We start from the raw sequence: 57,671 nt of genomic DNA, 5'->3' as shown, positions 1-57,671 counted from the left end.
GGCAGCCGTCGAGCCCGCGCGCGGCGACCCCGAGACGGGCGCGGTCGACGAGTCGTACCCCCGAACCGGTCCCCGGCCGCGCCGTCGCGTGCCCGGCGGCCCGTCGTCGCCAGAACCATCCTCCCCGCCGGGCCCGGCCGTGGCCACGAGCCGGCCGGGCCGGCGACCGAGCACGAGAGGAGCCGGCCATGGCCGCTCCCACCGCGACCGCCTCCCTGAACGCCCCGACCTACTCGCCCGGCGACCAGATGACCCTGACGGTCACCTACGGCGACGCCGACACGAAGCCGGTGACCGTCACGATCGTGGTCACCGACGCCCAGGGCAACAGCAGCGCCCCCGTCAGGGTCACCGCCGTCATCGACCCGCTCACCGTCACCGTCACCGACGACTCCGGCCGCACCTGGACCAGGGCGTCGGACAACGGCTCGGTGGCCGTCTACCGGGCGGTGGCGTGATGCCCCGGGTCACCGTCACGGTCCGCGACAACGGCGGGCGCACCGCCACCGCCACCGCCGACTACACGATCGCGCCGCCCGTGCTGGGCGGCTACTACCTCTCCGGCGGCGCGGACCCGACGGCGGACATGGCCGGCGGCAACTTCCGCTCGCTGACGCAGTACCGCAGCTTCGCCGACGGCTACACGTTCCCCGGCTACCAGCGACCGTGGCTGGTCACCCTGGGCAGGGCCGGGGTGCGGATCAACATGGTGCTGGAGCTGAAGCACTACGGCGCGCCCACCGTCGGGCCGCAGACCTTCACCGTGGACGGCGTCGCCTACACCGTCCCGGCGCCCGCGATGACCATCCAGCAGCGACCGGGCACGACCTGGCCCCGGGCGTACGGCTACGGCCAGGTCCTGGCCGGGCACTGCGACGGCCTGTTCGCCCGGGCCCTGTCCCAATACCGGACCATGGGCTTCGGGGTCAACATCCAGCTCGCCTCCGAGCTGGACACCGACCACGAGTTCGGCACCACCGAGTCCGGGGTCACCTACGGCTGGGCGGACTCCGACGCCAGGGCGGTGCAGGCGATGACCTACATCGTGAACTGGTTCAGGGCCCGGCAGCTGCCCGCCGACACCACCTTCTCGGTCGGGGTGGGCGGCTTCGACCGGGCCTGCTACCAGCGCACCCACCCGGAGGCGCTGATGGCGAAACTCGACTTCCTGCAGTGGAACGTCTACGCCACCAACGCCACGCACACCGCCCCGGCCCGGTTCCGCCGGACGAAGGACTGGGCGGTGGCCGACCTCGGCCCGGTCGCGCTCTCCCGGCCGGTGATCATCGCCGAGTGGGGCGTACGGGTGGCCGAGATCCCGGACCAGGCGGCCTGGATCGCCACCGTGCCGGCGGCCATCGCCCAGCTCAACGCCGAGCGGGGCCCCCGGATCGTGCGGACGAACTACTTCAACTCCGGTTGGGGCACGCTGTCGCCGAAGTCGACGGGGCTGGCCGCGCTGCGGGCCGCGTACGCCACCCGGCCGTACGTCTGACGGGCGGCCCGGGGCGGTGAGCGACGCCCGAGCGGGGCGAAATCCGGGAGGCGCTCCCGTTCCGGGCCGATCCGGCGCAACCGGGGCAGACGGCGGGACGGCCCTTTCGGGCGACATTTACCGACGGAGCGGGAAACCGGATCCGACAAACGACCCGTCTCCGCCCACGGTCGGTTCCGCGCATTGTCGCCAAGACGATCGAATGGTTGCGCCGACGCCTTTGTTCGGGAGATGTTTTCGGCACACCACGGCGCCCTGCAAATAACCTGCGGGCCCGTGGAATCGAGGCGAGAAACAGAATGGGGGTGTACAGAAATGAAGATCAAGGTGATCAAGGTCGAGCGTATCGAGGCGACCCGTCCGCACCCGGACCCGGAGCTGGAGGGCGGCGCCTGACAGCCGCCACGTGGCCCGGTCCGCTCCGGCGGGCCGGGCCACCGCCCGCCCACCAGTCCGCCCAGAAAGGATGCCGACCGCCGTGCGCCCCAGGCTGAAGTCCCTGAACACACTCACCACCGACGGCACGGTCGTCATCTACCGGCGACCGACCGAGCGGATCCACCTCGACGACCCCGGCGGCGGCGTACGGGCGCTGGTCGAACTCCTGGCCCGGGGCACCCACGAGGAGGCCGAACTGCCGGCGGAACTCGCCCGCCTCGGCCACCCGAGCACCGCCGAGGACGTGCGCGACGCCATCGCGGCGCTCGACGACCTGCGGCTGCTGGAGGACGCCGACGCGGACCCGGACGCCGAGACGCTGCGCCGGCACGAGAGCAACCTGCGCTTCTACGACCTCTACGCCGACCTGGGCCGATCCAGTGGTGAGCTGCACCGCCGGCTCGCCGACTCGACCGTGCTCGTGATCGGCGCGGGTGGCCTCGGCGGCGGGGTGCTCCAGTCGCTGCTGGGGCTGGGCGTGGGCCGGGTACGCATCGTGGACTTCGACGCGGTCGAGCCCAAGAACCTGGCCCGCCAGTTCGTCTACGGGGCGGGCGAGGTCGGCCGGCCCAAGGTGACGGCGGCGGCGGCCTGGGCCCGGCGGTACTCGCCGCGGACCGTGGTCGAGGCCGTCGAGCGGGAGGTCACCGACGCCGCGACGATCCGCGCGCTCGGCGCCGACGTGGACCTGGTCGTGCTCGCCGCCGACCAGCCCGTCGGCATCCAGGTGATGACCAACGAGGCGTGCTTCGACCTCGGCGTCCCGTTCATCGCGGGGGGCTTCAAGCTCTCCACCCTGTTCTACTGGTCCGTCGAGCCCGGGCACACGCCCTGCCGGCTCTGCCTGGAGCTGCACCGCGACGACGACCTGCGCGGCCGGGACGAGTGGGTCCGCAGCGGGCTGCGGCTGGAGGCAGACCCGGTCAACCGCACCACCGGGCCGGTGGCGCAGCTGCTGTCCGGACTGATCGCCCTGGAGGCGCAGCGCTACCTCGCCCGGACGGAGGAGCCGGTCGCCGGCGCCACCTACCAGACCATCGAGATCGGCGACCGCATGCGCACCGACGCGACGGCCTGGGGGCGGCACCCCGACTGCGCGCTGTGCGGCAGGGCCTCGGGCGGCGACCGGTGACCGCGCCCGCCGCCGAGCGCTTCGCCGCGCTGACCGTGGTGCCCGACGGCGACGTACACATCGTCGGCAGCCTGCACTCGGCGGAATACCTGGCCGTGCCCGAGATCGGCGCGACCGTCATCCGCTGGTTGCAGGCGGGCGAGAGCATCGAGCGGTGCGCCGCCCGCGCCGAGGAGCTCGCCGGCGAGCCGGTCGACGTCGCCGACTTCGTCGCCACGCTGGTCGAGCACGGCCTGCTGCCGGCGCCCGAGACCGGCGACGGAACGGACGGGACGGACGGCACCGACGCGGCCGGGCCCGCCGGCACCGCCGGGTCGGTCGGGTCGGCCAGGTCAGCCGGGCCCGCCAGGTCATCCGGGGTCGCCGGGTCCGCCGGCGCGGCCGGGTCCGCCGGGTCCGCCAGGTCGGCCGGGTCGGCCGCGGCCGGTTGGCGGCTCGTCGGCCGGGTCCTGTTCCACCCGGTCGCGTGGGCCGCCCACGCGGCGCTGGCCGTCGCCGCCGTACTGCTGCTCGCCGCCCGGCCGGAGCTGCGACCCCACTACACCGACCTGACGCCCACCGGGTCCGCGCTGTCCAGCCTGCTGCTCGTCTCGCTCCTCACCGTGGTCTGCATCCTCGTGCACGAGGCCGGTCACGTCGCCGCCGCGGCCCGCCTCGGCCTGCGCAGCTCGCTCTCGGTCAGCCGGCGGCTCTACTTCGTGGTGTTCCAGGCCGACCTGACCCGGCTGTGGAGCGTGCCGCGCCGCCAGCGCTTCGGGCCGCTGCTGGCCGGCATGGCGCTGGACGCCGCGACCCTGGGGGCGTTCCTGATCGCGCAGGACCTCCTCGCGCCGAGGCTCGGCGCCGAGGCCGTGCAGATCCTGCGCACGCTCGTGCTCGTGCAGATCAGCGGAATCCTCATCCAGACCTGGATATTCATGCGGACCGACCTGTACGCGTTGTTCACCACCGCCACGAGCAGCCGGAACCTGTGGGTTCTGAAAGGGGCGCTGCTGCGCAGTTGGGTACGCCGGGAAACCGTCACGGACCGCGCCACCCTGGCCGACGCGACCGCGCGCGAATTGCGGTGGGCAAAGGTTTTCGTCTGCCTCTACGTGCCCGGCCTGGTCTACGCGCTCGGATATCTCGCGTATTTCGGAATTCCCGGTTCCCTGCGCATTCTTCGAATGGCCGTGGGCGCGATCGAGGATCCCGGCCTGACCACCCTGGCCGGCTGGTCCGGAGTGGCGGCGCTGGTCTTCGTCTTCCTGCCCGCCTCGCTCGCCCTCGGTGGCGCGGCCCGCAGCGGCCTGCGCCTGCTGCGGGCGGCGACGCGGCGCCGCGCCACCGCCGGTTCGGACGCCTAGGCCGACAGCGCGGCCCCGTCATCACCTCGCCGTGCGGGGCGGATGACGCACCGTGCACCGGGCGGCGAGGGGATCGGAATCGGCCGTACAGTGTGCGGACCATTCGATCGAGGAGGGTCCCGTGACCCAGCCGCCACCGGTGCCGGGATCCCCGGAACCCGCCGGCGCGCCCGCGAGCCCCGGCGGTGAGAACCCCGGTACCGCGACGCCCTACCTGCTCGTCACGCCGCCCCTGCACGGGGCGCCGCCCACCATGGCGTGGCCCGGTCCCGAGGGCGCGCCCGCCTGGGCGATCCCGGTCAGCATCCCGGCGGGCACGCGCGGCTACGCCGTGTTCATCCCGCTGGTGCCGGCGGCCGGGCCGGCACCGGACCCGGGCACCGGCCCGGTCGCCGAGGCGCCGACACCTACCGCCCCTGAGGCAACCGGGACGCCGGCACCGGCGGACCCGGGCGCCCGTCCGGCCGGGACGCCGACGAGCCCGGCCGCCCGCCCGACGGCGGTGCCGAGGCAGGGTGGCGGGGAGGCCCGCGCGACCCCCACGCCCGCCGACGCGGTGACCGGGCAGGCGTCGCGTCCCGCCGACGCGGTTACCGGGCAGGCGTCGCCGTCCGCCGCCGGGCCGTCGCCCGACGACGCCGGCTCGGCACGGCCGGCTCCGGCCGGAGCTCCGACGTCCTCCCCCACCGACGGCGCGACGTCCTCCCCCACCGGCGGCGCGCCGTCCTCGACCCCCACCGCCCCCGGCACGCCGCCACAACCGGCCGCCGCGCCGGCCGGCCCCGGCACGCCACCCCGATCGGCCGGCCCCGGTACGCCTCCGCAACCGGCCGCCGTCACCGGGTCGGCACCGGGCGCCGCGCCGGCGACCGTGGCCGCGCCGCCGGGCGCCAGGCCGTACCCGCAGCCGTACCCGGCGGGCGCGCCGGGTCACCCCCCGATGCCGTACGGCGCCTTCCAGCCGTTCCCGCCGCGACCGTCGTTCCTCGCCACCCGGTGGCCGGGCCCGACGGCGGCACGGGGCCGGTCCGCGCCGCTCGCCGTCCTCGCCGGCGCGCTGGGGCTGGCGGCCTTCGTGCCGCTGAGCCGCACCGGCATCGGCTGGTTCCTCGGCTGGCTGACCCTGACCGTCGCGGTGGTCCTCGCGGTCCGCCGGGCCGGCGCCGACCTGCCGCGCGTCGAGCGGCGGGTCCGTGCCGGCTGGGCGGTGGCCGCGTTGGCGCTGCTGGCGGTCCTGGCCTTCCGCAACGCCTGGTGGCTGGTGACGTTCTGCGTCCTCGGCGCCCTCTGTTGCGCGACCCTCGCGGTCGTGGGCGGCCGGCTCGTACGCTCGATCCTGTTCAGCCTGGTGGCGGCGCCGTTCGCGGCGCTGCGGGGGCTGCCCTGGGTGGGCGGCCACCTGCACGCCCCGGCGAATCCCGGCCTGGTCCGCCGCGTCGTCGGCTCGGCGGCGGCCACGGTGGCGGCGTTGATCGTCTTCGGCGCGCTCCTCTCCTCGGCCGACGGGGCATTCTCCGTGGTGCTCGACGGGGTCATCCCGGAGGTCAACGCCGGCACGGTGTTCCGGTGGATCTTCCTCGGCGCCGTGGGCGGGCTGAGCGCCGTCGCCGCCGTCTACACGCTGGCCGCGCCGCCCGACCTGTCGACCGTGGACCGGCCCGGCAGGCGCCGCCTCGGCCTCGTGGAGTGGGCCCCGGTCATCACCGCGTTGACGCTGCTGTTCGGCGGCTTCGTCGCGGTGCAGTTCACCGTCCTGTTCGGCGGGGAGCGGCACGTGCTGCGCACCGCCGGCCTCAGCTACGCCGAGTACGCCCGCAGCGGCTTCTGGCAGCTCGTCGTCGTCACGATGCTGACGCTGGCGGTGCTCGCCGGGGTGGCTCGCTGGGCCCGGCGCGAGCGCCCGGTCGAGCGCCACCTGCTGCGGATCCTGCTGGGCCTGCTCAGCGCGCTCAGCTTCGTCATCGTGGTGTCGGCGCTGTCGCGGATGTACACGTACCAGAAGGCATACAGCTTCACCGGGGAACGGCTCTTCGTGATGGCGTTCGAGCTGCTGCTCGGCACCGTGTTCCTGATGATCCTGGGGGCCGGGATCCGGTGGCGGGGAGCCTGGATCCCCCGGCTGACCGTGGCGCTCGCGGTGACGATGCTGCTGGGCCTCGCCGTGCTCAACCCCGAGGACTACGCGGCGCGCCGCAACATCGCCCGCTACGAGCAGACGGGGAAGATCGACGCCTGGTACCTGCGCGCGCTCTCGGCCGACGCGACGCCGGCCCTGACCGGCCTGCCCGACCCGGTGCGCCGCTGCGTGCTGAGCTGGATCGCCGACGACCTCGACGAGCCGGACCCCTGGCACGCCTGGAACCTGGGCCGGGTCCGGGCGCGCGAGGCGCTCGACCGGGCCGGTCCGGGCGCGGTCGGCGGCCGACGCGACTGCGTGGCCGCCGACCGGCTCGACCTGCCGAAGACCCCCCGGTGACGGACCCCGGCGTCCCGGCGTCCCGGCGGGCCGGGGCGTCGGGGCGTCGGGTCACCAGGGCTCGGGGATGCTGACCGCCAGGCAGCGCCGGGTGCCGGGGACCGGCTGGTAGCAGGCGGACGCCTCCAGGTTGTTCGTCAGGTCGAACCGGGAGAAGGAGGCGCTGCCGCCGTTGACGCAGGTGCCGCCGCTGGTGGTCACGCCGCCGGTGACCTTGGCCGTGGCGCAGCCGACCGTGCCGGCGGTCTTCTCCACCGTGTTCAGCGAGGAGCGCTCGTCGGTGTACTGGTGGACGCCGTAACCGACCAGCCGCACGCCGGGGCGGGTCACCGTGTACTGGAACGCCGTCGACGTGTAGTACGACCAGCTCGCGCCGGTGCCCACCGTCCGCAGCTCGGGATCGGCGGACGAGCCGGGGACGAACATCGCGAAGCCCTTGTCGTGGGTGTTCGTGTCCGGCACCGTCCGGTAGACGATCACCAGCAGTCCCTGGTCGAAGCTGCCGGTGGAGTAGGTGAGGTGGCTGCCGTTGCCGCAGGTGGTCCGGTCGGCCACGTAGCCGACGCCGGCGGCGTACAGCAGGACGCGGGCGCAGCGGCCGTCCTCGGCGGTGTCCTCGATGGTGCCGACCGTGGCGGCGGTGCCGGCGTTGTCGGTCGCGTAGCCGGTCAGCCGCACCCCGGGCAGGGTGCCGGCGTACTGGTAGGCGGTGGGATGGTAATAGCTCCACGAGGCCGACCAGCCGCTGCCGGAGGGCAGCGCGAACGCGGGCGCGGCGGGCAGCAGGGCGGCGGCCAGCGCGACGACCAGCGCCACGACCAGCCTCCCGCCGGTCGACCGCCGTCGGGGGTACGTCTTCATCGATCCTCCGATCTCCAGGACGCGCGGACACCCGGCGTCAGGGACCAGGCTGACCGAGGAGGCCGACCGCGGCGGTCGCTCGGTCCCCAAGCGGACAGGCGGATCGACGTCAGTCGTGGGTGCGGGGCGAGGCAGCGCCCGCCGACAGCCGGCCGCGACGGGGGGTGGCGCGGGACGCGTTGACTCGATAAGCCAGACTCGGCCGGAGCCCCGCACCCCCGCCCGATCCCCTCGCGGCGCAGCCCGCGCCCCCGACCAGACGGCTGGAGCACATGCCCGACACCCTCCCGATCTGGCTGGTCGGCGGCGTGCTGCTGGCGGGGGCAGGCTTCGCGACGACCCTGCTGCCCCGGCTGCGGGCCCGCGGGCAGGAGCGCTCGCTCGCCTGGTCCACCGCCCGGGCGGCGATCGACAGCGCGGCCGTCAGCCGGGACGCGGCGGCCGGCCGGGTGCCCGAGGCCGAGCAGTTGCTGGCCCGCGCCGAGTCGATCGCCGCCGACGGCGGCGGGGCGACGGCGGCCAGGGCGGCGACGGGATACGCGAGGGAGGCCGACCTGCTGTGGCGGACGCGCGGATGAGCCGCCGCCGGTACGAGCTGCTGCGCTGGGCGCTGCTCGGCGTCGCCGTGGTCGTCCTGGTGGTCTTCCTGCTCGCCCAGCGGCAGAGCGTCGACGTCAGCTACGGCCGGTCGCCGTCGTCCACCGCCACGATCGAGGAGGGGTCGGCGGGCGAGCTGAGCGGGGCGAGCGTGCCGTCGGTGGCCGAGATGACCGCGATGGTGGACGCCGACCCCGTGGTGCGGCTCCCCGGCTCGGTGGCGCGCTGGAACGAGGAGCGGGTCCGGGAGGCCGCCGGCGACCGGCCGGTGCGCATCCTGGTCGCGCCGCCCGGCCTCGACGAAGAGGAGCGCGAGCGGGTCCGGGACGTGGAGAACGCCACCATCCGGGTCATCGGCACCGAGGTCAGCGGCGGGCTCTACCGGTCCGTGGCCGACACCCTGCCGGGCTGGCGGGCCCAGTTCGCCACCGGCGACGTGACGGATCTGCTGGTGGGGCTGATCGCCGGGCTGCGGGACGCGCCCGCCCCGCCCGACCGCGACGAGCTCCGGTGGCGCGAGCCCACCGACCGGGAGCTGGCCGCCGTCGCCGCCGACCTGCGGGCGACGGGCGTGCACATCGGGCCCGGGGCCACCCTCACCGGCGTCCCCGGCGAGGCCGCGCGGAACGCCTTCCCGGACGGGGTCAAGGTGGTGGCGCTGCCCGCGCAGCCGTACGGCGAGCCGGTCCCCCGGTACGGGCCCGCGCTGACCGGGCTCATCCCGGACACGCCGATCGTGGTGATGTACGGCCTCTGGATCGAATACCACGGCCCGGCGGCGGCGGACTTCGCGGAGCTGGCCGGGGCGAGCTTCTACGGTCAGCTGGCCGCCCGGCTCAGCCGGTACGACTACCCGCAGGGCAACGTGCTGACGGTCTGGCTGAACCGGGTCACCGACCTGCGCTACGCGGGCCTGTTCGACCGTGAGCTGCCGTACCGGCCGGTCGACCCGCTGCGGGTGGCGCTGCCCGCCCTGCCGTGGATCTTCGCGGGCTGCGTGGCGGCGTTCCTGGTCCTGTCGGTCCGCTCGCTGCGCCGGACGGACGGCCCGGCCGACGTCCGGCGGGGCGGCGCGCCGGCCCGGTTGGCCGGGCTCACCGCGCTGGCCGTCGAGGTGTCCCTGCTGACCGACGCCCGCAGCAACCCGGCCCTGACCCGGGGCCTCGTCAAGCTGGGGGCCGCCCGCGCGGCGCTCGACGAGGGGCTGCCCGACCGGCACGTGCGTACGCTGCTCGCCGAGGCGGCCACCGAACTGGACGACACCGCCCGCGCACTGGGCATCCCCAGCTACCGTCCGGACCGCTACCTGCGGGGCAGGCTGTCGTGACAGCGTCCGTACGTCGACGGCTCGGCGACCTGGTCGGCACGCCCTTCGGCCTCGCGGTCCTGGCCTGCGCGGTCCTGGCGGGCTGGGCGCTGTGGACCGGCGGGGCGCTGGACGGCCCGATCGCCCGCGAGGTCCGCACCTCGTCGGTGTACGCCGCGCCCGGCGTCGACCTGGACCGGGCGGCGGCGCAGCGGGTCATCGGCAACCGTCGGCTGGTCGTGGTCCTGCTGGAGCCGGACGCCGACCTGCGGGACGCCTGCCGTGAGGTCGAGCACGCCGCCGACGGCACCCTCGTGCTGGTGATGAGCCGCGACGGCGACGAGTACGACACCTACGGCTGCGCGCTGATCCCCGACCGCGACGACGACAACTTCGGCCGGGCCATGGTCGCGGAGATGACCATCAGTCGGGGCGTCGACACCTTCGCCGACCGTCCCCTGGAGGCGCTGAAGGTCGTCACCGTCAACTACGACCTGCTGGTGAAGGCCGGCACGGTGCCCGACGGGGCCCGTACGATCAGCCCGTCGCTGCCCCGCTTCGTGCTCGCGGCCGCGGCCGTCCTGGCCGTCGTCGCCGGCGCGGCCACGCTCTGGGTCGGCGGGCGCCGCGCCGGCCGCCTCGCCGCCGCCCGGCGCCACCGGCGCGACGAGAGCGCGGACGCCCGCAGCGCGCTGGGCGCCGCCGCCGCCGTCCTGGCCCAGCAGATCATCGACCTGGACCAGCGGTACGCCCGCGCGGTCCGCCGGGCCGGCGACGACCCGGAGTTCGCCCGGAAGTACCTCAAGCTGACCACCGACTACGCCGCGCTGCTCGACCGCCTCGCCGCCGTCGACGGGACCGACGAGGCCGGGGTACGCGAGCTGACCGGGCGCGTCGAGTCGCTGAACCGGAGCGCGCTGGCGCTCGCCGCGAGCCGCCCGCGTGCCCGGTCCGGCCGGGGCGGAGCGCCCCGGGCCTCCGCCGACGACGGTTCATGAGGACGGCGCCGCATCCACGGGGATGCGGCGCCGTCTTCCTGCGGCCGGCTAGCTGATCTTCCTGCGGTAGATCGCCGTCGCTGCGGCGTAGGCGGCCACGAGCATGCCGGCGCACCAGGCGAGGGCGGTCCAGATGTCGTCGCCGACCGGTTGCTGCGCGAACAGGGCGCGGAGAGTGTTCACGATGGACGTTACCGGCTGGTTGTCGGCGAACCGCGCCACCGGGCCGGGCATCGAGTCGGTGGGGACGAACGCCGAGCTGATGAAGGGCAGGAAGATCAGTGGGTAGCTGAAGGCGCTCGCGCCGTCGACCGTCTTGGCGGACAGGCCCGCAATCACGGCGATCCAGGTGAGGGCGAGGGTGAACAGGGTCAGGATGCCGGTGACGGCGAGCCAGTCGACCACGGATGCGCCGGTACGGAACCCCATGATCAGCGCGACGCCGGTGACGATCACGAGCGACGCCAGATTGGCGACGAGTGAGGTCAGGACGTGCGCCCAGAGCACGGAGGGCCGTGGGATCGGCATCGACTGGAAGCGCTCGAAGATGCCGCCCTGCATATCGAGGAACAGGCGGTACGCCGTGTAGGCGATGCCGGAGGCGATCGTGATGAGCAGGATGCCCGGGAGCATGTAGTTGATGTACGACTCGTCGGAACCGGTGTCGATGGCTCCTCCCAGCACGTACACGAAGAGGAGCATCAGCGCTACCGGGGTGACCGCCGTGGTGATGATGGTGTCCGGGCTGCGCAGGATGTGACGCAGGGAGCGGCCGGTGAGGGTTCTGGTGTCGCTGAGGACGTGGGTGGTCATCGGGATTCCTCTCCTGCCGACACGGCTTCCGTGCCGGGGTGGCCGACGAGGGCGAGGAAGACCTCCTCGAGGGTGGGCTGCTTCTCGACGTACTCGACCTTGGCGTTCGGGATGAGCTGCTTCAGCTCGGCGAGGGTGCCGTTCTGGATGATCGTGCCCTGGTGCAGGATCGCGATCCGGTCGGCGAGTTGCTCGGCCTCGTCGAGGTACTGGGTGGTCAGCAGGATGGTCGTGCCGTCCTTGGCGAGCTGCTTCACCGTCTGCCAGACCTCGATGCGGGCCTGCGGGTCGAGGCCGGTGGTCGGCTCGTCGAGGAACACGACCGGCGGGTTGCCGACCAGGCTCATCGCGATGTCCAGTCGCCGGCGCATGCCGCCCGAGTACGTCGCCGCCCGGCGGTTCCCGGCGTCGGTGAGCGAGAAACGGGCGAGCATGTCGTCGGCGACCGCACCGGGGTTCTTCAGGTGGCGGAGCTTCGCGACCAGGACCAGGTTCTCCCGGCCGGTGAGCACTCCGTCGACGGCGGCGAACTGGCCCGTCAGACTGATCGACCTGCGTACCTCGCCCGGAGCCGAGGAGACGTCGAAGCCATGGACGGTCGCGGTGCCGGTGTCCGCCTTCAGCAGCGTCGACAGGATGCGCACAAGCGTGGTCTTTCCGGCGCCGTTCGAGCCGAGCAGTGCGAAGATGCTCCCCGCCGTCACCTCGAAGTCGACGCCCCGCAGCACGTGCAGGTCCTGATAAGACTTGGTGATGCCCCGCACGCTGATCGCGGGTTCGCGCGTCCTGGTGGTCATGGCCTCTTCTCTCCCCTGGTGTCGCCGGTGGCGGCGTCGATCGCCGTTCGGAGGCGCTCGCGTTCCTTGTCGATCCACTGCCTGCCGGAGTACGCCTGCACGAACGTCTCGGCGAACTCGACCGGGTCGTCACCGACGATGGCGCGGACGGGCGTGTTGTCGGCGGCCGCACGCTCCCAGAGGTCGACGAAGTCGCCGAGCATCGTGACGAGGGTGTTCCCGTCGACGATCCCGCCCTGGTACATGAAGTACCGCTGGAGGGCCTTGGCCGCGCTGCGGTGCGGCTCCGGCAGGGCCTCCATGCGGGCCATGTGCTGCCTGTACTGCTTCTTCTGGTCGAGCGACCCGATGAGCGTCTCGATCCACTTCGCGGCCATGGTCATGCTCCTTCGTCCTGTGGGTTGTCGTTGTCGCGAAGTTGCTCGATGCGCTCCGTGAGGACGTGCCACGTCCCCCAGAACTCGGCGAGCTGTTCCCGCCCCTTCGCGTTGAGCGAGTAGACCTTCCGCGGGGGCCCCTTCTCGGAGGGAACCCTCTCCACGTCGACGAACCCGCGTTGCTCGACGCGGACGAGCAGCGCGTAGATGGTGCCTTCCGCGATGTCCGTGAATCCGCGGTCGCGCAGCCACGCGGTGATCTCGTAGCCGTACGCGGACCTGCGGGCCAGGATCGCCAGGACGATGCCTTCGAGAGTGCCCTTCAGCATCTCTGTCATCTGGTTGCCCACGCCTTCATCTCCTCGCTACCAAGCGACGCTTACTACCGGTAGAAAGTAGCACTAGGTACCGGTAGATAGCAACGCTGAATACCGAGCGCTTTCAGGACGCGTCCTCGGCGCCGGAGTTCACCGCGCGCCGAGTCGTTCGCGCCAAGACGGCGGGGTGAGCGAGCCGATCAACAAGGCCGGGACGACCGCAGGCGGTAGGACACGGGGACCCTCATCGCCACGAGCTGTTCCTCGTACGCGGCTCTTCGAGGACGACCCGGACCAGGTGGCGGACCGCCTCGACCGGGCGGCGGGTCGTGCTGCTGCGGACTCAGTGCGGACCGAGGGCAGTGGGTCCGAACCTCACTGCGGTGCGTCCGGGTCGCCAACAGCATGGCTGACCTGGGAAAACGGCTGGTGGGGCGGACGGGACTCGAACCCGTGACCGATCGATTATGAGTCGACTGCTCTAACCGGCTGAGCTACCGCCCCGGCACCGCGCCGGATCTTATCCCGCCCGGTGGACCACCGGCCAGCACGAACCGGCGCCGTCGCTCATCGGCGTCGCCGGCGCGGCAGCACGATGGGCTACGCGAGGATAACAGCGAGCAGCCGGCCGACGTCGGCCCGCACCCGTCCGGCCCGCCGCCGTCAGGAGCCCGTACGCAGCGCCGACAGGACGGCCCCGGCGGCGCGCCAGCCGCTGGCCAGCGCGCCCTGGATGGAGGGGCTGTCGCGGTGGTCGCCGGCCACGAAGAGGCCCTCCCCCAGCGCCACCGGCTTGCGCAGCCGCCCCTGCGGCGGCGGCGCGGCGGGCAGCGCGTCGGGGATCGACACCGTGGTCAGGTGGGTCCAGTCCGCCGTGGACCGCCCGTAGAGCCGGGTCAGCTCCGCCCGCACCGTGGGCTCGGGCGGGGCCGACGGGCCGACGACGGAGGTGGCGACCAGGTGCCGCCCGGCCGGCGCGTACGTGGGCGCGGCCCGGCTGACGACCACCGTGTTGGCGAGGATCTCCCGCCGGTCGCCGTCGACCAGCAGGATCGGCTCGTCGAGCGGCGCCTCCGGCGCGCTGTGGTAGTACGTCGTGTAGCTGTGGGTGCGTACCGTCGGCAGAGCTGGCAGCAGCGTGGTCGCCGTCGGCGGGTCGACGGCGACCACGACGGCGCGGCAGCGGATGTCGCCGGCCTGGGTGCGGACCCGGCCGGGCGACACCGCCGAGACCGGGGTGTCCAGGTCGATCAGCTCGGCCGGCAGCGGGTCGGCCACGGCGTGGGGCAGCGCGGCCATCCCCTCGGCGGGCAGGCCGATCCGGCCCCGGACGAACGACCGCAGCACCATCGCCAGCACGTGGCTGGAGGTCGCCAGCTCCCGTTCGACGAAGACGCCGGAGAGGAACGGCCGCAGCAGCTCCTCGATGATCGCGTCGGAGAGGCCGGCGCGACGCAGCGCGGTCTCGGTGGTGGTCTCCGGCGCGGCGAGCAGCCGTCCCTTCGGCAGGGTGGCGCAGCCGGTGGCGAGGGCGGCGAAGCGCAGCCGGTCGAGCAGCGAACCGACGCCGGCCAGCGCGGTGCCGGGCGCGGCGGTGGGCTCGCGCAGCGGGTTGACCAGGCGGTCGAGCCGGTCGCCCCTGCGCACCAGCACGCCGGCGGTGAAGTGGCCCAGCCGCAGCCGGTCGACGTCGAGCAAGGTGCCGAGCCGGGGGTAGGCGGTGTTGAGCACCTGGAAGCCGCGGTCCAGCAGGTAGCCGTCGACCGCGTCGGTGGCGACCCGGCCGCCGAGCCGGCCGCCGGCTTCCAGCAGCCGCCACGGCACGCCGGCGCGGTGCAGCCGCCGGGCCGCCGCCAGGCCGGCCAGGCCGCCGCCGACGACGACCACGTCGGTCTCAGCGAGCATGCCGCGCCTCCCGCTCACCGTTCGTCCGGGACAGTCGGCCCGGCCACCAGATCTTGGGGCCGATGTCGTACGACAGCGCGGGCACCAGCAGCGAGCGGACGACGACGGTGTCGAGCAGCACCCCGACCGCGACCGCGACGCCCAGCTCGACGAGCACCACCAGCGGCAGTACGGCGAGCGCGGAGAAGGTCGCGGCGAGCACGATGCCGGCGGAGGTGATCACGCCGCCGGTGACGGCGAGCCCGGTCAGCACGCCGGCCCGGGTGCCCCGCCTGGCGGACTCCTCGCGGACCCGGCTCATCAGGAAGATGTTGTAGTCGATGCCGAGGGCGACCAGGAAGACGAAGGCGAAGAGCGGGAACGAGGCGTCCACGCCGGGGAAGTCGAAGACGTACCGGAAGACCAGCGCGCAGAGGCCGAGGGTGGCGGCGAAGCTCAGCAGCACCGTCGCGATCAGCAGGAGCGGCGCCAGCAGCGCCCGCAGCAGCAGGGCCAGGATGATCGCGATCACCACCAGCACGACCGGGATGATCACGTTCCGGTCCCGCGTCGAGGCGTCGGACGTGTCCACGTTGATCGCCGTGAAGCCGCCGACCACGGCGTCGGAGCCGGGTACGCCGTGCACCGCCACCCGCAGGTCGCGGATCGTGCGCTCGGCGCCGTCGGAGTCCGGCGGGTCGGCGAGCGTGGCCTCCAGCTGCACCGTGCCGTCGACGACCTTCGGTGGGGCGTTCGGGTCGGGCGGGCCGCTTCGCTCGCCGGCGACCGGCCGCACGGCGGCCACCCCCGGCACGCCCTGGGCGACCTCGGCGACCCGCCGCGCGGTCTCCTGGTTGGTGAAGATGGTGGCGGGGCTGCCGGTGCCGGCCGGGTAGTGCCGGGCGATGACCTCCTGGCCGGCGACGGAGTCGGTGCGCTCGGTGAACAGGTCGGTCTGGCCGAGCGTGGTCGCGCCGAGCTGCGTGACGCCCAGCGCGAGCGCGGCCAGCGCGAGGGTGGTGAGCACCCAGACGGGCCGGGCCCGCCGGGCGACGAAGCCGGCGATCCGGCTCCAGATGCCGTGCTCGGCGCGCGGGTCGGCCTGGTCGGCCGCAGGCCGGCGCGGCCAGAACGCCCACCGCCCGCCCAGCACCAGCAGGGCGGGCAGGAAGGTCAGCATCACCAGCAGGGTGGCGCCGATGCCGATGGCGGCGACGGGGCCGAGCGCGCGGTTGGAGTTCAGGCTGGACAGCAGCAGGCAGAGCAGGCTGACGATGACGGTGCCGCCGGAGGCGACGATCGCCGGCGCGGCGCCCTTCCAGGCGGTGCGCATCGCGTCCCAGGGGCGCTCGTGCCGGTGCAGTTCCTCGCGGTAGCGCGCGACCAGCAGCAGCGCGTAGTCGGTGCCCGCGCCGAAGACGAGCACGGTGAGGATGCCCTGGGCCTGCCCGTTGAGCTTGATCACGTCGGCGTCGGCGAGCAGGTAGACGAAGACGGCGGCGAGCGCGAAGGACATCCCGGCGGCGAGCAGCGGGAACAGCCACAGGACCGGGCTGCGGTAGACGACGAGCAGGATGACCAGCACCACGCAGAGCGTGACGACCAGCAGGGCGCCGTCGATGGCGGAGAAGACCTCGATCAGGTCGGCGAGCAGGCCGGCGGGGCCGGCCACGTCCACGGTGAGCCCGTCGCGGTCGCCACCGGCGATGTCGCGCAGTTCCTCGACGATCTCACCGATGCGTTCGCCGCCGGCGTCGTCGTCGATCGGCACCACCACCTGGAGGGCCTGTCGGTCCTCGCTGGGGATCGGCGGTGGCAGCGGGCCGACGACGCCGGGCACCTCGGCGAACCGGGCGGCGTCGGCGGCGGCCCGTCGGGTGTCGGCCTCGGTGATGCCGGTGGGCCGTTCGTAGACCACCAGGGCGGGGGTGGTCTCCCGCTCGACGAAGCGCCCGGCCAGCTCCTGCGCCCGGGTCGCCTCGGCGTCGGCGGGCAGGAACGAGGCGTTGTCGTTCGTCGCGACCTCGCCGAGCCTGCCCGAGAACGGCCCGGCGACCGCCCCGACGACCAGCCACGCGAGCACGACCGCCACGGCGGCGAGCGTGATCCTGCCGTGGCCACCTCTTCCGGGCATCCGCACCCACTCCAAGAATCGACGCACCGATCGACGCAGATGGAGCCTAAGTCGACACCGCCCATCCTGCCGGGCAAGAGCGCCCGGGGTGGCCGAAACCCGGCCCCTCCGACGGCCGGCACCTCGACGGGCGCGGCTACGACAAACGCCCGCCGGCGGGGCCGACGGGCGTCAGGTGTGGAAGCTCCCCCGTTTGGACTCGAACCAAAAACCTGCCGGTTAACAGCCGGCTGCTCTGCCAATTGAGCTACGGGGGACCGTTGCGTCGTCCGGGGCGGATCTCCCCGCTCCGTGCGACGGGGACAAGAGTACAGGATTCCAGGGGGTGTTGGTCCAGGGGGTTACCCCCGTCGTCCGTGCCCCGCCGACACGACAATAAACCAGACAAATCGTCATCACGGCACAAGGAGGCATGAGCGGAGAGCAGGATGGGTAGTTAGCTGCGGACAGAGGAGACAGGCGCGATTTGGTCGCCTCCGGCGGGGTAACCGCCGGACGACGGCGCGTCAGGTACGGAAGGAGCCGCCATGCGCGGAAAGATCATGTTTCTTGGCGGGCTGGCTGCGGGATTCGTCCTGGGCGCCCGTGCCGGTCGGGAGAAGTACGAGGAGCTGGTGATCCGGGGCCGCAAGGTGCTCGACCACCCGACCGTCCAGGAGGCGGCCGGTGTCGCGCAGGCCCAGGCGACCCGCCTCTACAGCGAGGGCAAGGACAAGCTCGGCCAGTCGAAGCTGGGCGAGAAGCTGAGCAGCAACGGCAGCAAGCAGGAGCTCACCGCCGCCGACGACGCGTTCGCCGGCACGCCGGCCACGGTGGGGGCGAAGGCGAGCTCCGGCTCGTCCAGCACCGGCTCGACCCCCGGGTCGACGTCGGCCAGCACCACGCCCCGCAGCAAGCCGTCCAGCTCGGGCACCAACGGCAGCACCCTCTGATCGCACCTCCGAGCGGGTCGGTCGCCATCCGGTGACCGACCCGCTCGTGTGTGCCGGGCCCAGGGTGCGGGCCGGCTCAGTCCCTGCCGGTGAAGGCGGCGTCGAAGGCGACGGCCCAGGGTGCGGCCGTCCGCGGCCCGACTCAGTCCCTGCTGCTGAACGCGGCGTCGAAGGCAGCGGCCGGGGCGTCGAAGGCGAGCCGGCGGACGAACCGCAGGGCCTCCGGGGCGCCGACGAGGCGGTCCATGCCGGCGTCCTCCCACTCGATCGAGATCGGGCCGGAGTAGCCGATCGCGTTCAGCGCCCGGAAGCAATCCTCCCAGGGCACGTCGCCGTGGCCCGTGGAGACGAAGTCCCAGCCGCGCCGCATGTCCGCCCACGGCAGGTGCGAGGCGAGCCGGCCCCGCCGCCCGTCCCCCGTACGCACCTTCGCGTCCTTGCAGTCGACGTGGTAGATCCGGTCGGCGAAGTCGAAGATGAAGTTCACCGGGTCCAGCTCCTGCCAGACGAAGTGCGACGGATCCCAGTTCAGCCCGAACGCGGGTCGGTGCCCGACCGCCTCCAGCGCCCGCCTGGTCGTCCAGTAGTCGTACGCGATCTCGCTCGGGTGGACCTCGTGGGCGAAGCGCACCCCGACGGAGTCGAAGACGTCGAGGATCGGGTTCCACCGGTCGGCGAAGTCCTGGTAGCCGCGCTCGATCATCGACGGGGGCACCGGCGGGAACATCGCCAGCGTGTGCCAGATCGACGACCCGGTGAAGCCGACGACGGTGTCGACGCCGAGCTTCGCCGCCGCCCGGGCGGTGTCCTTGATCTCCTCGGCGGCCCGGCGGCGTACGCCCTCGGGCTCGCCGTCGCCCCAGATCCTGGCCGGCAGGATGCCCTGGTGCCGCTCGTCGATCGGGTGGTCGCAGACGGCCTGGCCGACGAGGTGGTTGGAGATCGCGAAGACCTTCAGGTTGTGCTTGGCGAGGGTCTCCCGCTTCCGCTCGACGTACGAGTCGTCGGCGAGCGCCCTGTCGACCTCGAAGTGGTCGCCCCAGCAGGCGATCTCCAGCCCGTCGTAGCCCCACTCGGCGGCGAGCCGGCAGACCTCGTCGAACGGAAGGTCGGCCCACTGGCCGGTGAAGAGCGTGATGGGTCGCGCCATGGTGCTTCTCCCCTGTGGTGATGGGGGATTCCGTGGATGCGTGACCGGGGCGAGGTGACCGGCCGGGCCGGTGCGCGGCGGGCCGCTGCGGAGCGCCGGTGGGTGCGGGTGCGCACCTGGACCCGCCGGGTTGCGCCTCCCGCCGGTCACCGGCAACCGCCACGGTCGCCGACCCCACTCTAGGACCGCCGGGCCCCCCACGAAAGCCCCGCCCCGCGATCCCGCGGTCCGCGCCCGGCACGGTGTGCACACCCGGAACGGACAGCCGCAGGATCGCGGGGCAGGGCGGGAGGGTCAGCGGATCAGGGCAGGGTCCACTTCTGGTTGGCGCCGGTGTGGCAGGTCCACAGGTGCACGACCTGCCCGTCGGCCGGGTTGTTGCCCGAGACGTCCAGACACTTACCGGCCTGCGGATTCTTCAGCGTCCCGTCCGCCTGGGCCGACCAGTTCTGCGCACCCGTCCCGTTGCACGTCCACAACTGGATCTTCGTCCCGTCCGCCGACGCACCACCCGAGACGTCCAGACACTTGCCCAGCGCCTTCACCGTCGAGCTCGGCGTCACCGTCCACGTCTGCGCGGCGGTGCCGTTGCAACCGTAGATCTGGATCTGGGTGCCGTCGGCCGTGGCGCCGTTGCGTACGTCCAGGCACTTGCCGCCCAGGCCGCGGATCGGGCCGACGCCGCCGCTGCCGCCGGACCTGACCAGGGTGAAGTCGTCTACGTCGAAGAGCCCCGTGCCCGAGCCGGTGAAGGTCAGGTGGAGCGTGCCGGTGCCGGACGGCACACCGGAGAGGGCGGCCGTGACGTCGGCGAAGGTGTTCCAGCCGCCGGTGTTGGGCACCGCCACCGAGCCGAGGACGGTGCCGGTCGCGGAGCCCGTACGCACCTGGATGGTGCCGCCCGGCCCGCCGGAGACCACCCGCGCCCGCAGCGACGTCGTGCCGGTCAGGTCGAGCCCGGCGTACGCGGCCCAGTCCCCCGGGTCGATGTGGCCGAGGGTCTGCCCGCCGTTCGCGCCGGCCTTGGTGAACGGCGAGACCCCGGAGGCCGAGCTGAACGCCTCGGCCTGGACGGTGTTCCCGACCGGCGGGTTGCCGCCGAGTTCCCTGATCCGGATGTTGCGGAACGAGGCGTCGTCGCCGGTGCCGTGGTTCTGCAGGCCGATGTGGCCGGCGAGCGAGCGGACCGGGTCGGTGTTGGTGAAGTCGTTGATCTTCACACCGTTGAGGAAGACCTGGAGGCGCTCGCCCTCGACGAGCAGCTCGTAGGTGTTCCACTCCCCCGGCGGGTTCAGCGCCGCGTCGCGGGCGGCGATGTCGGCGGACTTGAAGGTGTAGACGGCGCCGGTCGTGCGGTCGGCCGCGTCGGTGGCGTCGATCTGCACCTCGTAGCCGTTGTCGACGGCCGACCAGGGATCGCTGGAGACCGGGAAGCCGATGAAGACGCCGGAGTTGTCGTCACCGGCGAGCCGCCAGTCCAGCTTCAGCGAGTAGTTGGTGAACTGCTTCGCGCTGTACCAGTACAGGCCCATCCCGCCGACCGAGGTGAGGGTGGCGTCGGAGTTGGTGAAGCTGCCCGGCCCGGCCTGGGACCAGCCGGTGGTCGAGCCGTTGTAGAGCGGCGTGTAGCCGGTCTCGGGCCGGCAGTCGGCCTTGGCCCGGCCGGCCGCGTACCGGATGCCGCCGAGCAGGTGGGCGCGGAAGGCCGGCTCGGCGTACGACGCCTGGGTGTGCCCGCCGCCGGTGTAGAAGGACCGGCCGCCGCTGTGGGTCTTGCACCAGGAGTGCGGGTGGTCGGCGCCCATCGAGCCGCCCGTGTAGGACGACTCGTCGAGGGTGGCCAGCACGCGGGCCGTGGAGCGGGCGTTGGTCTGGTAGTTGTACCACTCGTCGGTGCGGTTCCAGGTCTGCGGCAGGTGCGCGGTGGCCGCGTGCGCCCGGTTCTCCACCTTCACGTTCGCCGGCTGGATGGCCGGGTGCGAGGCGAAGTACGCCCCGACCAGGTTGCCGTAGAACGACCAGCCGTACTCGGTGTCGGCGGCGGCGTGCACGCCGACGTATCCGCCGCCGGCACCGATGTACGCCTCGAAGGCGGCCTGCTGCGCGGCGTCGAGCACGTCGCCGGTGGTGTTGAGGAAGACCACCGCCTCGAAGCGGGACAGGTTGGCGGTGGTGAACTGGGCGGCGTCCTCGGTGGCGGTGACGGTGAAGTTGTTGGCCGCGCCGAGGTCGCGGATCGCCTGGGTGCCGACCGCGATGGAGTCGTGCCGGAAGCCTGCCGTCTTGGAGAAGACCAGCACGTCGTACGGGGCGTCGGCGGCGCTGGCGGGGGTGGCCGGGGTGGTGCAGGCGAGGACGGCGAGGACGGCGGTGGCCGCGCCGAGGAGGGGTCGGAGGAGTCTGCGCATGTCGCTCTCCAATTGCCGGGGCTGGTCGACGGCCCGCCGGGGCGGGGAGGGGCACGGCGGCCCCTCCCCGCCTCAGGTCAGGGCAGGGTCCACTTCTGGTTGGCGCCGGTGTGGCAGGTCCACAGGTGCACGACCTGCCCGTCGGCCGCGTTGTTGCCCGAGACGTCCAGACACTTACCGGTCTGCGGATTCTTCAGCGTCCCGTCCGCCTGGGCCGACCAGTTCTGCGCACCCGTCCCGTTGCACGTCCACAACTGGATCTTCGTCCCGTCCGCCGACGCACCACCCGAGACGTCCAGACACTTGCCCAGCGCCTTCACCGTCGAGTTCGGCGTCACCGTCCACGTCTGCGCGGCGGTGCCGTTGCAACCGTAGATCTGGATCTGGGTGCCGTCGGCCGTGGCTGCGTTGCGCACGTCCAGACACTTGCCGCCGAGCCCGACGAGCGGGCCGGTGCGGACCCCCGCCGTGCCCGTGGTGAAGGCGAACGTGTCCACGTCGTAGAGCGCGCCGGTGCCGGTGCCGGCGAACGTGAGGTAGAGGGTGCCGGTGCTGGCCGGCGCGCCGGAGATGCTGCCGCTGACGGTGGTGAACGCGTCCCAGGCGCCGGTGACCGGGACGGTCGCGGAGCCGAGCACGGTGCCCGTGGGCGAGCCGACCCGCACCTGGAGGGTGCCGCCGGCCCCGGCCGAGGAGACCCGGGCGCTGAACGAGGTCGCGTTGTCGATCCGGTACCGCTCGAACGCGATCCAGTCGCCGTTGTTGATGTCGCCGACGGTCTTGCCGCCCTCGGCGGTGCCCTTGTCGAAGGTGCCGACGCCGGCGGAGGTCTTGAAGTGCTCCGCCTGGCGCTTGCGCGGCTGGAGGGTGTGCTGCCTGTGCGTGGTCAGCCCGCCCGCGTCGGTGTACTCGGCGTCGAAGACGGCGAAGATGTTCGCCGCGTCGTCGTGTTCGCCGTCGACGGGGATGGTGATCGAGCCCGAGCAGCCGTTCTTCGAGGTGATCTGGTGGCCGTGGCTGTCGTGGCCCAGCACGTACGTCATCTTGACCTTGGCGCAGTCGATGGCGCCGTCCTCGGGGTCGGTCACGGTGATGCTGAACGGCACGGTGTCGCCGTAGCTGAACAGCCTGCCGTCGGCCGGGCTGTTGATCGTGACCGTGGGCGCGGTGTTGCCGACGCCGATCTGCACGTTCGCCGTGCCGGTGGCGCCCTGCGGGTCGCGTACGGTCAGCGTGACCTGGTAGGTGCCGTTGGCGGTGTACGTCTTGCTGGGGTTGGCCGCCGTCGAGCCGGTGCCGTCGCCGAACGCCCAGGAGTACGTGAGCGCCCCGCCCTCCGGGTCGCTGGACCCGGCCGAGGAGAAGTTGACGGTCAGCGGGGCCGCGCCGGAGGTCTTGTCGGCCGCGGCGACGGCGGTCGGCGCCCGGTTGCCGCCCGCGATGTAGTCGTAGCGGTAGAGCGCCGAGTTGGCGTCGCCGTTGAAGTACCCGGTGCCGTAGTCGAGGACGTAGAGCGCGCCCTCCGGCCCGAACGCCATGTCCATGACCTGCTTGCCGTTCCACGGGAACGTGTCGATGCCGGCCGGGGAGCCGTCGGCGTTGAGGTGGATCGGCTTCACCCAGCCCCGGCCGAGTTCGCCCGCGAAGAACTGGCCGTCGAAGGACTGCGGGAACTTGGTGGTGGAGTTGAGCGCGGCGTCGTACCGGTAGACCGGGCCGGCCATCGGCGACTCGGAGCCGCCACCGAACTCGGGCGGGCTGCCGGCGTCGCCGGCGTACCGGATCCAGGCCGGCTTCGCCCCCGGCAGGGTGGGCAGGCCGGTGTTGCGGAACGAGTTGTTGGTCGGCCCGCCGGTGCAGTTGTACTTGGCCCCGGCCGTGCCGGCGGCGAAGTCCCACTCGGCGTACGTCTCGGTGGCGGTGTTGGTGCCCGTGCAGTACGGCCAGCCGTAGTTGCCGGGCCCGGTGATCCGGTTGAACTCGACCTGGCCGCTGGGGCCCCGGGCGCTGGTCGTGCCGGCGTCCGGGCCGTAGTCGCCGACGTAGACGATGCCGGTGGCCCGGTCGACGCTCATCCGGAACGGGTTGCGGAAGCCCATCGCGTAGATCTCGGGGCGGGTCCGCGCGTCCGAGTCGACGAACATGTTGCCGGCCGGGATCGAGTAGGTGCCGTTGGCGTTCACCTTGATCCGCAGGATCTTGCCGCGCAGGTCGTTGGTGTTGGCCGCGCTGCGCTGCGCGTCGTACGCGGGGTTGCGGTTGGTGCGCTCGTCGAGGGGCGCGTACCCGGCCGAGTCGAACGGATTGGTGTCGTCCCCGGTGGAGAGGTAGAGGTTGCCGGCGGCGTCGAAGTCGATGTCGCCGCCGACGTGGCAGCAGATGCCCCGGTCGGCGGGCACGTCGAGGATGTCGACCCTGCTGCCGGTGTTCATCGTGAAGTCGGCGTTGAGGGTGAACCGGGACAGCCGGTTGACGCCCTGCCAGGCCGAGAAGTCGCTGCCGGTCGCCGGCGCGTCCCCGGCCGGCGTGGACAGCGGCGGCGCGTAGTAGAGGTAGATGTGCCGGTTCGTGGCGAAGTTGGGGTCGGCTCCGATGCCCTGCAACCCCTCCTCGTCGTGGGTGTAGACGGGCACCGTACCGATCACGGAGGTGGTGCCGGCGGAGTCCGTACGCCGGACCGTGCCATTGCGGGCGGTGTGCAGGACCGACCGGTCCGGCAGCACCGCGATCGTCATGGGCTCGCCGACCTCGGCGACGCCCTTGGCGAGGGTGACCTGCTGGAAGTCGGTGCCGACGACGGGGTGGGCCTCGGCCGGGGTGGGCCCGCCCAGGGTGGCCGGGCCGGCGCCGAGGGCGACCGTGCCCGCGGTGGCGGCCAGCAGCAGCGCCGAGGCGGCGCTGAGCCGTCGGCGGAGCCGGTGGATGGGGGCGTCCTGGATGGACATGGGTGTGCCGTCCCTTCCTGACGAGTGACTGCCAGGGCGGGCGCGCGCCGTCGCGCCGGATGCCGTAGCGGGGGATGCGTTCGGCCCGCCGGGTGCCGTGCCCGGCCGGTCGTGACCGGCGAGGGATGGGGGCGGACCCCATCGATCGGAGGTCACCAGTCGATGGGTTCCCGCGCCGCCGGTTCACCTCGACGAAACACATCTGCGATGGCCCCGAGATTAAGCGACGTGCATCGATGTGTCCAGCGCTTCCGCCGATCCGGCACTAACTTTCGTCGATATCGCGGAAAGTCGTTGGCGCGCAACGACTCGGCGGGGTCGGGCGGCGAGCCCGGGCAGGGCCGGCGAGCCCGGGTAGGGCCGGCGAGCCCGGGGCAGGGCGGCACGGGCCTCGGCGCTCACCGGGGCGGACGCCAGGAGTCTCCTGTTCGGAGAGGTGTGGCTGGGCCCCGTCCGCCGGCCTGACCCGGGTGGAATCCGCCGGTCCGGTGTCGACGTCGGCGGCGACGACCCCAGCCCGGCTCCCGGTGCGGGCGCGGACGGACGGGGCTGGCAGGCAGGGCCGGTCGGCGTCCCGTCCCTGCCTCCCCCGCGTCCACCGGCCGACGCGACTGCGCGCGCCGGCCGGACGTCGTGGGGTGACTCGGCCCGGCGCCGTCGCCGGGTGGTCACGGCCCTCCGGTGCGACCGGGGAATCCCGGTCCGGCCGCACCGGACGACCGTTCTGCTTGTGCGGCACCGGGCCACGCCGGCCCGGCCGCACGCCCTCCGGCGCCGACCTCGTCCCGGCCGCGGGGCGCAACCGCGGCCGGTCCCTCGCCGGTCGGCACCGGAGTCGGCTCAGGCGGCCACCGTGGCCAGGGCCGGCTCCACCTCCGTCCACGAGGAGCCCAGCTCCGCCGACCGGGTCACCGCGTCCAGCACGAGCTGGACCTGCAACCCGTCCACGAAGGAGGGGGCCGGGTCGACGCCGGTGGCGACCGCCTCGATGAAGTCCCGCGCCTGGTGGGTGAAGGAGTGCTCGTAGCCGATGATGTGCCCGGGCGGCCACCACGCGGACATGTACGGGTGCTCCCCCTCGGTCACCAGGATGCGGCTGAACCCCTGCTCGGCGGTTGGCCGCGTCGCGTCGTAGAACTCCAGCTCGTTGAGGCGTTCCAGGTCGAACGCCACCGTGCCCAGCGAGCCGTTGATCTCCACCCGCAGGGCGTTCTTGCGGCCCGTGGCGAAGCGGCTCGCCTCGTACGTGGCCAGCACGCCGCCGTCGAGCCGGGCCACGAAGACCGCCGCGTCGTCGACGGTGACGGGCCCGGTGGCCGGGCGGTGGCCGTCGGCGCCGTTCGCGTCGGCCGCCGCCAGCCCGTCCACCGCCGCCCCCGTCGCGTCCACCGTCGCCGCCAGCCCGCTCGACCCGGCCGGCAGCGGCCGCTCCTTGACGAACGTCTCGGTGACCGCGCTGACCCCGGTGATCCGCCGGCCGGTGACGTACTGGGTGAGGTCGATGATGTGCGCGCCGATGTCGCCGAGCGCGCCGGAGCCCGCCCGGTCCCGCTGCAACCGCCAGACCAGCGGGAACTGCGGATCCACGATCCAGTCCTGCAGGTACGTCGCCCGGACGTGCCGGATCACCCCGAGCCGTCCGTCGGCGACGAGCCGCCGCATGAGCGTGACCGCCGGCACCCGCCGGTAGTTGAACCCGCACATCGACCGCACCCCGGCGGCCTGCGCGGTGACCGCCGCGGCGGCCATCGCCCGGGCCTCGGCGACCGTGTTGGCCAGCGGCTTCTCGCACAGCACGTGCTTGCCGGCGGCCAACGCGGCGAGGGCGATCTCGGCATGGCTGTCCCCCGGTGTGCAGACGTCGACCACGTCGATGTCGTCGGAGGCGACCAGCTCGCGCCAGTCGGTCGTGTACGCCTCCCAGCCGAGCCGGTCGGCGGCGTCGGCCACCTTCCGGGCGTCCCGGCCGCAGATGAGCGCCAGCCGGGCCCGCGCCGGCAGGTCGTACACCCGGTTCACGGTGCGCCACGCCTGCGAGTGCGCGGCGCCCATGAACGCGTAGCCGACCATGCCGACCCGCAGTTGCCTGTCTGTCGTGGACAAGGTGGGTCTCCCCCCGTGTGTCAGAACCCGAGCTTGAGGTAGTCGCCCGCGTTCTCCTTGGTGATCGTCTCGGAGGCGAGGATGATCTCCTTGGGCACCTGGAGTTCCACCAGGTCGGACATGCCCCTGCCCTGGGCGATCAGTCGGGCCAGGGAGATCGCCGAGGAGGCCATGGACGGGCTGTAGGTGACCGTCGCCTTCAGCACCGTGTCATCCGCCTGGATCGCCTCCATCGCCTTCTTCGAGCCGGCGCCGCCGACCATGAAGAACTCCTTGCGGTTGGCCTGGTTCACCGCGGCCAGCACGCCGATGCCCTGGTCGTCGTCGTGGTTCCAGACGGCGTCGATCTTCGGCAGGGCCTGGAGCAGCTGCGCCGCCTCCTGCTGCCCCGAGTCGGCCGTGAACCGCGCCGCCCGGCGGTTGGCGACCTTGAAGCCGTTCGCCGCGAGCGTGTCGACGAAGCCCTTCGACCGCTCCTGGGTCAGCTCCAGCTCGTCCATGCCGGCGATCTCGCCGATGACCGGGTTGCTGACGCCCTTGGCCTTGAACTGCGCGATCATGTAGGTGGCGGCCGCCACGCCCATGCCGTAGTTGTCGCCCTTGATCTGGAGCCGGTAGGCCCGCGCGTCGGGGAAGGCCCGGTCCAGGTTGACCACCGGGATGCCGGCCTTCATCGCCTCCAGGCCGAACGCGTTGAGTTCCTTGCCGTCGTGCGGCAGCAGCACGATCACGTCCGGCTTCTGGGAGACCAGCGTGGCCAGCGCCGCCCGCTGGGCCGCCGCGTCGGCGCCGGCCTCGACGGTCTTGAACTCCACGTCGGAGTACGCCGCGGCCTGCGCCTTGGCGTTGTTGGTGATGGCGGCGATCCAGCCGTGGTCGGCGGCCGGCGCGGAGAAGCCGACCGTCACCCGCTTGCCGGGCTCGCTGTTGCCGCCGGGCGCGGCCGCCGCCTTGGTCTGCGCCTCGGTGGGTTCGGCCTCGTTGCTGGTGCAGCCGGCGAGCAGCACGCCGGCGCCGGCGGCGGCCCCGCCGAAGAGCAGCCGACGGCGCGACACGTCGCGACTGTGCTGGGTCATGACGACCTCCTGGGTAGGCGGTGGTGGGAGGAGATTCGCGGTACGGGACGGGAAGAGGGCGTACGGGGCCCGGCCACCGTCGCTCGGGTGGCCCGGACGCTGTGCGGGTGCGGGTGCTTGCGTTGGCGGGTGCGGGCGGGTGGAACGGGATCAGGTGGTGGTGGGCCGGTTGCGGCCGAGGAACTGGGTGAGGCTGCGGAACTGGACCTGCTGGACCAGGACGGCGGCGACGATGATGCCGCCCTTGACCATGTTCTGGGCCTCGGTGGAGAGACCGTTGATCGCGAAGAGGTTGGTGATGGTGGCGAAGATGACCACCCCGAGCAGGGAGCCGACGATGGTGCCCCGCCCGCCGCTGAGCAGCGTGCCGCCGATGATCGCGGCGGCGATCGCGTCCAGCTCGTAGAGGTTCGCCATCGCCGCCTGGGCCGAGTTGGCCTGGGCGGTGAGCATGATGGCGGCGATGCCGCAGCAGAGGCCGGAGAGCGCGTAGAGCAGCACGGTGTGCCGCCTGACGTTGATGCCGGCGAGCCGGGCCGCCTCCGGGTTGCCGCCGACGGCGACCGTACGCCGGCCGAACGTGGTGCGGTTGAGCAGCATCCAGCCGGCGGCCACCACGGCGGCGAGGATGTAGACCAGCAGCGGGATGCCGAGCAGGTCGTTGCTGGCGAGACCGTTGATGAACGCGTTGCCCGACACCTGGGTCTGCTTGTCGGAGATCTCGGCGGCCAGGCCCCGGGCGGCCACCAGCATGGCGAGGGTGGCGATGAACGGCACCAGCCGCCCGTACGCGACGAGCAGCCCGTTGACCAGGCCGACCGCCAGCCCGACGGTGAGCGCGCTGAAGATCATGCCGCCGGCGCCGTAGCTCTGGGTCGCCACCGTCGTGCACCAGACCCCGGCCAGCGCGACGATCGCGCCGACGGAGAGGTCGATGCCGCCGCCGATGATCACGAACGTCATCCCGACCGTGACCACGCCGACCACGGCGGCCAGCTTGAGGATGCTCAGGACGTTGTCCCACACCCAGTCCGGGTCCGAGTAGAGGTCGGAGCGGGTGAGCGCGCCGATCACGACGAGCACCGCCAGCACCCCGACCAGGCCGAGGTTGCGCCGGGCGCCGTCGCCGCCGTCGCCCCGCCACCAGGAGAGCCGCCCCGGGGCGGCCACCTTGTGGACGGCCGCGGCCGTCTGTGTCGGGTCCACCGGCGGCGACTGCGCCGGCAGTTGCGCCGCCCGCTGCGGCGCCACGGTGGGAGTAGGACCCTCGGTCATGCCGGCGCGCCTTCCATCAGGGACCCCGCCATGACGAGGTCGAGCACGGTGTTCTCGTCGAGTTCGCCGGCCGGGGCCTCGCGGACGACCCGCCCCTCCCGCATCACCAGCACCCGGTCGGCCAGGCCGAGCACCTCGGGGACCTCGCTGGAGACCAGCAGCACCCCGACGCCGCGCGCGGCCAGCCCCCGGATCACCTGGTAGAGCTCCGCCCGGGCGCCGACGTCGACGCCCCGGGTCGGCTCGTCGAGCAGCAGCAGGCGGGTGTCGCCGAGCAGCCAACGCCCGACCACCACCTTCTGCTGGTTGCCGCCGGAGAGGGTGCGCACCGGCCGCCGTACGTCGCGGGGGCGCAGCTCCAGGCTCCCGGCCACCCGGTCCGCCTCGGCCCGTTCCCGGCCGGCGTCGGTGAACCCGGCGCGGGCGAAGCGGGCGAAGGTCGCCAGGGTCACGTTGCGGTAGACGGGCTCGCCGAGCAGCAGTGCCTGGCTCTTGCGCTCCTCGGGGGCCATCCCCATGCCGGCCCGCACCGCCGCGCCGACGCTGCCGGGGCGCAGCGTCCGGCCGGCCATCCGTACCGAGCCGGCTTCGGGGCGGCGCGCGCCGTAGATGGTCTCCAGCAGCTCCGACCGGCCCGAGCCGACCAGCCCGGCGATGCCAACGATCTCCCCGGCCCGGACCCGGAGCGAGACGTCCGCGAACTCACCGGCCCGGGTCAGCCCCTCGACGGCGAGCAGCTCCGCGCCGCCGGGGGCGTCGGCCGGCCGGTCCGGGAAGACGTACTCGATGGTGCGGCCCGTCATCCGGCTGACCAGGTCGCGGGTCGGGGTGTCGCGGGCCGACAGGTTCGCCGCGGTGGTCCGGCCGTCCTTGAGTACGGTCACCCGGTCGCCGATCTCGCGGATCTCCTCCAGCCGGTGCGAGATGTAGATGACGGCGATGCCCTGCGCGGTCAGCTCCCGGATGATCCGGAACAGGTTGCCCACCTCGTCGTGGGCCAGCACGGCGCTCGGCTCGTCCATGATGATCAGCCGGGCCTCGTGGGAGAGCGCGCGGGCCATGCTGACGATCTGCTTGCCGGCGGCGGGCAGCGCGCGCACCATCCGCCCCGGCGGGATCTCGGCGTGGCCGAGCCGGCCGAGGATCTGCCGGGTGTGCCGGGCCATGGCGCCCCGCCGGACGAAGCCGAGCCGGCGCGGCTCGTGGCCGAGGAAGGCGTTCTCCGCGACCGAGAGGTCCTCGACCAGGTCGAGTTCCTGGTAGATCGTGGCGATGCCGGCGCGCATGGCGGCCTGCGGGTTGGCGAAGGTCGCCGGCTCGCCCCGCCACTCGACGAGCCCGGAGTCGGGCCGGTGCACCCCGGCGAGCACCTTGATCAGGGTGGACTTGCCGGCGCCGTTCTGCCCGAGCAGGCAGTGCACCTCGCCCGCCCGCACCTCCAACTGCACCCCGTCCAGGGCGCGTACGCCGGGAAAGGTCTTGACCACGTCGGTGAGGCGCAGGACCACCTCGCCCGCGACGGCGTCGGCGGGGGCCTCGACCAGCGGGGCGGACGCCCCCGGCGCCGAGCCGGCGAAGGCCGGCTCCCCGGACCGGGGCGCGGTCTCCTCCTCGCGCCCGGTCACGACGCCTCCGCGAAGGCGACGTCGCTGGCGAGCACGGCCGCGCCGGCGACGCCGGCCCGTGGACCGAGTTCGGAGAGGACGACGGGCAGGTTGCCGGTGGCCAGCGGCAGCGACCGGCGGTAGACCACGCTGCGGATCTCGGCCAGCAGGATGTGCCCGAGCTGGGCCAACCCGCCGCCGATCACGATCATCGACGGATTGGTGAAGCTGACCAGCCCGGCCAGGACCCCGCCGACCCGCCGGCCCCCCTCGCGAATGAGCTGGATGCAGGTGACGTCCCCCTCGCCGGCGCCCTCGGCGACGTCCCGGGCGGTCACGGCACCCCGCGCGGCGAGTCGCTCGGCCAGCGCGGGCGAGGCGCCGCTGCGCGCCGCCGCCGTCGCGTCCCTGGCCAGCGCCGCCCCGCTGAACAGCGCCTCCAGGCAGCCGACGTTGCCGCAGGAGCACATCGAACCGTGCGCGTCGACCTGGATGTGGCCGATGTCGCCGGCGCAGCCGTCGGTGCCCCGGTAGACCCCGCCGTCGAGGTAGATCCCGCACCCTATCCCGGTACCGATCTTGACGAAGAGGAAGTCGTCGACGGAGTGCGCGACCCCGCCGTGCCGCTCGCCGATCGCCATGATGTTGACGTCGTTGTCGACCACCGCCGGGCAGCCGTGCTCGCGGGTGAGCAGCTCGCGCACAGGGAACCGGTCCCAGCCCGGCATGATGGGCGGGGAGACCGGTACGCCGTCGCGGAAACTGACCGGGCCGGGCACCCCGATGCCGACGGCGTCGAGCCGCTCGTAGGCGCCGTCCACCCGGGCCTTGTGCAGCAGCTCGTTGACCCGGTGGAGGATGACCTTCGGGCCGGTGCGGATGTCGGCCGGCTCGGCATAGGCGGCCACCGGTTCCAGGCGTCCGTTGACGACCTCGACGTCGATCGAGCTGGCGCCCAGGTCGACGGCGGCGAAGCGCAGGTGTGGGCTCAGCTCGACCAGGGTGGAGCGGCGACCGCCCCGAGAGGCGGCCAGCCCCGCCTCGGCCACGTAGCCGAGGCCGACCAGGCGTTCCAGCTCGGCCAGCAGCCGGGGGCGGGGCATCTGGAGCCGGGCGCCCAACTCGGCCCGGGACACCGCCCCCTCGTCGCGGAGCAGCCGCAACAGTCGTACGTGCAGGGGATCGACGCTCCGCACCGGACTCACCTCTTCGCGGGGGGCTCGCTTCACATCGACTTAAGCCGAGGTGTTGTGTCCGACACAGTAGGAGCCTTCTGCGCGAGCTGTCCATACCTTCAGCAGATCCGTCCCCAACTTTTGTCAGACCAAACAAAAGCCCCCAGCCCCCCCTCCCCCACCTTCCCGCCCTGCCCCGCCCCGCCCCGCCCCGCCCCTGCCCCCACTAGCTGCGGCGATCTTGCAGTTCCTGCCCCGGGCATATGCCGCAGCTGGTCTGTAAGCGGACAATTCAAGGGGCCAAAAGTGCAAGATCGCGGGGGTGGGAGGAGCGCGGGGCGGGCGGGGCTGGGCAGGGGGCGCCCCGCCGACCGGGGTGGGCGGCGGGGCGCGTGGGTGGTACGGGAGCGGGTGTTGTCGGGCCTGGGCTGGCGCCGGGCGGGGGTCAGCGGCGGACGGGCGCGTTGCGCTTCTTCTTGAGCTTGCGGTCGTCGCGGAGTTCCACGTACGGCTCCTCGTCGGGCGAGTGGCCCGCCTCGATGGCGCGGCTGCGCTCCAGTTCGGCGTCGAACTCCGCGCCGAGGAGGATCGCGATGTTGCTCAGCCACAGCCAGATCAGGAAGATGATCACGCCCGCGAGCGCCCCGTACGTCTTGTTGTAGGAGCCGAAGTTGGTGACGTAGAGGGCGAAGAGGCCGGAGATGACCAGCCAGATCACGACGGCCAGCACGCCGCCCGGGCTGACCCAGCGGAACCCGCCGTGCCGCGCGTTCGGGGAGGCCCAGTAGAGGATGGCGAACATGAGGCTCACCAGGAGCAGCAGCACCGGCCACTTGGCGATGTTCCACACGGTCACCGCGGTGGAGCCCAGCCCGATCGCCTCACCGGCCTGCTCGGCGAAGCCGCCCGTGAAGACCACGATCACGGCGCTGGCCAGCAGCATCACGCCGATCAGCGCGGTGACGCCGATCCGGATCGGCAGCGTCTTCCAGATCGGCCGCCCCTCGGGGACGTCGTAGATCGTGTTCGAGGCGCGCATGAAGGCGGCGATGTAGCCCGACGCCGACCAGAACGCGGCCAGCAGACCGAGGATGGCGGCGAGGCCGGCGAACCCGCCGCTCTGCTGCGCCTGGTTGATCGCGCCCTCGACGATCTGCCGGATGTTCTCCTGCGGGACGGCCTGGTTGACGGTGTCCTTGACGCCCTGCGTCGCCTTCGGGCCGAGCAGGCCGAGGATCGAGACCAGCACCAGCAGGCCGGGGAAGATGGAGAGCACCCCGTAGTAGGTCAGGGCCGCCGCCCAGTCGGTGAGGCTGTCGTCCTGGAACTCGCGCAGCGTGCGGCGCAGCGCGGCCTTCCACCCGGTGCCCGGCAGCTCGGTCGGGCTGTCGGGGCCCTCGTCGGGCCCGACGGGGCCGCGCCCGGCGCGCTGCCGCTCGCCGCGCCCGGGTTCCGGACTCCGGTCGGCGCCGCCCGTCCGGCGGTCACCGCCCGCCCGCCCGGCGCCCACGGCCCCGGAGACGTCGTGGTCGCGCCCGTTGCGGGCGGAAGACTCGTCGGAGGCCATCGCCCCTCCCCTACTGGTCGGTTCGTGTCCCCTCGACATGCCCCGGCAGCGGCGACGGTTAACCACCTACTTGTAGAGCAACCTGCCCATCCGGCGCGACGCGACCAGCAGACCGACGGCCAGCACACCGAGCAGGTAGAGCACGTCGAGCAGCCATTCCGCGCCGGCCGTGCCGACGGTGACGCCACGGATCAGGTGCACCGCGCGGTAGAGCGGGGTCACCTCGACCACCCAGCGCAGCAGGGCCGGATAGGCCTCGGCCGGAACGAACGTGCCGGAGAAGAGGAAGAGCGTGAACTGGGCCGAGCCCATCAGGTCGAAGTCCTGCCAACTGCGCATGAAGGTCGAGATCGTCATGCCGAGCGCGCCGAAGGCGAAGCCGACCAGCACCGCCGCGGGGAAGGCGACCAGCGCCCGGGCCGCGCTGGTCAGATCCATCCCCACCATCACCACGAGGAACGCGGCCGAGTAGGACCCACCCCGCAGCATCGCCCAGCCCAGCTCCCCGAGGGCGACCTCGAACGGCCGTACCGGGGTGGCGATCACCCCGTCGTACAGCTTCATGTACTTCATCTTGCCCAAGAAGTTGAACGTCGTTTCCGACAGCGCGCCCGTCATGGCCGACGAGGCGAGCATGGCCGGCGCGACGAACGCCGCGTACGTGACCACCTGGCCGCCGGGCAGCGCCAGGTCGCCGACCAGCGCCCCCACCCCGACGCCGATGGAGAGCAGGTAGAGCAGCGGCTCGACGAAGCCGGAGACCAGCAGCAGCCAGTAGACGGACTTCAGGGCCGCGACGTTGCGCTCGGCCACCGACGCCGCCCGACGGGACGCGCCGGAGACGTCGACCAGCCGGGGCAGGACGAGACTGACCACGGGCACACCTCCCTAGACGACGAGCCGGCGACGGAACGCGCGGCGGGCCAGCAGCCAGCCGGCGACCGCCCATGCCGCGAGGTAGAGCAGGTGGCCGGCGGTCGACCACTGGGGAGCGGTGCCCAGCGTCGCCGCCCGGCACAGGTCGACGCCGTGCCACAGGGGCGTGGCGTACGCCAGCCAGCGCAACGCCGTGGGCAGCGACTCCACGGGGAAGAACACCCCGGCGAAGAGCGTCATCGGGATCACCGCGAAGCGGAGCAGCATCGCCAGCCAGCTGTCGGTGGACACCACCGCCGCGTACGCGAAGGTCGGCGCGGCGACGGCGAGGCCGAGCAGCGCCGCCACCGGCACGGCGGCCACCGCCCACGGCGAGCGCAGCGCCCCGAACAACGCCGTCACCAGCAGGAACGCGGCGATGGTGGTGAGCACCCGGAACACCACGAAGGCCAGGTGGCCGGTGAGGATGTCGCCCACCCGCAGGGGCGCGGCGCTCTGCGCGAAGTAGGTCTTGATCCACTGGAAGTTGCTGAACACCGGCCATGTCGACTCGCCGATCGCCGTCTGCAGCGCGGTCGACGCGATGAGGCCGGGCACGATCCAGTCGAGGTAGCGCACCCCGCCGACGCCCTCGTCGATGTAGGCACCGACGCCGAGCCCGAAGCCGAGCACGGTCAGCACCGGCAGCAGAAAGGACGAGAAGACCCCGGCCCGCCAGGTGCGCCGGTAGCCGACCAGATGGTGGGCCAGCACCGCCACCGCCGGCACCGGCGGCAGCGCCGGTCGCGCCCGGTCCCGCGCCTGTCGCGCCGCGCTCACGCGCCCACCCCGCCTCGCTCCGCGTCCACCACGACCTTCCTACCCGGACGGTACGACAGGCCGCGGCAACCCTACGGCGGACCGTCCGCCCTGTCGCCCCGTTTCGGGGCCGGCCGCCTCGCCGGCCCGAGGGCTACGACACGCAGGCGACCCGCCTCGCCCTCCGGGCGCAGACCGGGTCCCGCCGCTCACCCGGCCGTCCGGTGCGGACGAGCCGTCTCCGGATCGGTGGCCGCCGGCCGACGGTCAGGGGGTGCGGAGGCCGCGTACCAGCGACAGCACCGCGTAGCCGAGCAGGAGTAGCCCGGCGCCGGTGCCGACGACCAGGCCCGCCGACACCCCCGAGGCGAGCCCGGTGACCAGCCCGGCCAGCGCGACGGCGCACATGGCGGCGCCGAGAGGACGCAGCAGCGGGTCGCGCAGCACCGGGGTGAGCGGGAAGAAGTGCAGCCCCACCACGGCGCACACCAGCACCGGAGCGAACTCCGACCAGCCCACGAGGTTGAGCACGGCGGCGCCGATCCCCGCGGCGACGAACTCCGCGACGACGATCAGCAGGTACCGGCGGTCGGCGGCGCGGTCCCGGGCGACAGCGGCGGCTCTCCGGCTGCGCGCCGCCACGACCGCGCCGACCACCGCCGTGAGCAGCGCCGCGCCGCTGCCGACGACGAGCAGGGCCCGCAGCGGCTGGTCCGCGGCCGGCACGCTGAACCAGATGGTGGCGAAGACACCCAGATAGAGAGCGCCCAGCCCGGCCTGGTGCCGGGACTGGAACTGCAACCTCGACATGACACCCCCGTGTTCGTCACCGGCGGCGGCGTGCCACCGGCCCGCCGATGCTACGGAAAGACAATCGCCGCCACAGCCAGCGCCCCGGGGCGACCTGGCCGCCAGCGGGCCGACGCCCGTGACACAGCGGACCGGCGGCCCCGGGGAGCAGTGGGCCGAGGGCCGACCACAGTAGACCGGCGAATTTCCGCAGCCAGCGGGCCGGCAACCCAGCACAGCGGACCGGCGGGCCGACGGCCGGGCGGGCCAGCGGGCCGGGCGGGCCAGCGGACCGGGCGGGCCAGCGGACCGGCGGGTCGACGGCCGGGCGGGCCAGCGGGGCGGTCAGTCGATCAGGGTGCGGCCGGTCAGGTGCAGGAAGACGTCCTCCAGGCTGCTGCGCCGGATCAGCACGTTGGCGGGGTGCAGCCCCGAGGCGCCGACCTCGGCGACGGCCGCGTCGCCGTCGGCGACGTAGAGCAGGATCCGGTCCGGCAGCACCTCGACCCGCTCCCCCAGGCCGTCGAGCTTGCCGGCGAACTCCTCCTGCGACTCGGCGGCGAACCGCAGCTCCACCACCTCGCGGGTGGCGTGCTGCTCGATCAGCGCGCGCGGCGAGCCCTCGGCGACGATCCGCCCGCCGTCCATCACGACCAGGCGGTCGCAAAGCTGCTCCGCCTCGTCCATGTAGTGGGTGGTGAGCACCAGCGTGACGCCCTGCTGCTTGAGCCGGAACAGCCGCTCCCACACCAGGTGCCGGGCCTGCGGGTCGAGGCCGGTCGTCGGCTCGTCGAGCAGCACGATCTCCGGCTCGTTGACCAGCGCGCGGGCGATGGTCAGCCGCCGCTTCATGCCGCCGGAGAGCGGCTCGACCTTGCTGTCGGCCCGCTCGCCGAGCTGGACGAAGTCGAGCAGCTCGGCGGCGCGCGCCCGGGCCACCCGGCGGGGGATGCCGAAGTAGCGGGCGTAGGTCGTGAGGTTTTCCCGGACGGTCAGCTCGGGGTCGAGGTTGTCGAGCTGCGGGCAGACGCCGAGGCGGGCGCGGATGGCCGGCCCGTCGCGGACCGGATCCATGCCGAGGATGCGCAGCCTGCCGCCGCTGGGCGGGGAGACGCACCCGACCATCCGCATGGTGGAGGACTTCCCGGCCCCGTTGGGCCCGAGGAAGCCGAACGCCTCACCTGCGCGCACCTCGACGTCGATGCCGTCGACGGCGGTGAAGTCGCCGAACCGCTTCACCAGCCCTTCCGCCTGGATGAGTGGCTGAGCCGTGGTCACCGACCGACCCTAGCCGCCCCGTCCGACACCGCCCACCGGATTCGTCGGCCGCGAGCGCCTCGGGACGCCCCCGCGGTGCGGCGGAATCGACCGCCCGGCAGGCACGGAGAGCGACAAAACTACTCTCCGTCATGAGTTTGCGGGCGGGGAACTCGGCGGCGGCGCGCTTCCGACCGGCGACCTCGGCCAACGCCGCTGAGGGACCATCGTGGACAACCCGGATCCAAACGGTCCCTCGACAATCCGCGTTGTCGCCAGTTTCGGTCCACATTCCGATCAATAATCGGCCTAATCACGGTACCTCTACGTAATTGTCCACCCGGCACCATTACTTACCGCAATCATGATCAGCAATGTTCCCCTCGGGTGTGCAATTCGCGTATCGTGCCCCCTCGTGTCACCAGTACGTTCCTCCGACGAATCCGCCCCACAGTCGCCCACGGCGGCAACCGGATCCACCGTGGACGACGCCCCGGTACCGCTGCCGGCGGAGCCGGCCGAGCGGACCGATCCGGGCGCACCCGATCCGCGGGACCTGGCCGCCCAGTTCGAGGAGGAGAAACCGGAGCGGCCGCTCTCCGGGCCCGTCGCGGTCCTGGTCACCGGCGCCACCCTGGCGATCGCGCTGCTCGCCCTCTGGCAGGTGTTCCGCCCGCTCCCGCAGGGCAGCAAGTTCTACCTGATGATCTTCCTGGCCGGCGTCCTGCCGATCGTCTTCCTGGCGTACCCGGCGGATCTGCGGCTGCCCCGGCGCCTGCGGCGCGGGGGGCGGGGCCCGGACGGGGCTGACCGGCCCGACGCCGGCGAGCGCGGCCCGAGCGTCGTCGACTGGGTGCTGGCCGCCGCGGCGCTGGTCAGCTGCCTCTACCCGGTACTGCCGATCCGCCTCGGCGCGGGCGGCGGTGGGTACGACGCCTTCCTCGACCGGCAGGGCCAGATGTTCGGGATCGACGTGGCCATGGGCGCCGTGCTGCTGGTGCTGCTGCTGGAGGCGTGCCGGCGCACCACCGGCTGGATCCTGCCCGCCGTCTGCCTGGTCTTCCTCGGCTACGGCTACTACGGCGGGCTGCTGCCCCAGGCCTGGCCGGTGGCTCACCAGGGCCTCGACTTCGGGCAGATCGTCGACGCCTTCTACAACTCCGACAGCGGCTTCTACGGCACCCCGCTCGACGTGGCGGCGACGTACATCGTGCTGTTCACCATCTACGGCGCGGTGCTGGACCTCTCCGGGGCCGGCCGGTTCTTCGTGGAACTCTCCGCCGCCGCCTTCCGGCGCTCCCGGACGGCGGCCGGGCGCACGGCGGTCGCCTCGGGCTTCCTGCTCGGCACCGTCTCCGGCTCCGGGGCGGCGACGACCGTCAGCATCGGCGCGGTCACCTGGCCCGTCCTGCGCCGGGCCGGCTACCCGCCGGAGCGCGCGGGCGGCATGCTCGCCGCGGCCGGCGTCGGGGCGATCCTCTCCCCGCCCACCCTCGGCGCTGCGGCCTTCATCATCGCCGAGTACCTCGGCGTGTCGTACCTCCAGGTGCTCGGCTGGGCGACCGTCCCGACGGTGCTCTACTACCTCGGCATCCTGCTCGCGGTGGAGATCGACGCCCGGCGCTCGGGCGTGCGCGCGGTGGTGCTCGACACCACCTCCCCCTGGCGGCTGCTGGGCCGGTTCGGCTACCACTTCCTCTCGCTGCTGGCGATCGTCGTGCTGCTCGCGGTGGGCTTCTCCGCCACCCGCGCCGTGGTGCTGGCCACCATCCTGGCCGCCGCGCTGTCCTACCTGGACCGGCGGCACCGGCTCACCCCCGCCCGGCTGCTCTCCGCGCTGAGCGCCGGCGTGCGCGGGGTGCTCGCGGTCAGCGCGGTCTGCGCCGCGGCGGGCATCATCACGGCCACCACCACCAAGACGGGGCTCGGCCCACAGGCGGCGGCGCTGCTGGTCAGCGGGGCCCAGGCCGTCAGCTCCGAGCCGGCCGTGGTGCTGGCGCTCACCGCCGTGCTCGCCGCCGTCGCCCTCACGCTGCTCGGGCTGGCCGTGCCGGTCACCGCGTCGTTCGTGATCGGCTGGGTGATCATCGGGCCGGCCCTGCTGGACCTGGGCGTCACCGCCCCGGCCGCCGCCATGTTCGTCTTCTACTTCGCGGTCCTGTCCGAGGCGTCGCCGCCGACCGCGCTCGCCGCGGTGGCCGCCGCCGCCGTGACCGGCGGCCGGCTGGTGCCGACCATGTGGCAGACCCTGCGGTACGCCCTGCCGGCCTACCTCATCCCGCTCGCCTTCGTGGTCACGCCGACCGGTCTCGGGCTGCTCGGCATCGGCGGCCCGCAACGGATCGCCGTGGCCGGGGTGGTGGCCGCCCTCAGCGTCGCCGTGCTGGCGGTGGCCGCGGGCGGCTGGCTGCCCGGCGTCGGCCCGGCCGGCACGCCGGAGCGGATCCTCGGCGCCCTCGCCGGGCTGATCCTGCTCTGGTTCGAACCCGTACCCGTCACGGTCGGCGCCGTCCTGGCTGCCGTCATGGTGGCGGGTGTGCTCGTCAGACGCGGCGCCGCCGACCGGACCGGCGCGCCGTCAGCAGTGCCAACGCTGCACCATGGGGAGGAGAAACAGTGATACGGACCAACGTGCGGATCGCCGCGGGGATGGGTGCGCTGGCGCTCGTCGCGGCGGGTGTCACCGGCTGCGGGGGCCGCCAGGACGGCGCCGCCAAGGACGACGCCGCGAGCGAGGTCACCTGCAAGGTCACCGAGAACACCCGCGTCGGCATCGCCACCGGCAACGCCACCGGCGTCTACTACGTGGTCGGCAACGCCCTCGCCGGCCAGCTCTCGGGCGCGACCGACGGCAAGCTGAGCGGCACCGCCGCCGAGACCGGCGCCTCGGTGCAGAACATCGAGCAGCTCGTCGCCGGCCAGTACGACGTCGCCTTCTCGCTGTTCGACACGGCGGTCAACGCGGTGCAGGGCAAGGGCACCTTCACGGCTCCCCAGCCGGTCGAGGCGCTCGCCCGGATCTACGACAACTACACGCAGGTCGTCGTCCGGGCCGACTCGGGGATCAACTCGGTCGCCGACATGAAGGGCAAGAAGATCTCCACGGGCTCCCCGAAGTCCGGCACCGAGGTCATCGCCAACCGCCTGCTGGAGGCCGCCGGCCTCGACCCGGCCAAGGACGTCCAGGCGCAACGGCTGGACCTGACCAAGACCGTCGAGGGCGTCAAGGACGGCAGCATCGACGGCCTCTTCTGGTCGGGCGGCGTGCCCACGGGCGGCGTGACCGACCTGTTCACCACGGCCGGCGACAAGGTGAAGTTCATCGACATCACCCCGCTGCTGCCGAAGATGACCGAGCTGAACCCCGCGTACCAGGCGGGCACCATCGCCGCCGACGTCTACAAGACGGCGGCGGACACCCCGACCATCGTGGTGCCGAACGTGCTGCTGGTCCGCAAGAACCTCAACGCCGACGTGGCGTGCGCGATCACCCGGACGGTGTTCGACAAGAAGGACGCCCTGGCCCAGGCCAACCCGGCGGCCAAGGGCATCAGCCTGGAGACCGCCCGCAAGACCGAGCCCGTGCCGCTGCACCGCGGCGCGGCCAAGGCGCTGCAGGACCTCGGCGCGAGCTGACCCGCCGGTGCCGGGTCCGGGCGTCGCCCGCCCGGACCCGGCACCCTCCCGACCCACCCCCGGAAGGCCCGAGTGTCGCTCCCCGACCCCGCCCGCGTGCGCCGGCACAACCGCTCCGCCGACCACACCGACCGGCTCTGGTCGGTACGCACCCAACTGCTCGCGCCCATCGTGGTGGCCACGATCGGCCTGGTGGTGCTGGGCGCCACCCAGACCGCCACCGCGCTGGACGCCTCCGCCGACGCCGACCGGGCCCGGGTGCTGGCCGGCACCGCCACGGCCACCGTGCGCCTCGTGCACGAACTGGAGCGGGAGCTCGGCGAGACGGCGGCGCTGCGCCAGCGGGGCGGCTCGACCGGCCGTCCCCTCGTCGACGCGCAACGGCGGCGGGTCGACACCTCCGTCGAGCGGTACCGGGGCGCCAGCCGGGACGCCCGCCGGGCCGCCCCCGACCTCGACCAGGTGCTCGACGGCGCCGACGCGCAGCTCGACCGGCTCCGCCCGGCCCGCCAGACCGCGCTGGCCGCCACCACCGCCGACGCGACCTACCTGGCGCTGGTCGAGTCGCTGCTCGCCGTCGCCGACGCGCTGCCCGCCCAGCTCCGCGACCGTGGCCTGGCCAACGGGGCGCGGGAGGTGGCGACGGTGGCCGCCCAGGAGCACCTCGCCGCCCTGGAACGCGACCTGCTGCGGACCGTCTTCGTCCGTGGGTCCCTGGTCGACGGCGAGCTGGTCCGCCTCGGCCAGTTGCGCGGCGCGCAGGAGCAGCGCCAGGCCGAGTTCTCGCGGATCGCGGGCCGGCGGTCCGCGGACGCGTACACCCGGTTGGTGGCGGGCACCGACGTCTCCACGGCCCGGCGGATGCGGGACGGCGCCCTCAACGCCGACGCCGAACCGGCCGGGCTCCGGGCCGACGGCGACGCCTGGTACGTGGCGCAGAGCGGCGCGATCCGCCGCTACAACCTGCTCGGCCGCGAGCTGTCCGAGAACCTCGACCGGCAGGCGTCCACGCTGGCGGCCGACGCCGAGCGGCGTGCCCTGCTGACCGGTGGCGCGACCACCGCCGTCGCGTTGGCGTCGCTGGTCACCGCCGTGCTGCTCGCCGTACGCACCAGCCGCCGGCTGCGCCGGCTGCGGGCCGCCGCGCTGGCCATGGCCCACCGCGAGCTGCCCGAGCGGATCACCGCGATCTCGGCGGGCGGCGGCGCGCCGGGCGAGGGCGAGGCGAGCCGGATCACCGCCGGCATCCGGCAGGGACGCGACGAGATCGCCCAGGTCGCCGAGGCGTTCGACACCGTGAACCAGGCCGCGCTGCGGCTGGCCGGTGAGCAGGCCGAGCTGCGCATGGACGTGACCCGGATGGTCGAGGCGCTGGCCCGGCGGATCCGTACCCTGATCACCCGGCAGTTGCGGCTGCTCGACGAGTTCGAACGCGAGGAGACCGACCCGGACGCGCTGTCCCGGCTCTTCGCGCTGGACCACCTCGCCGCCCGCATGCGGCGCAACGGTGAGAACCTGCTGGTCCTCGCCGGCGGTGAGCCCGGTCGCGCCCAGGACGGCGCGCACCTGCTGGCCGACGTGGTGCGGGCCGCGGCGTCCGAGATCGAGGATTATCCCCGGGTCGACGTCGACGTGCCCGCCGTGGCGGTGGACGGCGCCGCCGTCGGCAACCTGGTGCACCTGCTCGCCGAGTTGCTGGAGAACGCCGCCGTCTACTCCCCGCCGCACACCCAGGTGCACGTCGACGGCCGACGCACGATCGACGGTCTGACGCTGCGGGTGCACGACCAGGGCATCGGCATCGGCGACAACCGCCTGGGGGCGATCAACGAGCGGCTGCGGATGCCGGCGACGCTGTCCAGCGCGGCGGCCGGCAGCATGGGCCTGCACGTGGTGGCGCACCTGGCGGCGCGGCACGGGGTACGCGTGCAACTGCACAACACCGGCGCGGGCACGGTGGCGCAGGTGGACATCCCGGAGTCGGTGTTGACCCGGATGGAGGCGGTGGCCGCGCGTCCCGCCCCGGAGCCGGTCGGCCGGCCGGTGGCCGGGGCCGCCCCGGCCGGCGGCCCGGCCGCGATCCCGGTGTCCGTGCCGGTGGGCGGCCGGCCGGCGGCCGACGCGATGGCCGCCGCGACCGCCTGGTTCCAGCCGCGCGCCGCCACGGCGTCCCCGGCGGCGCCGGCGGCCGGCCGCCCGGCCTATCCGACCGACATGACCAGCGTCCACCGCGCGCCGACGGTCGCGTTGCCCGTGCTCGGGGCACCGACCGCCGGTCGCCCACCGATGGGAGCGACGCACCCGATGGCATCGACGCAGCCCACGCCCCCGCCGCGGCCGACGGGCCCACCGCCGTCGCCGGCCGCCCCGGGCGTCACCGGAGCCGGGCTGCCCCGGCGGACCCGGGGCAGTCAGCTGCCCGCCGCCCTGCACGACGCCCCCGCGCCGCGCCCGAAGGACGACCTGCTCGATCCTGAGACGGTGCGGTCCCGGCTGTCCGCGCTCTCCGAGGGCGTGGCCGCCGCGTCGCGTACCCAGCAGACGACACCCACCAGGAGAACCACATGAACCCATCCGTGAGTCCCGGCCTCGACTGGCTGCTGGCCAACTTCGCCGAGCAGGTGCCGGACGTGTCGCACGCCCTCGCGGTCTCCGGCGACGGGCTGCGCCTGGCGGCGTCGCCCCACCTCGCGACGGACCAGGTCGACCAGCTCGCCGCCGTGATCAGCGGCCTGGCCAGCCTGACCGTCGGCGCCGCGCGGCTGATGTCCGCCGGCCGGGTACGCCAGCAGATCGTCGACATGGACGGCGGCGTGCTGCTGGTGATGGCGGTCGGCGAGCGGGCGCTCGTCGGGGTGCTGGCCGCGCCGGGCTGCGACCTGGGCCAGGTCGGCTACGAGACCGCCATGCTGGTCCAGCGGGTGGCGGAGGCGCTGGAACCGGCGGCCCGGGCGTGACCGGACGTCTGTCCCGGCTGCTGGCGGCCCTCCTGGCGACCGTGACCGTGCTCGCCGCCGCCGGCTGCGGCGCCGAGGAGGACGGCCCGCAGCCGTGGCACGGCGGGCGGATCTTCCTCGCCACCGGCAACACCACCGGCGTCTACTACCAGCTCGGCGGCGGCTACGCGGACATCATCAGCCGGCACCTGCCCGGCTACGAGGCCCGGGCCGAACCGACCGGCGCGTCGGTGGAGAACATCAACCGGCTGGCCAGCGGCGACATGGAGATCGCCTTCAGCCTCGCGGACACCGCGGCGGACGCCGCCCAGGGGCGCGGGGCCTTCGAGGGGCAGCCGCAGCAGATCCGGGCGCTGGCCCGCGTCTACAGCAACTACACCCACGTGATCGTCCGCGTCGACGCCAAGATCGAGAAGCTGTCGGAGCTGCGTGGCAAGCGGGTGTCCACCGGTTCGCCGAAGTCCGGCACGGACATCGTCGCGGGGCGGCTGCTGACCGCCGCCGGGCTCGACCCGGACAGGGACGTCCGCCGCGCCACCCTGTCCCTGCCGGAGACGGTGAAGCGGATGCGCGCGGGCACCCTCGACGCGATGTTCTTCGCCGGCGGCCTGCCCACCCCGGGCGTGGCCGACCTGCTGGCGAGCGCGCCGGGGAAGTTCGCGCTGCTGCCGATCGACGACCTGATCGAGCCGCTCAACGCGAAGTACGGCGCGGTCTACACCATCGCGGAGCTGCCGAAGGAGGTCTACAAGACCGACCGCGGCACGCCGACGGTCACCGTGGCGAACATCATCCTGGTCAGCGCCGAGATGCCGGACCAGTTGGCGTACGACCTGACGCGGCTGCTCTTCACCTACCAGGCCGACCTGGTGAGCGTGCACCCGGAGGGCGGCAACTTCACCCGGCAGAGCGCCTCCGGCACCGACCCGATCCCGCTGCACCCGGGCGCGGCCCGGTTCTACCGCAGCGGCTGACCGGCGCCGGTCAGGCGTCCGCCGGGGCGGTGGCGGCGCGGGCCTCGGCCACGAGGCGGTCGGTCTCGGCGAGCACGTCCGGGTCGTCGGTCGGGGTGCCGGGATCGAGGCGCACGGTCCAGGTCAGGCCGTCCACGCCGGGCACCCGCCGGGCGGCGATCCGGCCGGCGCCGCCGGGCACCGGGTCGTGCCGGGTGTACGCCACCGAGCGGGTGACCCGCTGCCGCACCTGGTGCGGCAGCTCCCCCGGGTCGAGCAGCAGGTGGGTCTCGGCGGGGCCGTCCGCCACCACCAGGTAGCCGTCGCGCTCGGCGACCTGTTCCGCCGGCGTGACGGCCAGCTCCCGGCCGGACCACACCGCCTTGAGGATGTCGTGCCAGCCCAGCCGGTGCGCCCGGCCGGGAAGCCAGAGGCCGAGGTTGCTGGCCACCACCACGCCGCCGCCGTCGCCGTTGCCGGCCGCGGCCCAGGCGAGCACCCGCTCGTCGGTGGCCAGCGGCGGGCGGTCGGCCGGCGGCAGCTTCGGCCTGCGGCGGAACAGTCCCATCTACAGCCCTCCCGCGGCCTGCTCGCGCAACGCCCGGGCGTGCTGCTCCAGCGAGAGCAGCTCACCGAAGGCGGCGAAGTACTCGTCCTTGTTGTTGACCGGGTTGATCCGCTGGATCCGGGACTTCAGGTCCCTGATCCGACCGGTCACCGAGCCCCACTGCAACCGGGCCATCGTGACCGAGACGTAGCGCGGGTCGGGCTCCCCGTCGATGCGCAGCGGCTCCACGGCCAGCTCGCCGACGAGCGCCCGGGCCGCCAGGTCCTCGCAGGCGTCGCGGACCGACTCGATCCAGACCGCGCCGCCGGTCGCCGTGGCGGCCCCGCCGACGGCCGCGACGGCCGCCCGCACCGCCACGTGCACGGGGTGGCGGTATTCGGACGCCTCGACCGCGTCGAACATCGGCCCGGCCAGCACGGGCTCCTGGAGGGCGAGCTTCAGCGCCTCCCGCTCCACCATCGACTGCGGGTTGTCGACGACCGGCTCGGCCGGGGCGGGCCGGGGCGGCGGCGGGGCGTCCCGGCCGGTCGGGGCGGATCCGGCGGCCAGTACGGCCCGCTGCACCGGCTCGATCTCCATGCCGAGGTCGCCGGCGAGCTTGCGGACGTACTCCGGGCGCTTCTCCCGGTCCTTGATCTTGGCGACCAGCGGCGCGGCCCGGCGCATCGCCTCCACCCGCCCGTCGACGGTGTCGAGGTCGAAGCGGTGGATGACGTGGCGCAGCGCGAAGTCGACGAGCGGCTCGCGGCGGGCGACCAGGTCGCGGACCGCCATGTCGCCCTTGGCCAGGCGCAGGTCGCACGGGTCCATGTTGTCGGGGCTGACCGCGATGAAGGTACGCCCGACGAAGCGCTGGTCGTCCTCGAACGCCCGCAGCGCGGCCTTCTGCCCGGCGGCGTCCCCGTCGAAGGTGAAGATGATCTCGCCGGCCCGCTCGTCGCTGTCGAAGAGCACCCGCCGCAGCACGGCGATGTGGTCGGCGCCGAACGCCGTGCCGCAGGTCGCCACCGCCGTCGGGACGTCCGCCAGGTGGCAGGCCATCACGTCGGTGTAGCCCTCGACGACGACCACCTTGCCCTGCTTGGCGATCTCCCGCTTGGCCTGGTCGATGCCGTAGAGGACGTGCGACTTCTTGTAGATCGGCGTCTCGGGGGTGTTGAGGTATTTCGGGCCGTCGTCGTCGTCGAAGAGCTTCCGCGCCCCGAAGCCGATCACGTCGCCGGTGATGTCGCGGATCGGCCACATCAGCCGGCGGCGAAACCGGTCGATCAGCGTGCCGGAGCGCGACGGCCGGGACAGCCCGCCGGTGACCAGCTCGTCGTGGGTGAAGCCCTGCTGGCGCAGGTGCTTGGTGAGCAGGTCCCAGGCGTCCGGGGCGAACCCGCAGCCGTAGCGCTCGGCGGCGGCCCGGTCGAAGCCGCGCCGGGCCAGGAACTCCCGGGCCGGGCGCGCGCCGGCCGTGGTGAGCTGGGCGCGGTAGAAGTCGACGGCGGCGGCGTGCGCGGCGACGAGGCGCTGCCGCTGCCCCTGCTGCGGGCGCGGCCGGGGCGCGGCGGAGTCGCCCTCGACGTAGCGCAGCTGGATGCCGGCCCGGTCGGCGAGCCGCTCGACCGACTCGACGAAGCTCAGGTGCTCCGCGTCCATCAGGAACTTGATCGCGTCGCCGCCGGCGCCGCAGCCGAAGCAGTACCAGACGTTGCGGGCGGGCGAGACGTTGAACGACGGGCTCTTCTCGTCGTGGAACGGGCACAGGCCCTTGAGGTTGCCGCCGCCGGCCGACTTCAGGGTCACCGTCTCGGAGATGACGTCCGCGATCGAGGTGCGCTCCCGGACCAGCGCGATGTCCTCGTCCCGGATCCGCCCAGCCATGTCCGCCACCCCCTCGGCGTACATCCTGCCCTGTCCGGTCGGTGGCGCGACGCCCGGGGAGGCCGTGCGCGGCGGGGCGACCGCCGCCGCCGGGTGAGCCCGGCGCCGAGGCGCGCCGCGACGGCCGGTGCCGCGTGGGTCACCGGGGGCGGCGCCGCAGGTAGCGCCGTACCGGCGGCGGGTCCTCCTCGTCGTACGACCGGGCGGCCCGGATGGCGGCGGCCAGGCCGGAGCGGCGCACCCGGGGCGGCGGGTTGACGGCCGGGTCGCCGGCCATCTCCCGGACCAGCGCGACGGCCAGGCCGAGCATGACCACGACGAACGGCAGCGCGACCATGATCGTCGCCTGCTGCAGCGCGTCCAGCCCACCGACGAGCAGCAGTACGGCGGCGACCGCGCCGATCAGCACCCCCCAGACCACCACCAGCCCGCGGTGCGGGCGCAGCGCCCCCCGGGAGGTCAGCGAGCCGAGCACCAGCGACGCCGAGTCGGCGCTGGTGACGAAGTACAGCGCGATCAGCACCATCGCCAGCACGCTGGTCAGGGTCGCCAACGGCAGCCCGTCCAGCAGGCCGAAGAGGGCCTGCTCGGTGCCCGCGCCGACGTCGGCGACGAGGTCCCTGGTGCCGGTGGCCTGCGCCCGCAGCGCGCTGCCGCCCATCACCGCGAACCAGACCGCGCTGGCCCCGCTCGGCACCAGCAGCACCCCGAGGAGGAACTGCCGGACGGTGCGGCCCCGGGAGATGCGGGCGATGAAGGTGCCCACGAAGGGCGCCCACGAGATCCACCACGCCCAGTAGAAGATCGTCCAGGAGCCGAGCCACGACGGGTCGGAGAACGCGCCGGTGCGGGTGGACATGAAGACGAGGTTGCTCAGGTAGTCGCCGATCGAGGCCGGCAGCACCTCCAGGGTGTAGATGGTCGGCCCGACCACGAAGACGAAGAGCATCAGCAGCACCGCCAGCAGCACGTTGGTGGTGGAGAGCCACTTGATGCCCCGGTGCAGGCCGGAGAAGGCGGAGATCACGAAGGCCAGGGTGAGCGCGCCGATCACCACCAGTTCCACCGTGGTGGTGTCGGGAACGCCCGCGACCAGATCGAGGCCGGCGGCGACCTGGAGCGCGCCGAGGCCGAGGCTGGTCGCCGAGCCGAACACGGTGGCGAAGACGGCCAGCAGGTCGATCGCGCGGCCGGCCGCGCCGTCGGCACGCCGCCCGAGCAGGGGGCGGAAGGCAGCCGAGATGCGGTTCTCCCGGCCCTTGCGGAAGGTCGAGTAGGCCAGCGCCAGCGCGACGAGCGCGTAGACGCCCCAGGGGTGCAGGGTCCAGTGGAAGAGGGTGTACTGCATCGCCGTCGCGCCGGCTGCGCCGGTCTGCGCCGCGACGCCGCTGGCCGGGGGCGGCGTCGCGTAGTGCTGGATGGGTTCGGCGACGGCGAAGAAGACCAGGCCGATGCCCATCCCGGCGCTGAACATCATGGCCACCCAGGCCAGCGTGCTGAACTCCGGTTCGTCGTCGTCGGCGCCGAGCCGGATCCGGCCGAACCGCGTCGCGGCGATGACCACCGAGAGCACGAGGAAGGCGTCGGCGGCCACGACGAAGAACCAGCCGAATGTGTCGATGACCCAGGCCAGGCCGGACTCGCCGAAGCCGGCCAGGGAACCGCGGGCCAGCACGCCCCACGCCACCACGGCCAGCACGCCGCCGACGCTGAGCGCCAGCACCACCGGGTCGATCCGGCCGACGGCCGGCGCGCGGTCCCGTACCTGCTCGCTCATGGTCACCCCCCGCCCATCCTGCTGGGCGCTGGGTCGACGCGCGGCGGTTATCGGCGGAAGCCCACCGGGCGGGCCGGTGACCGGTCAGGCGGGAACGGCGGCGGACTCCTCGGCCTCGACCTGGCGGTTCCAGTCCGGCTTGGCGGCGCGCCAGCCCTCGTCGTCCATGCCCCGGCGCCAGTAGCCCGAGATGGAGAGCCGGTCGCGCGGGACGCCGCGCTCCACCCGGAGCAGCCGGCGCAGCTCCTTGACGAAGGTGGCCTCGCCGTGGACGAAGGCGTGCACCTCGCCGGGCGGGAACTCCAGGTCGCGGACCGCCGCGACCAGGGCCGCCCCGACCGGGCGGGCGCCCCGGTGCAGCCAGGTCAGGCGCACCGCGCCCGGGCTGGGCAGCGGCTGTTCCTCCGCCGGGTCGGCGACCTCGACGAAGGCGAGCGCGGGTGCGCCGGCCGGCAGCCGCTCCAGGGCGGCGGCGATCGCCGGCAGCGCGCTCTCGTCGCCGACGAGCAGGTGCCAGTCGGCGTCGGGGCTCGGGGCGTACGCGCCGCCCGGGCCGACGAAGCGCACCGGGTCGCCGGGGCGCAGCGCGGCCGCCCACGGCCCGCCGAGCCCCTCGTCGCCGTGGTGCACGACGTCGACGGTCAGCTCCCCGGCCAGCGGGTCCCAGGCGCGCACCGTGTAGGCCCGCAGCCGGGGCCACTGCTCGCGGGGCAGGTCACGACGGATCGCGGCGAGGTCCAGCGGGCTCGGGTAGTCGACGCCCGGCACCGGAAAAACGATCTTGATGTAGTGGTCGGTGAACTCGCCCACCGGCAGGCCGGTCAGCTCCTCGCCGCCGAGCACGAGCCGGATCAGGTGGGGGGTGGGCCGCTCGGTGCGCAGTACCCGGGCGGACGTGACCTTCTTCGGGCGCTCCGTCATGCTGGTTAGGCTAACCTAACTTCCCCGGCCCGCCCATCCCACCCCGCGCCGGGCGCACCAGCCGCTCGTGCCAGGCCACGGCCGCCGGGTCGGTCAGCGAGGCGACCTGGTCGATCACCACCCGCAGCCGGGCGGCGTCGTCCGGCGCGGCCCGCCAGAGCGGGCCGAAGACCGGGTCCAGCGCGTCCGGCGCCCGGTCGACCAGGACACCCACCAGCTCGGCCAGCACCTCCCGCTGCCGCTGGTAGCGGTCCTCCGCGCCGGGCCGGCGCATGACGTACCGCAGGGCGATGCCCTTGAGCAGCGCGCACCGCGCCCGGGTCGGCCGGGGCACCACGAGGTCGGCGGCGTACCGGCGGTGCGGGCCGGGGCCGTGCCGCTGCCGCGTGGCCGCCACCACGGCCGACACGAACCGGCCGGTCAGCACGCTTGTGGTCGCCTTCAGCGCGGCCTGCGCGCGGTGGCTGCCGTCGTAGCCGGCCAGCGGCGCGAGCACCGGGTCGCCGAGCAGTTCCCGCAGCACCCCGTCCAGGTCGGCCGGGGACTCGCCGGAGTAGGTGGCCGCCACGTCGGCGCAGAGCGCGGCCCGCTCGTCGGGGTCGTCCAGCAGCGGGCGCAGCGCGACGTACCCGCCGTGGATGCCGTCCTCGACGTCGTGCACCGAGTACGCGACGTCGTCGGCCCAGTCCATCACCTGCGCCTCCAGGCAGCGCCGCGCGTCGCCGCCGGACGCCGACGCGCCGGCCGGGGCGCCGGCCCGCAGCCAGGCGAAGACGGGCAGGTCGTCGGCGTACGCGCCGAACTTGCGGGTGCCGGGCCGGCGGGGCCACGGATACTTGCTGACCGCGTCGAGCGAGGCGCGGGTCAGGTTGAGGCCGGCGGACGCGCCGTCCGGGGCGACGACCTTGGCCTCCAGCCGGGTCAGCACCCGCAGCGTCTGCGCGTTGCCCTCGAAGCCACCGCAGCCGGCGGCCAACTCGTCGAGCGCGTCCTCGCCGTTGTGCCCGAACGGCGGATGCCCCAGGTCGTGGGCCAGCCCGGCGGTGTCCACCACGTCGGGGTCGCAGCCCAGCCGGGCGCCCATCTCCCGGGCGATCTGCGCGACCTCCAGCGAGTGGGTCAGCCGGGTACGCAGGAAATCGTCGGTGCCGGCGGTGTGCACCTGGGTCTTCGCGGCGAGCCGGCGGAACGCGGCCGAGTGCAGCACCCGGGCCCGGTCCCGCTCGTACGCCGACCGCCCGTAGCCGGTGTCCTTCGGCGGTTCGTCGACCCGGCGGGCGGTGTCCGGGTCGTCCGGCCCCGGACGCTCAGTCCCCACGCTGGCGCAGCACGCAGAACTCGTTGCCCTCCGGGTCGGCGAGCACGGTCCACTCGACGTCGCCCTGGCCGATGTCGACGTGCCGGGCGCCCATGTCGACCAGCCGCTCGACCTCGGCCTCCTGGTCCTCGGGGCGCAGGTCGAGGTGCAGCCGGTTCCTGGTCTCCTTGTCGTCGCCGACGGGCACGAAGGTGAGGCCCGGCAGCCGGTCGGCGGACCGGCGGATCTCCACCGCCCCGTCCGGCTCCTCGGCCACCACCTGGTAGCCCAGTGCCTCGGCCCACCAGCGGGCGAGCCGGGCCGGGTCCCGGGCGTCGACGGTCAGGCTCTCCCAGACGCTGCTCATGTCGATCAGGTTACGCCCGGGCGGCCCGGACGGCTCGGTGGCGGACCCGTGCCCCGGGTCCGCCACCGACGGCCGTACGCGTCGGGCTCAGCGGCTGTCGGAGCCGTCCGTCTCCACCGCGGCGCGGCCGGCCTCCAGCCGGGCGACGGGCACCCGGAAGGGCGAGCAGGACACGTAGTCCAGCCCCACCTCGTGGAAGAAGTGCACCGAGTCCGGGTCACCGCCGTGCTCGCCGCAGACGCCGAGCTTCAGCTCCGGCCGGGCGACGCGGCCCTCCTCCGCGGCGATCCGGACGAGCCGGCCCACGCCGTCCCGGTCGATGGACTCGAACGGCGAGATGCCGAAGATGCCCAGCTCCAGGTAGCGCCAGAAGAACGCGCCCTCGACGTCGTCGCGGGAGAAGCCCCAGCCCATCTGGGTCAGGTCGTTGGTGCCGAAGGAGAAGAACTGCGCCGCCTCGGCGATCTGGCCGGCGGTCAGCGCCGCCCGGGGCACCTCGATCATCGTGCCGATCAGCACCTCGACCGGCTGCTCCCGGGTCGCCTCGGCGATGATCCGCTCCGCCTCGGCCCGTACCGTCTCCAGCTCCTGCACGGCCCCGACCAGCGGCACCATGATCTCCGGGCGCGGCGCGCGGCCGTCCCGGGCGCACTCGACCGCGGCCTCGACGATCGCCCGGACCTGCATCGCGAACAGGCCGGGGATGACCAGGCCGAGGCGCACGCCGCGCAGCCCCAGCATCGGGTTCTGCTCGTGCATCCGGCGGACGGCGGCGAGCAGCGCCTCCTCCTGGGCCACGTCCTCGCCGCGCTCCTGGGCGACCGCCACGTTCACCGCGAGCTGCTCGAGCGGGGGCAGGAACTCGTGCAGCGGCGGGTCGATCAGCCGGACGGTGACCGGCAGCCCGTCCATCTCCCGGAAGATCTCGATGAAGTCGGCCCGCTGCAACGGCAGCAGCGCCGCCAGCGCGGCCTGCCGCTCGGCGTCGTCGCGGGCCAGGATCAGCTTCTCGACCAGCTCGCGCCGGTCGCCGAGGAACATGTGCTCGGTGCGGCAGAGCCCGATGCCCTCCGCGCCGAAGCGCCGGGCCCGGGCGGCGTCCGCGGCGGTGTCGGCGTTCGTCCGCACGGTCAGCCGCCGCTTGGCGTCGGCGTGCGACATGATCCGGTGTACGGCCCTGACCAGCGCGTCGTCGGTCTGCTCGGGGTCGAGTTCACCCTCGAAGTACTGCACCACCTCGGAGGGCATGACCGGCACCTCGCCGAGGTAGACCTTGCCGGTGGTGCCGTCGATGCTGACGACGTCGCCCTCGGTGACGGTCCGCCCGGCGACGGTGAACCTCCGCTGCGGGATGTCGATGTCCAGCTCGTCGGCGCCGGAGACGCAGGTCTTGCCCATCCCCCGGGCCACCACGGCGGCGTGGCTGGTCTTGCCGCCACGGGAGGTGAGGATGCCCTGGGCCGCGATCATGCCGTTCAGGTCGTCGGGGTTGGTCTCCCGGCGGACCAGGATGACCGACTCCCCCTCGGCGGCCAGCTCGACGGCGCGGGCGGAGGTGAAGACCACCTTGCCCACCGCCGCGCCCGGGGACGCGCCGATGCCCTTGGCGACCGGCTGGAACTCGTGGTCGAGCTGGAAGCGCGGGAACATCAGCTGGGCGAGCTGCGCGCCGTTGACCCGGTGCAGCGCCTCGTCGAGGTCGATCAGCCCCTCGTCGACGAGCTGGCCGGCGATGACGAACGCCGCCGCCGCGGTGCGCTTGCCGACCCGCGTCTGGAGCATCCAGAGCTTGCCGCGCTCGATGGTGAACTCGATGTCGCAGAGGTCCTTGTAGTGGCCCTCCAGCCGGGCCATGATGCCGAGCAGCTCGTCGTAGGACTTCTTGTCCAGCCGCTCCAGCTCCTGCAACGGCACGGTGTTGCGGATGCCGGCGACGACGTCCTCGCCCTGGGCGTTGGCCAGGTAGTCGCCGTAGATGCCCTGCGCGCCGCTGGCGGGGTCGCGGGTGAACGCGACGCCGGTGCCCGAGTCGGGGCCGAGGTTGCCGAAGACCATCGACACCACGTTGACCGCGGTGCCGAGGTCGGCCGGGATCCGCTCCTGGCGACGGTAGAGCACCGCGCGCTCGGCGTTCCACGACTCGAAGACCGCGCGGATGGCGAGGTCGAGCTGCTCCCGCGGCTCCTGCGGGAACTCCCGGCCGGTGTGCTTGAGGAAGATCTTCTTGTACTCGTCGACCAGCCCGCGCAGGTCGTCGGCGTCCAGGTCCAGGTCGTTCGTGGTGCCCTTGGCGCGCTTGGCCTCGTCGAGGGCGTGCTCGAACTCCTCGCCCGGCACCTCGCAGACGGTCTTGCCGAACATCTGGATCAGGCGGCGGTAGGAGTCCCAGGCGAACCTGTCGTTGCCGCCCGCCTGGGCGCTCAGCCCGACCACGCTGCGGTCGTTGAGGCCGACGTTGAGGACGGTCTCCATCATGCCCGGCATGGAGAACTTGGCGCCGGAGCGGACGGAGACGAGCAGGGGGTCCTGCGGGTCACCGAGGCGCTTGCCCATCGCCCGCTCCAGCGCGGCGAGGTGCGCGGCGATCTGGTCGGCGAGCCCCGCCGGCTCCTGGCCGGTGGACAGGTACGCCTTGCAGGCCTCGGTGGTGATGGTGAAGCCCGGGGGCACCGGCAGGCCGAGGTTGGTCATCTCGGCCAGGTTGGCCCCCTTGCCGCCGAGCAGGTCCTTCAGGTCCTTGTTGCCCTCGGCGAAGTCGTAGACGTACTTGTTCTCCGCCGTCTCTTGCGCTGCCACCAGAAGCCTCCCACGCGCGCCGGTAAGACCCTTAACGAAGGTTCAGTTGCTCCCATACCCCGGGGTGGACCACCGGTAATCCCGGTGCCGTGCCGGCTGGTGGGCGAAGGCTAAGCGAACATCGCGTGGGCTGGGACCGTTCGGTGACAATAGGCACAGCCATCACGACTATCCGCGTTCGTACGGGTTTTTGGGAACGCTTCCACGCGCATGATCACGCAATTCCGGCCCTCCCTCGTACTCTTGACGGCACGCGTTTCGGTGAACTTCACCTTTGCCATAACAGCCGCAAATACACCCCCTCGGAGCCGTCGCCGTGCCAACCGTTCCCACCGCCGCCCCGGAGCCCACCGACCCGGCCGTCGCCGGGCCGGACGACCGCGCGCCCGGGCACGCCGGCCTGCCGGCCCACGCGCCCGCCGCCGCCGAGCTGGCCCGGGCGGCGGCCCGTACGGCAGGCGACCTGCTCGCCCCGCCGGCCCCGGTCCGGCTCGGCGACGTGGTGCCCGCCCCCGAGCTGGTCGCGCCGGACCCGGCCGCGGACTTCGTCCTCACCGCCGACGCGGTGGTCCGGGTGAGCACCGACGACGCCGCGCGGACGGTCGGCGAGCAGCTCGCCGCCCTGCTCCGACCCGCCACCGGCTATCCGCTGCCGGTCGCCGACGCCGCCCGGCCCGAGCCCGCCGGCGGCATCGCCCTGGAGCTGGTCGAGGCCGGGGACCTCGGCGCGGAGGGCTACCGGCTCGACGTGACGCCCGACGGGGTACGCCTCCGGGCCGCCACCCCGGCCGGCCTCTTCCTCGGCGTGCAGACGCTGCGGCAGCTCCTGCCGGCCGCGATCGAGAGCCCGACGCCGGTCGCCGAGCGCTGGACGGTGCCCGGCGGCTCGATCACCGACCGCCCGCGGTTCCCCTACCGGGGCGCGATGCTCGACGTGGCCCGGCACTTCTTCGGCGTGCCGGACGTGCTCCGGGTGATCGACCACCTGGCCCGCTACAAGCTCAACCACCTACACCTGCACCTCACCGACGACCAGGGCTGGCGGATCGCCGTCGACTCCTGGCCCCGGCTGGCCACCGTCGGCGGGGCGACCGAGGTGGGTGGCGGCCCCGGCGGGCACTACACGCGCGACGACTACCGCCGGATCGTGGCCTACGCGGCGCAGCGGCACATCACCGTGGTGCCGGAGATCGACCTGCCGGGGCACACCCACGCGGCGCTGACCGCGTACGGGGAACTCGCGCCGGACGGGGTCGCGCCGCCGCCGTACACCGGCACGGAGGTCGGCTTCAGCTACGTCGACCCGGCCAGCGAGCGGACGTACGAGTTCGTCGCCGACGTGCTCGGCGAGATCGCCGCGCTCACCCCGGGGCCCTGGCTGCACATCGGCGGCGACGAGGCGTTCAAGGTGCGCCCCGACGCGTACGCCGGCTTCGTCGAGCGGGTGCAGCGGATCGTCGGCGGCATCGGCAAGACGGTGGTCGGCTGGCACCAGATCGCGCCCGCCCGGCACGCCGAGGGACGGGTGCTCCAGTGGTGGGGGACGACGGGCGAGGACCCGGTCACCGCCGACGCCGTCCGCCGGGGCGCGCGGGTGGTCCTCTCCCCCGGAAACCACGCCTACCTCGACATGAAGTACACCGCCGACACCCCCGTCGGGCACGACTGGGCGGGCCTGATCGACGTCCGACGGTCGTACGACTGGGACCCCGGCGCCCACGTGGCCGACGTCCCGGCCGAGGCGGTGCTCGGGGTGGAGGCGCCGCTGTGGACCGAGACGGTCACGTCGAGGGACGAGATCGAGTTCATGCTCTTCCCCCGCCTGCCCGCGATCGCCGAGCTGGGCTGGTCGCCCCGCGCGACGCACGACTGGGCCGGCTTCCGCGACCGGCTGGCCGGGCACGGCCCGCGCTGGGCCGCCGCCGGCATCGCCTTCCACCGCTCGCCGGAGATCCCGTGGCCCACGGAGGCACCGGCCCCCGCCACGCCGGAGACGGCAATCCCCACCCAACCGGAGCCGCCGGCACCCACCGGGCCACTCCCGGCAGTCCCCACCCAGCCGGGGCCGCCGGCACCCGCAGCGGTCCTCCGCCAGCCCGACCCCGAGGACGCCTCCGCGCCCACCGGGCCACTCCCGGCGGTCCCCACCCAGCCGGGGCCGCCGGCACCCGCAGCGGTCCTCCGTCAGCCCTGCCCGGAGGATGCCGCCGCGTCCACCGGACCACACCCGGCGGTCCCCACCCCGCCGGGGCCGCCGGCACCCGCAGCGGTCCTCCGCCAGCCCGACCCCGAGGATGCCTCCGCGCCCGCCCGGCCCGCCTGACGCCCGACCCCTCGCCGCGCCGCTGTCGAGCTGATGTCGTAGACGATTCGGGGATGCGGGTCCTCTCCTGAATCGGGCGGCGGGCGGGGCGCGGCGTCCCGAACCGGGCGGCGGGCGGAGCGGTGCGTGGTGCGGGCGGAACGGCGGGCCCGCCGGCCGGGGCCGTTGGATGACGGACGTCCCGCCGCCGACCACCACGACCCGCCGGGGCCGTTGGACGACGGACGTCCCGCCGCCGACCACCACGACCCGCCGGTCGGCGAACTCCGCCGGTTCGGGCGGGCGGGCCTGGTGAATCGTTTACGACATCAGCTCGACAGTGCGCTCGCCGGTGCCATGCTCACCCGACGGACCGGCCGGCGACATCCGCGAACTATAGGCCGCTATGTCTGTCTCGTGGCGTCCGATCGATCCCCGGATGTCGTTTGGTGTCCGGTGGCGTCCCGTGGTCGGCGCCACCCAGGCGGCGGAATCGTGGGCGGGCCCGGGTCGTTGAACATGGCATACCCGCGGCGCTCCCCCGTGCCGTGGTGCCCGATCGGCCGGCGGAATGCGTGGCCGGGTCGGGTCGTTGAGACACCCCGGACGCCCGAGCAGGCCCCGCCGCCGGAGCGATCCGTTCTGACTTCCCCTTTCGCGGCACGCCGCTCCCCCGCGCGTGTCCGCGCACCCCCGATCGAGAGGTGAAGACCATCATGCGTACCGACATCCTGCGTAAGACCGCCCTGACCGCTGCCGGCCTCGCCTTCACCGGCGGCGCCATCGCCGGCCCCGTCACCACCGCCTTCGCCGCGCCCGCCGACAACAAGCCCACCACCACCGTGGGTCAGGACCGCAAGCACGGCGAGCGGGAGCTGGGCGTGCGCTACGAGGCCCAGCCGAACTTCTACTACTGCGGCCCCGCCGCCGCCCGCAACGCCCTCAGCGTCCAGGGCAAGAACATCGACGTCGACGGCATGGCCCAGCGCATGGGCACCACCGAAGCCGGCACCAACTCCATCAACGACATCACCCCCGTCCTGAACAAGGAAACCGGTCGCGACGCCTACCAGTCGGTGGAGATCCGCGAGGCCAAGGCCGACGACAAGCAGACCGACAAGCTGCGCACCGACATCGTCACCGCCATCGACGAAGGCCACGCCGTCGTCGCCAACATCGCCGGTACCGCCACCGACACCGACGGCAACACCCACTCCTTCGAAGGCGGCCACTACATCAGCGTCGTCGGCTACCGCGACAACGGCAACACCGTCACCATCGCCGACTCCGCCAACCCCAACC

The 57,671-nt window shown here is 73.6% G+C and carries 42 protein-coding genes, 2 tRNA genes and 1 pseudogene; 16 read left to right on the top strand and 29 right to left on the bottom strand.

Translation table 11 applies throughout. The features are described from left to right. Nucleotides 1-188: 188 nt before the first annotated feature. The 5 genes from ACWENR_RS05675 to ACWENR_RS05655 all read left to right on the top strand — a co-directional run bounded on the left by ACWENR_RS05675 (nucleotide 189) and on the right by ACWENR_RS05655 (nucleotide 6,887). Nucleotides 189-458 carry a hypothetical protein gene (locus tag ACWENR_RS05675; RefSeq protein ID WP_452275878.1) on the top strand — a complete coding sequence of 90 codons (270 nt, stop codon included), beginning with the start codon at nucleotides 189-191 and terminating at the stop codon, nucleotides 456-458. After that, nucleotides 458-1,495: a hypothetical protein gene (locus tag ACWENR_RS05670; RefSeq protein ID WP_452275877.1), complete on the top strand. Its 1,038-nt coding sequence runs from the start codon at nucleotides 458-460 to the stop codon at nucleotides 1,493-1,495. The genes ACWENR_RS05675 and ACWENR_RS05670 overlap by 1 nt, the downstream gene beginning before the upstream one ends. Nucleotides 1,496-1,973: 478 nt before the next feature. Beyond that, nucleotides 1,974-3,065 (top strand): HesA/MoeB/ThiF family protein, encoded by a 1,092-nt coding sequence (locus ACWENR_RS05665; RefSeq protein WP_452275876.1) that lies wholly within the window; start codon nucleotides 1,974-1,976, stop codon nucleotides 3,063-3,065. After that, nucleotides 3,062-4,411: a hypothetical protein gene (locus ACWENR_RS05660; RefSeq protein WP_452275875.1), complete on the top strand. Its 1,350-nt coding sequence runs from the start codon at nucleotides 3,062-3,064 to the stop codon at nucleotides 4,409-4,411. Before ACWENR_RS05665 ends, ACWENR_RS05660 begins: the two co-directional genes overlap by 4 nt. Before the next feature lie 121 nt (nucleotides 4,412-4,532). Beyond that, nucleotides 4,533-6,887, top strand: coding sequence for a DUF4153 domain-containing protein (locus ACWENR_RS05655; RefSeq protein ID WP_452275874.1), 2,355 nt, complete (start codon nucleotides 4,533-4,535; stop codon nucleotides 6,885-6,887). A 51-nt stretch (nucleotides 6,888-6,938) separates the two neighbouring features. Here ACWENR_RS05655 and ACWENR_RS05650 read toward each other — a convergent pair whose 3' ends face one another. Next, nucleotides 6,939-7,748, bottom strand: a complete 810-nt coding sequence (locus tag ACWENR_RS05650; protein WP_452275873.1) for a hypothetical protein — start codon at nucleotides 7,746-7,748, stop codon at nucleotides 6,939-6,941. A gap of 272 nt (nucleotides 7,749-8,020) precedes the next feature. Here ACWENR_RS05650 and ACWENR_RS05645 point away from each other — a divergent pair, with 272 nt between their 5' ends. From ACWENR_RS05645 to ACWENR_RS05635, 3 genes are read left to right on the top strand one after another with little or no spacing between them, the layout of a single operon-like run. Then, entirely contained in the window at nucleotides 8,021-8,326 is a 306-nt protein-coding gene (locus tag ACWENR_RS05645; protein ID WP_452275872.1) for a DUF6403 family protein, read from the top strand. Continuing rightward, complete coding sequence (locus tag ACWENR_RS05640) at nucleotides 8,308-9,672, top strand: hypothetical protein (RefSeq protein WP_452275871.1); 1,365 nt, start codon at nucleotides 8,308-8,310, stop codon at nucleotides 9,670-9,672. The genes ACWENR_RS05645 and ACWENR_RS05640 overlap by 19 nt, the downstream gene beginning before the upstream one ends. Continuing rightward, entirely contained in the window at nucleotides 9,669-10,649 is a 981-nt protein-coding gene (locus ACWENR_RS05635) for a hypothetical protein (RefSeq protein WP_452275870.1), read from the top strand. The genes ACWENR_RS05640 and ACWENR_RS05635 overlap by 4 nt, the downstream gene beginning before the upstream one ends. Before the next feature lie 48 nt (nucleotides 10,650-10,697). Here the strand turns inward: ACWENR_RS05635 and ACWENR_RS05630 are convergent, their stop codons facing one another. The 8 genes from ACWENR_RS05630 to ACWENR_RS05595 all read right to left on the bottom strand — a co-directional run bounded on the left by ACWENR_RS05630 (nucleotide 10,698) and on the right by ACWENR_RS05595 (nucleotide 17,228). Next, nucleotides 10,698-11,462 (bottom strand): ABC transporter permease, encoded by a 765-nt coding sequence (locus tag ACWENR_RS05630; protein WP_452275869.1) that lies wholly within the window; start codon nucleotides 11,460-11,462, stop codon nucleotides 10,698-10,700. Beyond that, entirely contained in the window at nucleotides 11,459-12,259 is an 801-nt protein-coding gene (locus ACWENR_RS05625) for an ABC transporter ATP-binding protein (RefSeq protein ID WP_452275868.1), read from the bottom strand. Before ACWENR_RS05625 ends, ACWENR_RS05630 begins: the two co-directional genes overlap by 4 nt. Then, entirely contained in the window at nucleotides 12,256-12,636 is a 381-nt protein-coding gene (locus ACWENR_RS05620; protein ID WP_452275867.1) for a DUF1048 domain-containing protein, read from the bottom strand. Before ACWENR_RS05620 ends, ACWENR_RS05625 begins: the two co-directional genes overlap by 4 nt. Nucleotides 12,637-12,638: 2 nt before the next feature. Continuing rightward, the gene (locus ACWENR_RS05615) at nucleotides 12,639-12,965 is read right to left on the bottom strand and encodes a PadR family transcriptional regulator (protein ID WP_452275866.1); all 327 of its coding nucleotides are present in this window, start codon (nucleotides 12,963-12,965) and stop codon (nucleotides 12,639-12,641) included. Between the two features lie 415 nt (nucleotides 12,966-13,380). Beyond that, a tRNA-Ile gene (locus ACWENR_RS05610) sits at nucleotides 13,381-13,457 on the bottom strand. Nucleotides 13,458-13,616: 159 nt separating this feature from the next. Continuing rightward, complete coding sequence (locus tag ACWENR_RS05605) at nucleotides 13,617-14,858, bottom strand: NAD(P)/FAD-dependent oxidoreductase (RefSeq protein ID WP_452275865.1); 1,242 nt, start codon at nucleotides 14,856-14,858, stop codon at nucleotides 13,617-13,619. Further along, nucleotides 14,848-16,971 carry an MMPL family transporter gene (locus ACWENR_RS05600; RefSeq protein WP_452275864.1) on the bottom strand — a complete coding sequence of 708 codons (2,124 nt, stop codon included), beginning with the start codon at nucleotides 16,969-16,971 and terminating at the stop codon, nucleotides 14,848-14,850. Before ACWENR_RS05600 ends, ACWENR_RS05605 begins: the two co-directional genes overlap by 11 nt. Before the next feature lie 184 nt (nucleotides 16,972-17,155). Next, nucleotides 17,156-17,228 (bottom strand) — tRNA-Asn (locus ACWENR_RS05595). A 270-nt stretch (nucleotides 17,229-17,498) separates the two neighbouring features. On the opposite strand from ACWENR_RS05595, the gene ACWENR_RS05590 reads away from it, so the two are divergent. Next, nucleotides 17,499-17,903 (top strand): hypothetical protein, encoded by a 405-nt coding sequence (locus ACWENR_RS05590; RefSeq protein ID WP_452275863.1) that lies wholly within the window; start codon nucleotides 17,499-17,501, stop codon nucleotides 17,901-17,903. A gap of 142 nt (nucleotides 17,904-18,045) precedes the next feature. Here ACWENR_RS05590 and ACWENR_RS05585 read toward each other — a convergent pair whose 3' ends face one another. The 13 genes from ACWENR_RS05585 to ACWENR_RS05525 all read right to left on the bottom strand — a co-directional run bounded on the left by ACWENR_RS05585 (nucleotide 18,046) and on the right by ACWENR_RS05525 (nucleotide 36,947). Then, entirely contained in the window at nucleotides 18,046-19,053 is a 1,008-nt protein-coding gene (locus ACWENR_RS05585; protein WP_452275862.1) for a sugar phosphate isomerase/epimerase family protein, read from the bottom strand. Nucleotides 19,054-19,355: 302 nt separating this feature from the next. Next, nucleotides 19,356-21,461 (bottom strand): ThuA domain-containing protein, encoded by a 2,106-nt coding sequence (locus tag ACWENR_RS05580; RefSeq protein ID WP_452275861.1) that lies wholly within the window; start codon nucleotides 21,459-21,461, stop codon nucleotides 19,356-19,358. Nucleotides 21,462-21,538: 77 nt separating this feature from the next. Next, nucleotides 21,539-24,406 (bottom strand): PQQ-dependent sugar dehydrogenase, encoded by a 2,868-nt coding sequence (locus tag ACWENR_RS05575; RefSeq protein ID WP_452275860.1) that lies wholly within the window; start codon nucleotides 24,404-24,406, stop codon nucleotides 21,539-21,541. Nucleotides 24,407-25,246: 840 nt separating this feature from the next. After that, nucleotides 25,247-26,476, bottom strand: coding sequence for a Gfo/Idh/MocA family protein (locus ACWENR_RS05570; RefSeq protein WP_452275886.1), 1,230 nt, complete (start codon nucleotides 26,474-26,476; stop codon nucleotides 25,247-25,249). A 53-nt stretch (nucleotides 26,477-26,529) separates the two neighbouring features. Beyond that, a complete protein-coding gene (locus ACWENR_RS05565; RefSeq protein ID WP_452275859.1) occupies nucleotides 26,530-27,585 on the bottom strand; it encodes a substrate-binding domain-containing protein in 1,056 nt (351 codons plus the stop codon). 150 nt (nucleotides 27,586-27,735) lie between these two features. Continuing rightward, on the bottom strand, nucleotides 27,736-28,860 hold the full coding sequence (locus ACWENR_RS05560) for an ABC transporter permease (RefSeq protein WP_452275858.1): 1,125 nt from the start codon (nucleotides 28,858-28,860) through the stop codon (nucleotides 27,736-27,738). Continuing rightward, on the bottom strand, nucleotides 28,857-30,368 hold the full coding sequence (locus ACWENR_RS05555) for a sugar ABC transporter ATP-binding protein (protein WP_452275885.1): 1,512 nt from the start codon (nucleotides 30,366-30,368) through the stop codon (nucleotides 28,857-28,859). The genes ACWENR_RS05560 and ACWENR_RS05555 overlap by 4 nt, the downstream gene beginning before the upstream one ends. A gap of 113 nt (nucleotides 30,369-30,481) precedes the next feature. Next, nucleotides 30,482-31,660: an ROK family protein gene (locus ACWENR_RS05550; protein WP_452275857.1), complete on the bottom strand. Its 1,179-nt coding sequence runs from the start codon at nucleotides 31,658-31,660 to the stop codon at nucleotides 30,482-30,484. A gap of 424 nt (nucleotides 31,661-32,084) precedes the next feature. After that, nucleotides 32,085-33,206: a YihY/virulence factor BrkB family protein gene (locus ACWENR_RS05545; RefSeq protein ID WP_452275856.1), complete on the bottom strand. Its 1,122-nt coding sequence runs from the start codon at nucleotides 33,204-33,206 to the stop codon at nucleotides 32,085-32,087. 66 nt (nucleotides 33,207-33,272) lie between these two features. Beyond that, the gene (locus tag ACWENR_RS05540) at nucleotides 33,273-34,082 is read right to left on the bottom strand and encodes an ABC transporter permease (protein ID WP_452275855.1); all 810 of its coding nucleotides are present in this window, start codon (nucleotides 34,080-34,082) and stop codon (nucleotides 33,273-33,275) included. Nucleotides 34,083-34,094: 12 nt separating this feature from the next. Beyond that, on the bottom strand, nucleotides 34,095-34,901 hold the full coding sequence (locus tag ACWENR_RS05535) for an ABC transporter permease (RefSeq protein WP_452275854.1): 807 nt from the start codon (nucleotides 34,899-34,901) through the stop codon (nucleotides 34,095-34,097). 246 nt (nucleotides 34,902-35,147) lie between these two features. Further along, nucleotides 35,148-35,690 (bottom strand): hypothetical protein, encoded by a 543-nt coding sequence (locus tag ACWENR_RS05530; RefSeq protein WP_452275853.1) that lies wholly within the window; start codon nucleotides 35,688-35,690, stop codon nucleotides 35,148-35,150. 324 nt (nucleotides 35,691-36,014) lie between these two features. Next, nucleotides 36,015-36,947, bottom strand: coding sequence for an ABC transporter ATP-binding protein (locus ACWENR_RS05525; RefSeq protein WP_452275852.1), 933 nt, complete (start codon nucleotides 36,945-36,947; stop codon nucleotides 36,015-36,017). A 460-nt stretch (nucleotides 36,948-37,407) separates the two neighbouring features. Here ACWENR_RS05525 and ACWENR_RS05520 point away from each other — a divergent pair, with 460 nt between their 5' ends. The 5 genes from ACWENR_RS05520 to ACWENR_RS05500 all read left to right on the top strand — a co-directional run bounded on the left by ACWENR_RS05520 (nucleotide 37,408) and on the right by ACWENR_RS05500 (nucleotide 44,493). Further along, nucleotides 37,408-39,546 carry a TRAP transporter permease gene (locus ACWENR_RS05520; RefSeq protein ID WP_452275851.1) on the top strand — a complete coding sequence of 713 codons (2,139 nt, stop codon included), beginning with the start codon at nucleotides 37,408-37,410 and terminating at the stop codon, nucleotides 39,544-39,546. 29 nt (nucleotides 39,547-39,575) lie between these two features. Continuing rightward, nucleotides 39,576-40,562, top strand: a complete 987-nt coding sequence (locus ACWENR_RS05515) for a TAXI family TRAP transporter solute-binding subunit (RefSeq protein ID WP_452275884.1) — start codon at nucleotides 39,576-39,578, stop codon at nucleotides 40,560-40,562. A gap of 72 nt (nucleotides 40,563-40,634) precedes the next feature. Further along, nucleotides 40,635-43,130, top strand: a complete 2,496-nt coding sequence (locus ACWENR_RS05510; protein WP_452275850.1) for a sensor histidine kinase — start codon at nucleotides 40,635-40,637, stop codon at nucleotides 43,128-43,130. Next, nucleotides 43,127-43,519, top strand: a complete 393-nt coding sequence (locus tag ACWENR_RS05505) for a roadblock/LC7 domain-containing protein (RefSeq protein ID WP_452275849.1) — start codon at nucleotides 43,127-43,129, stop codon at nucleotides 43,517-43,519. The genes ACWENR_RS05510 and ACWENR_RS05505 overlap by 4 nt, the downstream gene beginning before the upstream one ends. Beyond that, nucleotides 43,516-44,493 (top strand): TAXI family TRAP transporter solute-binding subunit, encoded by a 978-nt coding sequence (locus ACWENR_RS05500; protein ID WP_452275848.1) that lies wholly within the window; start codon nucleotides 43,516-43,518, stop codon nucleotides 44,491-44,493. Before ACWENR_RS05505 ends, ACWENR_RS05500 begins: the two co-directional genes overlap by 4 nt. A gap of 10 nt (nucleotides 44,494-44,503) precedes the next feature. On the opposite strand, the gene ACWENR_RS05495 is transcribed toward ACWENR_RS05500, so the two are convergent. The 7 genes from ACWENR_RS05495 to ppdK form a co-directional block, all read right to left on the bottom strand. After that, nucleotides 44,504-45,040 (bottom strand): hypothetical protein, encoded by a 537-nt coding sequence (locus ACWENR_RS05495; protein WP_452275847.1) that lies wholly within the window; start codon nucleotides 45,038-45,040, stop codon nucleotides 44,504-44,506. Further along, nucleotides 45,041-46,933 carry a DNA primase gene (dnaG, locus tag ACWENR_RS05490; protein ID WP_452275846.1) on the bottom strand — a complete coding sequence of 631 codons (1,893 nt, stop codon included), beginning with the start codon at nucleotides 46,931-46,933 and terminating at the stop codon, nucleotides 45,041-45,043. A gap of 115 nt (nucleotides 46,934-47,048) precedes the next feature. Further along, nucleotides 47,049-48,686, bottom strand: coding sequence for a BCCT family transporter (locus ACWENR_RS05485; protein WP_452275845.1), 1,638 nt, complete (start codon nucleotides 48,684-48,686; stop codon nucleotides 47,049-47,051). Between the two features lie 84 nt (nucleotides 48,687-48,770). After that, nucleotides 48,771-49,607, bottom strand: coding sequence for a siderophore-interacting protein (locus tag ACWENR_RS05480; protein WP_452275844.1), 837 nt, complete (start codon nucleotides 49,605-49,607; stop codon nucleotides 48,771-48,773). Between the two features lie 10 nt (nucleotides 49,608-49,617). After that, nucleotides 49,618-50,925 (bottom strand): deoxyguanosinetriphosphate triphosphohydrolase, encoded by a 1,308-nt coding sequence (locus ACWENR_RS05475; protein WP_452275843.1) that lies wholly within the window; start codon nucleotides 50,923-50,925, stop codon nucleotides 49,618-49,620. Continuing rightward, the gene (locus ACWENR_RS05470; protein WP_452275842.1) at nucleotides 50,915-51,271 is read right to left on the bottom strand and encodes a VOC family protein; all 357 of its coding nucleotides are present in this window, start codon (nucleotides 51,269-51,271) and stop codon (nucleotides 50,915-50,917) included. The genes ACWENR_RS05475 and ACWENR_RS05470 overlap by 11 nt, the downstream gene beginning before the upstream one ends. An 87-nt stretch (nucleotides 51,272-51,358) precedes the next feature. After that, on the bottom strand, nucleotides 51,359-54,067 hold the full coding sequence (ppdK, locus tag ACWENR_RS05465) for a pyruvate, phosphate dikinase (RefSeq protein WP_452275841.1): 2,709 nt from the start codon (nucleotides 54,065-54,067) through the stop codon (nucleotides 51,359-51,361). Between the two features lie 292 nt (nucleotides 54,068-54,359). On the opposite strand from ppdK, the pseudogene ACWENR_RS05460 reads away from it, so the two are divergent. Next, nucleotides 54,360-56,102 (top strand): annotated as a pseudogene (locus ACWENR_RS05460) (beta-N-acetylhexosaminidase); the annotation flags it as partial. A 983-nt stretch (nucleotides 56,103-57,085) separates the two neighbouring features. After that, nucleotides 57,086-57,671 (top strand): C39 family peptidase (locus tag ACWENR_RS05455; RefSeq protein WP_452275840.1); only part of this gene is annotated, 586 nt, incomplete at its 3' end.

It is taken from the genome of Micromonospora sp. NPDC004336, assembly GCF_053602615.1.
This window is presented reverse-complemented; position numbering and strand designations above follow the sequence as displayed.

Bases quoted from the DNA above. Each gene is read 5' to 3' on its own strand.
- ACWENR_RS05625 (WP_452275868.1), bottom strand. From the start codon at position 12,259: ATGACCACCAGGACGCGCGAACCCGCGATCAGCGTGCGGGGCATCACC.
- dnaG (WP_452275846.1), bottom strand. From the start codon at position 46,933: ATGTACGCCGAGGGGGTGGCGGACATGGCTGGGCGGATCCGGGACGAG.
- ACWENR_RS05480 (WP_452275844.1), bottom strand. From the start codon at position 49,607: ATGACGGAGCGCCCGAAGAAGGTCACGTCCGCCCGGGTACTGCGCACC.
- ACWENR_RS05505 (WP_452275849.1), top strand. From the start codon at position 43,127: ATGAACCCATCCGTGAGTCCCGGCCTCGACTGGCTGCTGGCCAACTTC.
- ACWENR_RS05605 (WP_452275865.1), bottom strand. From the start codon at position 14,858: ATGCTCGCTGAGACCGACGTGGTCGTCGTCGGCGGCGGCCTGGCCGGC.
- ACWENR_RS05645 (WP_452275872.1), top strand. From the start codon at position 8,021: ATGCCCGACACCCTCCCGATCTGGCTGGTCGGCGGCGTGCTGCTGGCG.
- ACWENR_RS05515 (WP_452275884.1), top strand. From the start codon at position 39,576: ATGGGTGCGCTGGCGCTCGTCGCGGCGGGTGTCACCGGCTGCGGGGGC.
- ACWENR_RS05620 (WP_452275867.1), bottom strand. From the start codon at position 12,636: ATGGCCGCGAAGTGGATCGAGACGCTCATCGGGTCGCTCGACCAGAAG.
- ACWENR_RS05590 (WP_452275863.1), top strand. From the start codon at position 17,499: ATGCGCGGAAAGATCATGTTTCTTGGCGGGCTGGCTGCGGGATTCGTC.
- ACWENR_RS05670 (WP_452275877.1), top strand. From the start codon at position 458: ATGCCCCGGGTCACCGTCACGGTCCGCGACAACGGCGGGCGCACCGCC.
- ACWENR_RS05600 (WP_452275864.1), bottom strand. From the start codon at position 16,971: ATGCCCGGAAGAGGTGGCCACGGCAGGATCACGCTCGCCGCCGTGGCG.
- ACWENR_RS05560 (WP_452275858.1), bottom strand. From the start codon at position 28,860: ATGACCGAGGGTCCTACTCCCACCGTGGCGCCGCAGCGGGCGGCGCAA.
- ACWENR_RS05675 (WP_452275878.1), top strand. From the start codon at position 189: ATGGCCGCTCCCACCGCGACCGCCTCCCTGAACGCCCCGACCTACTCG.
- ACWENR_RS05565 (WP_452275859.1), bottom strand. From the start codon at position 27,585: ATGACCCAGCACAGTCGCGACGTGTCGCGCCGTCGGCTGCTCTTCGGC.
- ACWENR_RS05585 (WP_452275862.1), bottom strand. From the start codon at position 19,053: ATGGCGCGACCCATCACGCTCTTCACCGGCCAGTGGGCCGACCTTCCG.
- ACWENR_RS05575 (WP_452275860.1), bottom strand. From the start codon at position 24,406: ATGTCCATCCAGGACGCCCCCATCCACCGGCTCCGCCGACGGCTCAGC.
- ACWENR_RS05580 (WP_452275861.1), bottom strand. From the start codon at position 21,461: ATGCGCAGACTCCTCCGACCCCTCCTCGGCGCGGCCACCGCCGTCCTC.
- ACWENR_RS05615 (WP_452275866.1), bottom strand. From the start codon at position 12,965: ATGCTGAAGGGCACTCTCGAAGGCATCGTCCTGGCGATCCTGGCCCGC.
- ACWENR_RS05495 (WP_452275847.1), bottom strand. From the start codon at position 45,040: ATGGGACTGTTCCGCCGCAGGCCGAAGCTGCCGCCGGCCGACCGCCCG.
- ACWENR_RS05570 (WP_452275886.1), bottom strand. From the start codon at position 26,476: ATGGTCGGCTACGCGTTCATGGGCGCCGCGCACTCGCAGGCGTGGCGC.
- ACWENR_RS05470 (WP_452275842.1), bottom strand. From the start codon at position 51,271: ATGAGCAGCGTCTGGGAGAGCCTGACCGTCGACGCCCGGGACCCGGCC.
- ACWENR_RS05530 (WP_452275853.1), bottom strand. From the start codon at position 35,690: ATGTCGAGGTTGCAGTTCCAGTCCCGGCACCAGGCCGGGCTGGGCGCT.
- ACWENR_RS05545 (WP_452275856.1), bottom strand. From the start codon at position 33,206: ATGGCCTCCGACGAGTCTTCCGCCCGCAACGGGCGCGACCACGACGTC.
- ACWENR_RS05650 (WP_452275873.1), bottom strand. From the start codon at position 7,748: ATGAAGACGTACCCCCGACGGCGGTCGACCGGCGGGAGGCTGGTCGTG.
- ACWENR_RS05630 (WP_452275869.1), bottom strand. From the start codon at position 11,462: ATGACCACCCACGTCCTCAGCGACACCAGAACCCTCACCGGCCGCTCC.
- ACWENR_RS05485 (WP_452275845.1), bottom strand. From the start codon at position 48,686: ATGAGCGAGCAGGTACGGGACCGCGCGCCGGCCGTCGGCCGGATCGAC.